This window comes from Niabella aurantiaca DSM 17617, assembly GCF_000374125.1.
Lineage (GTDB): Bacteria > Bacteroidota > Bacteroidia > Chitinophagales > Chitinophagaceae > Niabella > Niabella aurantiaca.
This window is the reverse complement of record NZ_KB893626.1, coordinates 1-57671: the sequence shown is the minus strand read 5'-3', so window position 1 is coordinate 57671 and position 57671 is coordinate 1. Positions and strand designations below refer to the sequence as shown.

Annotated in this window: 56 protein-coding genes and 2 riboswitches (1 of these 58 running past the window's edge); of the genes, 25 read left to right on the top strand and 31 right to left on the bottom strand. The window is 48.3% G+C overall.

The features are described 5' to 3' along the window. Positions 1 to 427: the 5' portion of a dihydrofolate reductase family protein gene (locus B160_RS0105280; protein WP_026309541.1), read on the bottom strand. The gene continues 167 nt to the left of window position 1, outside the view; only the first 427 of its 594 coding nucleotides appear in the window; it begins with the start codon at positions 425 to 427; the stop codon falls past the left edge of the window. A gap of 533 nt (positions 428 to 960) precedes the next feature. Here B160_RS0105280 and B160_RS0105275 point away from each other — a divergent pair. From B160_RS0105275 to B160_RS0105265, 3 genes are all read left to right on the top strand, one after another. After that, a complete protein-coding gene (locus B160_RS0105275) occupies positions 961 to 1998 on the top strand; it encodes a nucleoid-associated protein (protein WP_026309540.1) in 1038 nt (345 codons plus the stop codon). A 104-nt stretch (positions 1999 to 2102) separates the two neighbouring features. Beyond that, positions 2103 to 3122 (top strand): aldo/keto reductase, encoded by a 1020-nt coding sequence (locus B160_RS0105270; RefSeq protein WP_026309539.1) that lies wholly within the window; start codon positions 2103 to 2105, stop codon positions 3120 to 3122. 95 nt (positions 3123 to 3217) lie between these two features. Further along, positions 3218 to 4231, top strand: coding sequence for a zinc-binding alcohol dehydrogenase family protein (locus B160_RS0105265; RefSeq protein WP_018626836.1), 1014 nt, complete (start codon positions 3218 to 3220; stop codon positions 4229 to 4231). Between the two features lie 167 nt (positions 4232 to 4398). Here B160_RS0105265 and B160_RS0105260 read toward each other — a convergent pair whose 3' ends face one another. The 5 genes from B160_RS0105260 to B160_RS0105245 form a co-directional block, all read right to left on the bottom strand. Continuing rightward, the gene (locus B160_RS0105260; protein WP_018626835.1) at positions 4399 to 5643 is read right to left on the bottom strand and encodes a peroxiredoxin family protein; all 1245 of its coding nucleotides are present in this window, start codon (positions 5641 to 5643) and stop codon (positions 4399 to 4401) included. A gap of 325 nt (positions 5644 to 5968) precedes the next feature. Continuing rightward, positions 5969 to 7411 (bottom strand): SusD/RagB family nutrient-binding outer membrane lipoprotein, encoded by a 1443-nt coding sequence (locus tag B160_RS0105255; RefSeq protein ID WP_018626834.1) that lies wholly within the window; start codon positions 7409 to 7411, stop codon positions 5969 to 5971. A gap of 11 nt (positions 7412 to 7422) precedes the next feature. Next, positions 7423 to 10596 carry a SusC/RagA family TonB-linked outer membrane protein gene (locus tag B160_RS0105250; RefSeq protein ID WP_026309538.1) on the bottom strand — a complete coding sequence of 1058 codons (3174 nt, stop codon included), beginning with the start codon at positions 10594 to 10596 and terminating at the stop codon, positions 7423 to 7425. 108 nt (positions 10597 to 10704) lie between these two features. Continuing rightward, positions 10705 to 10830 (bottom strand): hypothetical protein, encoded by a 126-nt coding sequence (locus B160_RS32360; RefSeq protein ID WP_281163361.1) that lies wholly within the window; start codon positions 10828 to 10830, stop codon positions 10705 to 10707. A gap of 77 nt (positions 10831 to 10907) precedes the next feature. Further along, positions 10908 to 11006: riboswitch (SAM riboswitch) on the bottom strand. A gap of 230 nt (positions 11007 to 11236) precedes the next feature. Then, entirely contained in the window at positions 11237 to 12514 is a 1278-nt protein-coding gene (locus tag B160_RS0105245) for a DUF3472 domain-containing protein (RefSeq protein WP_018626832.1), read from the bottom strand. 246 nt (positions 12515 to 12760) lie between these two features. Between B160_RS0105245 and B160_RS0105240 the strand changes: the two genes are divergently transcribed. The 3 genes from B160_RS0105240 (at position 12761) to B160_RS0105225 (ending at position 17185) form a co-directional block, all read left to right on the top strand. Beyond that, the gene (locus B160_RS0105240) at positions 12761 to 14284 is read left to right on the top strand and encodes a carbon-nitrogen hydrolase family protein (RefSeq protein ID WP_026309537.1); all 1524 of its coding nucleotides are present in this window, start codon (positions 12761 to 12763) and stop codon (positions 14282 to 14284) included. Positions 14285 to 14408: 124 nt separating this feature from the next. Further along, entirely contained in the window at positions 14409 to 16547 is a 2139-nt protein-coding gene (locus tag B160_RS0105230; RefSeq protein WP_018626829.1) for a peptidylprolyl isomerase, read from the top strand. 131 nt (positions 16548 to 16678) lie between these two features. Beyond that, a complete protein-coding gene (locus B160_RS0105225; RefSeq protein WP_018626828.1) occupies positions 16679 to 17185 on the top strand; it encodes a DUF2480 family protein in 507 nt (168 codons plus the stop codon). Between the two features lie 293 nt (positions 17186 to 17478). On the opposite strand, the gene B160_RS0105220 is transcribed toward B160_RS0105225, so the two are convergent. From B160_RS0105220 to B160_RS0105195, 6 genes are all read right to left on the bottom strand, one after another. Then, the gene (locus tag B160_RS0105220; RefSeq protein WP_018626827.1) at positions 17479 to 17898 is read right to left on the bottom strand and encodes a hypothetical protein; all 420 of its coding nucleotides are present in this window, start codon (positions 17896 to 17898) and stop codon (positions 17479 to 17481) included. 54 nt (positions 17899 to 17952) lie between these two features. Further along, a complete protein-coding gene (gene corA, locus B160_RS0105215) occupies positions 17953 to 19065 on the bottom strand; it encodes a magnesium/cobalt transporter CorA (protein WP_018626826.1) in 1113 nt (370 codons plus the stop codon). A 97-nt stretch (positions 19066 to 19162) separates the two neighbouring features. After that, positions 19163 to 19594 carry a hypothetical protein gene (locus B160_RS0105210; RefSeq protein ID WP_018626825.1) on the bottom strand — a complete coding sequence of 144 codons (432 nt, stop codon included), beginning with the start codon at positions 19592 to 19594 and terminating at the stop codon, positions 19163 to 19165. Positions 19595 to 19605: 11 nt separating this feature from the next. Further along, positions 19606 to 20337 carry a 3-deoxy-manno-octulosonate cytidylyltransferase gene (gene kdsB / locus B160_RS0105205; RefSeq protein WP_018626824.1) on the bottom strand — a complete coding sequence of 244 codons (732 nt, stop codon included), beginning with the start codon at positions 20335 to 20337 and terminating at the stop codon, positions 19606 to 19608. Between the two features lie 60 nt (positions 20338 to 20397). Then, positions 20398 to 21225 carry a sterol desaturase family protein gene (locus B160_RS0105200; protein ID WP_018626823.1) on the bottom strand — a complete coding sequence of 276 codons (828 nt, stop codon included), beginning with the start codon at positions 21223 to 21225 and terminating at the stop codon, positions 20398 to 20400. Beyond that, positions 21225 to 21641, bottom strand: coding sequence for a putative signal transducing protein (locus tag B160_RS0105195; RefSeq protein WP_018626822.1), 417 nt, complete (start codon positions 21639 to 21641; stop codon positions 21225 to 21227). The genes B160_RS0105200 and B160_RS0105195 overlap by 1 nt, the downstream gene beginning before the upstream one ends. A 218-nt stretch (positions 21642 to 21859) precedes the next feature. Further along, positions 21860 to 22054: riboswitch (cobalamin riboswitch) on the top strand. Between the two features lie 184 nt (positions 22055 to 22238). Here B160_RS0105195 and metE point away from each other — a divergent pair. Both metE and B160_RS0105175 read left to right on the top strand, forming a co-directional pair. Continuing rightward, on the top strand, positions 22239 to 24572 hold the full coding sequence (metE, locus tag B160_RS0105180; protein ID WP_018626819.1) for a 5-methyltetrahydropteroyltriglutamate--homocysteine S-methyltransferase: 2334 nt from the start codon (positions 22239 to 22241) through the stop codon (positions 24570 to 24572). Positions 24573 to 24574: 2 nt separating this feature from the next. Beyond that, the gene (locus tag B160_RS0105175; protein ID WP_018626818.1) at positions 24575 to 24829 is read left to right on the top strand and encodes a cysteine-rich CWC family protein; all 255 of its coding nucleotides are present in this window, start codon (positions 24575 to 24577) and stop codon (positions 24827 to 24829) included. 42 nt (positions 24830 to 24871) lie between these two features. Here B160_RS0105175 and B160_RS0105170 read toward each other — a convergent pair whose 3' ends face one another. The 3 genes from B160_RS0105170 to dnaN all read right to left on the bottom strand — a co-directional run bounded on the left by B160_RS0105170 (position 24872) and on the right by dnaN (position 27954). Then, positions 24872 to 25444 carry a TPM domain-containing protein gene (locus B160_RS0105170; protein ID WP_157557922.1) on the bottom strand — a complete coding sequence of 191 codons (573 nt, stop codon included), beginning with the start codon at positions 25442 to 25444 and terminating at the stop codon, positions 24872 to 24874. A gap of 45 nt (positions 25445 to 25489) precedes the next feature. Next, a complete protein-coding gene (locus B160_RS0105165; protein WP_026309536.1) occupies positions 25490 to 26737 on the bottom strand; it encodes an NAD(P)/FAD-dependent oxidoreductase in 1248 nt (415 codons plus the stop codon). Positions 26738 to 26838: 101 nt separating this feature from the next. Then, positions 26839 to 27954 carry a DNA polymerase III subunit beta gene (dnaN, locus tag B160_RS0105160; RefSeq protein ID WP_018626815.1) on the bottom strand — a complete coding sequence of 372 codons (1116 nt, stop codon included), beginning with the start codon at positions 27952 to 27954 and terminating at the stop codon, positions 26839 to 26841. Positions 27955 to 28156: 202 nt separating this feature from the next. Here dnaN and B160_RS0105155 point away from each other — a divergent pair, with 202 nt between their 5' ends. The 9 genes from B160_RS0105155 to B160_RS0105100 all read left to right on the top strand — a co-directional run bounded on the left by B160_RS0105155 (position 28157) and on the right by B160_RS0105100 (position 36918). Next, the gene (locus B160_RS0105155; protein WP_018626814.1) at positions 28157 to 29488 is read left to right on the top strand and encodes a type III secretion system chaperone family protein; all 1332 of its coding nucleotides are present in this window, start codon (positions 28157 to 28159) and stop codon (positions 29486 to 29488) included. A gap of 24 nt (positions 29489 to 29512) precedes the next feature. Beyond that, positions 29513 to 30613, top strand: a complete 1101-nt coding sequence (locus B160_RS0105150; RefSeq protein WP_018626813.1) for a trypsin-like peptidase domain-containing protein — start codon at positions 29513 to 29515, stop codon at positions 30611 to 30613. Between the two features lie 2 nt (positions 30614 to 30615). Then, complete coding sequence (locus tag B160_RS0105145; protein WP_018626812.1) at positions 30616 to 31098, top strand: regulatory protein RecX; 483 nt, start codon at positions 30616 to 30618, stop codon at positions 31096 to 31098. Between the two features lie 353 nt (positions 31099 to 31451). Further along, positions 31452 to 32255, top strand: a complete 804-nt coding sequence (locus B160_RS0105135; protein WP_018626810.1) for an amidohydrolase — start codon at positions 31452 to 31454, stop codon at positions 32253 to 32255. 65 nt (positions 32256 to 32320) lie between these two features. Beyond that, positions 32321 to 32653 (top strand): PadR family transcriptional regulator, encoded by a 333-nt coding sequence (locus B160_RS0105130; RefSeq protein WP_040679548.1) that lies wholly within the window; start codon positions 32321 to 32323, stop codon positions 32651 to 32653. A 1-nt stretch (position 32654) separates the two neighbouring features. Beyond that, positions 32655 to 33338, top strand: a complete 684-nt coding sequence (locus B160_RS0105125) for a hypothetical protein (RefSeq protein WP_018626808.1) — start codon at positions 32655 to 32657, stop codon at positions 33336 to 33338. A 3-nt stretch (positions 33339 to 33341) separates the two neighbouring features. Beyond that, positions 33342 to 34028: a hypothetical protein gene (locus B160_RS30445; protein WP_018626807.1), complete on the top strand. Its 687-nt coding sequence runs from the start codon at positions 33342 to 33344 to the stop codon at positions 34026 to 34028. A 278-nt stretch (positions 34029 to 34306) separates the two neighbouring features. Next, positions 34307 to 35680 (top strand): alpha-L-fucosidase, encoded by a 1374-nt coding sequence (locus B160_RS0105110; RefSeq protein WP_040679518.1) that lies wholly within the window; start codon positions 34307 to 34309, stop codon positions 35678 to 35680. Positions 35681 to 35844: 164 nt separating this feature from the next. Next, the gene (locus tag B160_RS0105100) at positions 35845 to 36918 is read left to right on the top strand and encodes a peroxiredoxin family protein (protein ID WP_018626803.1); all 1074 of its coding nucleotides are present in this window, start codon (positions 35845 to 35847) and stop codon (positions 36916 to 36918) included. Here B160_RS0105100 and B160_RS0105095 read toward each other — a convergent pair. Continuing rightward, the gene (locus B160_RS0105095) at positions 36905 to 38398 is read right to left on the bottom strand and encodes a S41 family peptidase (protein WP_018626802.1); all 1494 of its coding nucleotides are present in this window, start codon (positions 38396 to 38398) and stop codon (positions 36905 to 36907) included. The two genes, B160_RS0105100 and B160_RS0105095, sit on opposite strands and share 14 nt — an antisense overlap. A 331-nt stretch (positions 38399 to 38729) precedes the next feature. Between B160_RS0105095 and B160_RS31305 the strand changes: the two genes are divergently transcribed. Next, on the top strand, positions 38730 to 39671 hold the full coding sequence (locus B160_RS31305; protein ID WP_157557921.1) for a hypothetical protein: 942 nt from the start codon (positions 38730 to 38732) through the stop codon (positions 39669 to 39671). Between the two features lie 48 nt (positions 39672 to 39719). Here the strand turns inward: B160_RS31305 and thiL are convergent, their stop codons facing one another. From thiL to B160_RS0105065, 4 genes are all read right to left on the bottom strand, one after another. Continuing rightward, positions 39720 to 40751, bottom strand: a complete 1032-nt coding sequence (gene thiL / locus B160_RS0105085) for a thiamine-phosphate kinase (protein ID WP_018626801.1) — start codon at positions 40749 to 40751, stop codon at positions 39720 to 39722. Positions 40752 to 40831: 80 nt separating this feature from the next. Beyond that, the gene (locus tag B160_RS0105080; RefSeq protein WP_018626800.1) at positions 40832 to 41239 is read right to left on the bottom strand and encodes a type II toxin-antitoxin system VapC family toxin; all 408 of its coding nucleotides are present in this window, start codon (positions 41237 to 41239) and stop codon (positions 40832 to 40834) included. After that, on the bottom strand, positions 41239 to 41544 hold the full coding sequence (locus B160_RS28470; RefSeq protein ID WP_018626799.1) for a DUF6364 family protein: 306 nt from the start codon (positions 41542 to 41544) through the stop codon (positions 41239 to 41241). The genes B160_RS0105080 and B160_RS28470 overlap by 1 nt, the downstream gene beginning before the upstream one ends. A 22-nt stretch (positions 41545 to 41566) precedes the next feature. Continuing rightward, on the bottom strand, positions 41567 to 42343 hold the full coding sequence (locus tag B160_RS0105065; protein WP_018626798.1) for an inositol monophosphatase family protein: 777 nt from the start codon (positions 42341 to 42343) through the stop codon (positions 41567 to 41569). Between the two features lie 172 nt (positions 42344 to 42515). On the opposite strand from B160_RS0105065, the gene B160_RS28465 reads away from it, so the two are divergent. The 4 genes from B160_RS28465 (at position 42516) to mtgA (ending at position 47083) form a co-directional block, all read left to right on the top strand. Then, on the top strand, positions 42516 to 43655 hold the full coding sequence (locus B160_RS28465; RefSeq protein ID WP_018626797.1) for a glycosyltransferase family 2 protein: 1140 nt from the start codon (positions 42516 to 42518) through the stop codon (positions 43653 to 43655). A gap of 403 nt (positions 43656 to 44058) precedes the next feature. Then, positions 44059 to 45588: a GH3 family acyl-acid amido synthetase gene (locus B160_RS0105045; RefSeq protein WP_018626794.1), complete on the top strand. Its 1530-nt coding sequence runs from the start codon at positions 44059 to 44061 to the stop codon at positions 45586 to 45588. Between the two features lie 39 nt (positions 45589 to 45627). After that, positions 45628 to 46248: a LysE family translocator gene (locus B160_RS0105040; protein ID WP_018626793.1), complete on the top strand. Its 621-nt coding sequence runs from the start codon at positions 45628 to 45630 to the stop codon at positions 46246 to 46248. Positions 46249 to 46390: 142 nt separating this feature from the next. Beyond that, a complete protein-coding gene (gene mtgA / locus B160_RS0105035; RefSeq protein ID WP_018626792.1) occupies positions 46391 to 47083 on the top strand; it encodes a monofunctional biosynthetic peptidoglycan transglycosylase in 693 nt (230 codons plus the stop codon). A gap of 46 nt (positions 47084 to 47129) precedes the next feature. Here the strand turns inward: mtgA and B160_RS0105030 are convergent, their stop codons facing one another. The 6 genes from B160_RS0105030 to B160_RS0105005 form a co-directional block, all read right to left on the bottom strand. Then, entirely contained in the window at positions 47130 to 47507 is a 378-nt protein-coding gene (locus B160_RS0105030; protein WP_157557920.1) for a hypothetical protein, read from the bottom strand. A 122-nt stretch (positions 47508 to 47629) separates the two neighbouring features. Next, a complete protein-coding gene (locus tag B160_RS0105025) occupies positions 47630 to 48343 on the bottom strand; it encodes a LytR/AlgR family response regulator transcription factor (RefSeq protein WP_040679516.1) in 714 nt (237 codons plus the stop codon). A 154-nt stretch (positions 48344 to 48497) separates the two neighbouring features. Beyond that, entirely contained in the window at positions 48498 to 50075 is a 1578-nt protein-coding gene (atpA, locus tag B160_RS0105020) for a F0F1 ATP synthase subunit alpha (RefSeq protein ID WP_018626789.1), read from the bottom strand. A 229-nt stretch (positions 50076 to 50304) separates the two neighbouring features. After that, positions 50305 to 50775, bottom strand: a complete 471-nt coding sequence (locus B160_RS0105015) for a DUF4920 domain-containing protein (protein WP_026309532.1) — start codon at positions 50773 to 50775, stop codon at positions 50305 to 50307. A gap of 19 nt (positions 50776 to 50794) precedes the next feature. Beyond that, positions 50795 to 51025, bottom strand: a complete 231-nt coding sequence (locus B160_RS0105010; protein WP_018626787.1) for a 4a-hydroxytetrahydrobiopterin dehydratase — start codon at positions 51023 to 51025, stop codon at positions 50795 to 50797. 10 nt (positions 51026 to 51035) lie between these two features. Next, positions 51036 to 51479 carry an IPExxxVDY family protein gene (locus tag B160_RS0105005; protein ID WP_018626786.1) on the bottom strand — a complete coding sequence of 148 codons (444 nt, stop codon included), beginning with the start codon at positions 51477 to 51479 and terminating at the stop codon, positions 51036 to 51038. Between the two features lie 642 nt (positions 51480 to 52121). On the opposite strand from B160_RS0105005, the gene B160_RS0105000 reads away from it, so the two are divergent. Further along, on the top strand, positions 52122 to 52550 hold the full coding sequence (locus tag B160_RS0105000) for a phage tail protein (protein WP_018626785.1): 429 nt from the start codon (positions 52122 to 52124) through the stop codon (positions 52548 to 52550). 11 nt (positions 52551 to 52561) lie between these two features. Here the strand turns inward: B160_RS0105000 and B160_RS0104995 are convergent, their stop codons facing one another. The 5 genes from B160_RS0104995 to B160_RS0104970 form a co-directional block, all read right to left on the bottom strand. Beyond that, on the bottom strand, positions 52562 to 53197 hold the full coding sequence (locus B160_RS0104995; RefSeq protein WP_018626784.1) for a Pr6Pr family membrane protein: 636 nt from the start codon (positions 53195 to 53197) through the stop codon (positions 52562 to 52564). A gap of 40 nt (positions 53198 to 53237) precedes the next feature. After that, positions 53238 to 53975: a bestrophin-like domain gene (locus B160_RS0104990; RefSeq protein WP_157557919.1), complete on the bottom strand. Its 738-nt coding sequence runs from the start codon at positions 53973 to 53975 to the stop codon at positions 53238 to 53240. A 300-nt stretch (positions 53976 to 54275) separates the two neighbouring features. Continuing rightward, entirely contained in the window at positions 54276 to 55013 is a 738-nt protein-coding gene (locus B160_RS0104980) for a GNAT family N-acetyltransferase (RefSeq protein WP_018626781.1), read from the bottom strand. Positions 55014 to 55074: 61 nt separating this feature from the next. Further along, on the bottom strand, positions 55075 to 55527 hold the full coding sequence (locus tag B160_RS0104975; protein ID WP_026309531.1) for a DoxX family protein: 453 nt from the start codon (positions 55525 to 55527) through the stop codon (positions 55075 to 55077). A 52-nt stretch (positions 55528 to 55579) separates the two neighbouring features. After that, the gene (locus B160_RS0104970) at positions 55580 to 56146 is read right to left on the bottom strand and encodes a Crp/Fnr family transcriptional regulator (protein ID WP_018626779.1); all 567 of its coding nucleotides are present in this window, start codon (positions 56144 to 56146) and stop codon (positions 55580 to 55582) included. A gap of 179 nt (positions 56147 to 56325) precedes the next feature. Here B160_RS0104970 and B160_RS0104965 point away from each other — a divergent pair, with 179 nt between their 5' ends. Next, positions 56326 to 56910: a Crp/Fnr family transcriptional regulator gene (locus B160_RS0104965; RefSeq protein WP_018626778.1), complete on the top strand. Its 585-nt coding sequence runs from the start codon at positions 56326 to 56328 to the stop codon at positions 56908 to 56910. 90 nt (positions 56911 to 57000) lie between these two features. Then, positions 57001 to 57423: a DoxX family protein gene (locus tag B160_RS0104960; RefSeq protein ID WP_018626777.1), complete on the top strand. Its 423-nt coding sequence runs from the start codon at positions 57001 to 57003 to the stop codon at positions 57421 to 57423. Positions 57424 to 57671 lie beyond the last annotated feature (248 nt).

The window sequence follows — 57671 nt, the reverse complement described above, 5'->3', positions numbered from 1 at the left end:
AGAGTTCATCCACCAGATCCTGGTGCAGTAACAGTTGTACGAGTTTGCCACTTCCCCAGACCTGTATGTCCGGGCCGCTTGTATCCTTAAGTTTCCTGATCCCATCCAGGCTTTCGAGAAAAACGGAGTTTCTCCAATCCGAACTTTTCCGGGTGGCAGACAGCACATATTTGGTACCCGCATTGACAGCCGGCCAGAAATCGTTATGTTGTGGCCAATAGTCTTCCCATATCTCAAATGTTTTCCTACCCAAAAGATAATCGGCAGGTTGCATCTGTTTTTGGAAGACCCTGCCGGATTCCTCATCCCCGTAAGCCGCTGTCCAGCCGCCATATTTAAACCCGCCGGACACATCTTCTTCCGGGCCTCCGGGGCCTTGCATCACTCCATCCAATGTGATCATTTCTGATACGATTATGTTCCGCATGATATGTATCTCCTTTTTTAAAGTTGCCCAAAAATGATTTTTTACAATACGAAGCTCGCCCATAAAATCCGTGTTTTTGCAGTGTAAATACGACAATTTTGGGGGAGGAAAGCGAGGGGATTAACCGGCCTGGTGATTTTCCGCAATAATGCCCAATCGCATTCACGGTATTATTGCAATAACTGTAAGGCGAAAAACATTTCGCCCGAAAATGAGACGGATATTGATTCGCCCCAACGGGTTTCCCCGTTTCGTTCCCCATCACAAATAGTCGGACCCATCGTCCGCGGGTCTAAAATAGGCATTACCAAGTGGTTTCGCTGGTATGAGAATGATTTCGCGTCCAGGGCCAAAATATCGCAACGCAATTATTTCGACCACATTATCCGTAATAACACGGAATACCAGCACATTGCACAATATATGATTTTCAACCCCGCAAATTGGTATAACAGGCGTTGAAAATGTTCAACCCTTACCGCGACGGTTTCCCGGGTTTTGCATTACTTTGCAGCCGTTTTAAAAACAGCAGCATGCAGTATTTTGAAGGATCGGCAATCACCCATATCGCCGTACATAAAGTGGGCAATCAATCGGAAGACGAGTACCTGACGCTTTCTAAAAAAGAGCTGGCGGTAGACCCGGAAGTGAAGGAACTGATGACCCGCTATTTTCTGAATCCTTTTAAGTCGGAAGAATATTTCCAGTTTTACGCCGAAGGCCATATCAGCTCCAATGAGGCCTGGAACTATGTTTCCGCCATTTTTGAAAAGCCGGAGCAAACCCTGGCCCAATCCAAAAACCTGGCCCAGCACCTCTACAACCAGGGCACCCATCCCAGCATTAAAGGCGGGGAATTTTACGTGGTGTATTTTAAAGAAGGGCTGCTGAATGGTGAAACCGTGGACGCCATCGGGCTGTTCAAATCGGAAAACAAGGAGCCATTTTTAAAAGTGTTCCCTGTAGAAGATGCGTTTGAAGTGGAAAGCGAAGAGGGCATCAACATCAACAAGCTGGACAAAGGCTGTATGATCTTTAATACGGATAAGGAAAACGGCTATATCATTTCCGTTGTGGATACCAAAAATAAATCGCCGGAGGCCCGTTACTGGACCGATAGCTTTCTGCGGATCCAGCAGCGGCAGGACCAGTATTTTAATACAGAAAGTACCATGGCCTTGTACAAATCATATGTAGTGGATCATTTGCCGGAGCAATATAACGTGACGAAGGCCGATCAGGCAGACCTGCTGAACCGGAGCCTCAGCTTCTTTAAAGAGAAACAGCATTTTGACCAGGAAACCTTCAACAACGAAGTACTGCACCATAAAGAATACGTGGAAAGCTTTGATCGTTATAAGCAACACTATTCCGCCGAGCGGGATATTGAGATCGCGGATAACTTCTCCATTTCACCTGCAGCGGTAAAACGGCAGAACCGGGCTTATAAAAGCGTGATCAAACTGGATAAGAATTTTCATATCTACATCCACGGCGACCGGAACATGATCGAGCATGGAGAGGACGATAAAGGGCGGTTTTATAAGTTGTATTTTCATAATGAAGAATAAGCGAAGCACACCCACCCTTCCAAACTGTTAAAACCGGTTAATAAAATATAGAAATCCGCCAATATAGAATGATGAATGTTCTTCATTTCAGATAATTTTGACCCATGCAAATAAAGTTACCTGTTGTGTGTTCCGGAACCAGTCTGCTGGGCAACCTGTACCGGGCATTGCCTTATGAAGAGAAACTTGCCATTGTAAAAGAATACATTGCCGCTACGCCGGCCGGGGATATTCCCCTGTTTGATTCTGCCGGTAAATATGGTGCAGGGCTGGCCCTGGAAGAACTGGGAAAATGTCTGAAGGATCTGGGCATTGCCAGGAACGAAGTCTTGATCAGCAATAAACTGGCCTGGGTACAAAAACCGCTTATCACATCCGAACCTACTTTTGAAAAAGGTATCTGGCATAACCTGAAGAATGATGCGGAGCAGAAGATCAGCTACGAGGGTATTTTAGAGTGTTTCCGGCAGGGAAACGAGCTATTGGGCGGTTATATACCACAATTGGTTTCTGTGCATGACCCGGATGAATACCTGGCAGCGGCCGCGGACGATGCCGATTACCGGAAACGGTACGAGGATATCCTGGGTGCATACCGGGCGCTTACCGAACTAAAAGAAAAGGGCGAAGTGGCCGGCATCGGCATCGGGGCTAAAGACTGGAGGGCAATTGAAAAAATTGCCAGGGATGTAAAACTGGACTGGGTCATGATCGCCAACAGTTTTACCATATACCAGCACCCCCGGGACCTGATCGCATTTATGGATAGCCTGTATCAACAGGGTATTGCTATTATTAACTCCGCGGTGTTCCATGGCGGATTCCTGATGGGCAGCGATTATTTTAATTACATCCTGCTGGATCGCAACAACCCGGAGCATGCGCGTTATTACCAGTGGCGCGACCGCTATTATGAGATCTGCCGCGCGTTTGAGATCGACCCTGCCGCGGCAGCCATTTATTTTGGACTTCATGTGCCGGGCGTAAAAAGCATTGCCTTAAACAGCAGCAACCCGGCCCGTGTGCGTAAAAATGTAGAAATGGGGCATATGGAGATCCCCGTCGATTTCTGGAAACTTTTGAAAGAAGACGGACTGATCGCCGCGGATTATCCTTACCTGTAAGCGATTAGCTTTTAGCTGTCAGTTATTAGCTGATCGCTCAAAGCTAAAATTGCTCAACTCAACAGTTAATTGTTATTTTGACAATTATTTAAATAATGAAAAGTTTAGTTTGCACGGCCCCCGGCCATTTTGAGTTCCGGGAAGATGCTTTTCCTGAAGCCACACATGACATGGCCCGCATCCGCCTGAAGCGGGTAGGTATCTGCGGTACAGATCTGCATGCCTTTGAAGGCTCCCAGCCGTTCTTCAGCTATCCCCGCATCCTGGGGCATGAGCTATCCGGAGTATTGACCGATACCGGCGGAGCCGAAGGTTTTGAACCGGGCGAAACCGTTACCATCATGCCCTATTTCAGCTGCGGTACCTGCATCGCCTGCCGGACCGGTAAGCCGAATTGCTGCGCTGCGATCAAGGTATTTGGCGTGCACATCGACGGTGGCATGCGGGAAGAGATCCTGGTGCCGGTCGGCAGCCTGCTGCAGGGTCAGGGCCTTAATGCGGATGAGCTGGCACTCGTAGAGCCCCTGGCGATCGGGGCACATGGCGTACGCCGGGCCGGGGTGCAACCGGGTGAGTATGTGCTGGTGATCGGTGCAGGCCCCATCGGGCTGGGCACTATGGAACTGGCCCGTATAGCCGGGGCTCAAGTAATTGCCCTGGATATCAATGCAGACCGGCTGCGTTTCTGCAAAGAGCATCTGGGCGTACATGCTGTTGTGAATGGGTCAGGCGCGGATGCCATCGGGCAGGTGAAAGCCATCACCAATGGTGATTTTCCTACCGTGGTCGTCGATGCTACCGGTAACCTGAAGGCGATCAACAACGGTATTCAATACCTGGCGCACGGAGGCCGTTATGTACTGATCGGTCTGCAAAAAGAAGCTTTTTCCTTCAGCCACCCGGAATTTCACAAACGGGAAAGCACTTTAATGAGCAGTCGCAACGCGGTAAGGGAAGACTTTGAGCACGTTATCCTAAATATGAAGACAGGCAGCATCCGGCCGCAAACCTACATCACCCATACCGTTGCTTTTGATGAAGTGCCCGAACAGTTCGAGAGCTGGCTTAACCCTGCCACAGGCGTGATCAAAGCGATGGTGCAATTTTAAGAACTGCTGTTTAAATTTCAATTATTAGAATATAAATATTAAGAAGCCCAAAACCTGTCCAAATGATCGTTCTGGCAGGTATTAAGAAATTCAGATCCATTAAGAATTGTAACCGCCTAATGATGCTCAATGCCTTAATGGTTAATGGCTCTGTTTTTAAACAGTTTCTAAGAGGGTTCCTTCAGCAACCCGTCTATAAAAGACTCAAACTCTTTTTTAAATTCCTCGTAATGCTTCCCCGTGCCGGGGCCATTAAAACCGGAGTGTATCTTCCGGACATTGCCTTTTTTATCAATTATAATGGATGTTGGAAAGGCCCTGATGCTTTCCAGCTGGGGCAGTGTTTTCTCCGTCCGTTGCTCGTCCGAAACAGAAACCCCCGTTACCAGGAAAGGATATTTTACATTGTACCGTTTTTGAAAAGGGATCAGCGCTTTGCGGGAAGCCTCAAAATCCCCGGTACGCTCATAGGCCAGCCCGATGATCTCCACACCCCGTGCTTTGTTGCGGGTGTAATATTCGCTCAGGAAGGCGGTTTCATCCATACAATTGGGACACCAGGAGCCCAGGATCTGTACGATGATCACTTTATTTTTATACCGGGCATCATTAATGGAGATCCACTCCCCTGAGGTAGACCGGAACCGGAAGTTCAGCCGGCTCTCGCCCTCCCTTAATTTGGTATAAGTATTTTCATCCGGAAGCGCCGCCGTATCATTCCTCCGGGCAGTCCAGCTTTGCGGCGCCCTTAACCCCGAATATACTGCTGCATCGCGAATGCTGTCCTTATCATTCAGCAGCGCTGTAAATACAAAGGCATGTCCCCCGTCAAAACCGGAAAGGTGCAGCGAATCTCCGCTCACCGATCCTTCCAGGTAGCGGTAATCACCCGAAGGCGTCAGAAAGGTACCTGTGATCCGGCCGCCGGCTTCCTGCGCAAACTCACCAATGGCCTGCAGCGTCTTACCATTGCCGGAGCTAAAGGACACGGCCCACCGACCGCTGATATCCACCGCCGCCGGTTTGGTGAGCGGGTACCGCTCGGCCACACCCTGCAGTGCATAGAACGGAATTTCCTCCTTACGTGTACCATAATTTTTTATATATACCCCTTTGAGGTTTCCATTTTTTTCAACCCGCAATGCAAATCCGGAGGCAAAAAAGGGCATCTGTATCCAGACGGAATCTCCTTTCTGCCGGATGGCATCTACCAGCAAACGCTCGCCCGCGTTGATGACGTACAACACCGGCCGGCCCTTCAGCGTGGCCGATTCGAAATTAAAAATGATGTGCTGCCCGTCCGGCCGCTGTAACACGCCCTGCCAGATACCGGGCTTTATGCCCTGTGCACGGCCGGCCACCGGGGCCAGCACCAGGAACGAAAAAAGAAGGTATAAATATGTTTTCCGCATGTTCTTTTAGATCTGTTGAAGTTAAAACAATGTTTCCAGTTATTTGGTTGAACTGCAAAGTCCGTCATGAAGTTTAAATATGAGTCCGGAGTTTTAATGATCGTCATGCCGGCGCAGCCGGGTCACCCTTCAATTCGGAAAATCTTTCAATTACACCGCCAATAACAGATTGTATGATGCATTGGCCGGTAACCGCAACATTCTTCGGCCCCTTACCGAAGGCTTCCGGATGATGCGCAGAATGATGGAAGGCGATGACTCCATAGCCGTGTAGATTTTACACCGCTAATAGAAAATTCCAGGTGACGAAACGGATATTAAATGATCAATTTACATCAAACCATAGCTTTGTCAACAGGTTATCCGTACCCTGGGCGGCCACGGCTGCCTTATAATTGACCCCATTGAGTGATTGCTCCGTACCCGGATAGATAAACCGCACCGGTATCTTTCCATCCAGCACCCCGGATGCCCCCGGCATCAGTTGGGGATAATCCAGCCGGCGCCATTCGGCAAACGCCTCCAGTCCCTGACCATACAATGCGATCCATTTTTGCTCGCCAATGGACTTCTTATAGTTTGCAGGGTTGTAGGTTACCGCCGGCTGATTGAGATACGTATTGATCACCGTGTTATCTGCGATCTGGTATTGCTGCAGGGAGGCCGTTATAGCCTGTTTGTACAGATCTGCTGCATTGCCATTGTACAGCCCCCGCGCCGCAGCTTCAGCCAGGTTAAACAATACCTCCGGATAACTCAGGATCACGGCAGGATTGGCATCCGAACGGAAAAACACAAGACCGGGTTTTGACGTTTTTGAAAACCCCAGGTTGTTGGCGTCACTATTGGTGAGCCCGCTGGGTACCCCTACATAACTGGTAACAGAAGGGTCCGTGGGCTTATCAGCAAATGCCGCCAGACGGGGATCATTCAGCGCATATAATTTATCGATGATGGTTTTGCCCACCCGGTAGTCATCCCTTGTAGAAAACCAGGCGGCCATCGGGTTTTGTAAGGGCGGCTTATCGTAGATCAACCGGGCGGCCTCCCCGTTGCCGGCGATTAGCAGGGAAGGGTTGGCCGTTACCTCGCTGATCACTTCCCGGGCCTTTTCCGGTTCGCGGTCGGTAATACGAAGGGCGATGCGCAGCCGGAGCGCTCCTGCAAACTTTCTCCAGCTATCCAGACTACCGCCATACAAGACATCCCCGGAAATACTGCCGGCAGCCGGGTTCAGTGTGGCCGTGGCCGATTTCAGCTCATCGAGCAAACCAAAGTACACATCCTTCTGCGTATCATATACGGGTGTAAGGGTCTGCTTGATCTTTCCGGACTCGCTATAGGGTATTGCCCCGTAAGCGTCTGTAAGCAACTGAAATATCCAGGATCGCAAAATGGTTGCTACGGCTTTGTAATTAGCGTTGGCCTTCCCGTCCGGGAACTGGATGATCGTATTCAGGTTGGTGATCACCTGCGCATAGCCGGTGTTCCAGAGCGAGGTAAAGCTGCTGTTGCTGAAGATATAGCGATCGGGTTCTGTATATTGGATCTTTGCCCAGTGCTGGATGATCAGCAAACTGGAATTGAAGTTATTGTCTGCGCCCCAGTAACTATCCGCAGCTGTTTTTTCTGCCGCCGTCAACAAATAATCCGGCTGTGGGTCCTCCACGGCATTGGGGTTCCGGTTGATCTCCGCCAGGTTCTTTTTGCAGGCAGTAAACGAAAGAATAAATGCTATAACAACGAGTGAAAATATATTTTTATACATGACTGCCGTTTTTAAAATTTTAAGTTCAGGTTAAATCCGATGTTCCGTACGGTAGGAAGCGTCAAATCCTCCAGCCCCTGTGCATTGCCGGTATTAAAGGCCACTTCGGGATCGATATTCGGTACATTTTTATGAATGATCCAGAGGTTACGGCCGACTACAGAAAAGGATGCTCCCTGAAAACCGATCTTCCGGATCCACTGTGCGGGCAGATTATACCCCAGCTTTACTTCCCTCAGCTTTACATAGGAAGCATCGTACACATACTCTTCCTCAATGCTCCGGGCTGCTTTGTAATACTGGGAGGCCGGTATAATGGCAGTGTTTTGCTGACCATCGGCGGTCACGCCCTTAAAGATCATACCATCGTCATACACGGTTTCCCCGTTGGGCCCGCTGGTACCGGCCCTGGTACCATTGATCTTTTTATCATCAGGATAATAATAGCTAAGCCCCCCAAGTTCCGCATCCCGGCCCGGTAGCGTAAGCGCCAGCACACCGGTGTAGCTGCCGGTGGAGTTGGTGCCGGCGAACAGGGATCCGCCAATGCTGGCATCCACCAGGAAGGAAACACTGAAATTTTTATATGTAAGGCTGTTGCTGATACCGCCTACCCAGTCCGGAGTAAACTTACCCAGCACCTTCTTATTGGGGTCTGATAAGGGGATGCCGCTGCTGTTTACCACGATATTGCCCTGTGCATCCCGCAGGTATGCATTCCCAAACAGAGTACCGTAGGGTTTTCCTACAGAAGCAAGCACCTGTACGCTACGGTAGGAGCCCAGTACATAATTCTGCAGCCGCTGTTCGTAATCCAGTATCAGTACCCGGCTCCGGTTGGCCGCATAATTCAGATCTACGTTCCATTGAAGGTCGTTGTTCTTTACAGGGATCAGCCCCAGCTGTACTTCAATGCCTTTATTGTTGATCTTACCCGCATTCATCAGTTTTTGATTATAGCCGGTTGCGGCAGTTACATCTACCTTTAAGATCTGGTCAATGCTATTGGTATTGTACACACTCAGGTCCAGCCGTACCCGGTTGTTAAAGAGCGCCGCTTCCAGCCCGGCCTCTGCAGAGTTGGTCGTTTCCGATCTGAGCTCGGGATTCAGATCAACTGTTGAAGTGATCAGCTGCGGGTTGCCGAGGAAAGGCGCGTTAAAATTAAAGATATTGATCAGCTGGTAAGGATCCGCGGAGCTCCCCACTTTTGACCACCCGCCTCTCAGTTTCAGAAAATTCAGCGTATTGCTTCTTATGTTCAACGCATCCGACAGGATCAGGCTGGCATTTACCGACGGATAAAAATAGGAAAGGTTCTGCTCCGGCAACGAAGATGACCAGTCGTTACGGGCCGTTAAGTTCACAAAGGCAATGTTCTTATATCCCACCTGCGCGGATGCAAAGGCACTATAGATCTTCGATTTGGAATAAAAACTGGAAGACACCAGAGGATCTCTTGAATTGGCCAGGGTATATACATCCGGCACTGCCAGGCGGGGCGCCTGTTGGATATTTTCCTCATAAATTTTTGTGCGCGCGTTCCATCCACCCAGGGCATCCAGGCTAAAGTTGCCATTGATATTTTTATTATACCGGAGTGTGGCTTCTGTATTATTTTCATTTACACCATATGCATCTTCTTCGTAAGAGCCAAAAGGCGTGCCATTGGTACCATACGCCACCCGGAGCTTACGACGGTCGTTATAATAGTCAGTACCGGTACGGAAGTTGGCACTGAGCCCGTCGAGAATGGTATAGTTGATATTCACATTCCCGATGATCCGGTTCCGCCGCTGGCTTACCGTATTTTCATAGGCGATCCAGTACGGGTTGCTGTAATAACTATTGTTCCAGTTAATGCCGTTGCCATCGGCGTCCTTATAATTCTTCAGCTGGCCGATATCTACCTGCCGGCCAAACCAGGTAAACTGGAGCATGGTACTGGTAGCCCGTTTACCGCCGGCACCCGGAAGATTGGGCGCATTATTCAGAATATAATTTGCGCTTACGCCCACTTTTAATTTGGACGTTACATTATAGTTGGCATTAAAAGACAGGTTGTCTTTCTTCGCTTCACTATTGGGTACCACACCCAGCTGCTTTTCATTGTTGTAAGAAATACGGTAATCATAATTATCGCCGGCATTGGCCAATGCGATGCCATTGCTGTAAGTAATGCCGGTCCGGAAATAATCCCGCACATTGTTGGGATGCGGTACAAAAGGCACCGGCTCCCCGTTGGAATAGAACTGCGGGATCAGCCGGCCATCCATTTTTGGGCCCCAGCTCTCATCCACGCCATCGTTATCACCGCTGCCCTTGCCATCCACATAGCTGAACTTTCCTTCGGAGCCCTGTCCGAAAACATTCTGATACTCCGGAAGGATCAGCAGGCTGGCAATGTTCACATTGGAATTTAAGGTGATTCCCAGCCCTTTTTTGCCCCGGCCGGTTTTTGTTTTGATCAATACCACGCCCTGTGCTGCACGCGAACCATAAAGCGCCGCGGCATTCGGTCCTTTCAGCACACTGATGGTCTCAATGTCTTCCGGGTTCAGATCCGCGATCGCATTGCGGTAATCCCGCGAGCCTCCGGCGCCCAGCTGTGAATTATCTACCGGGATACCATCCACTACAAAAAGCGGCTGATTGTTCCCGGCAATGGAAGTTTCACCGCGGATCACGATGCGGGATGACCCCATATCTCCCTGGGTATTGGTGATACGTACCCCGGCGATCTTTCCTGCCAGCGCATTTACGATATTGGTTTCCTTCGCTTCGGAAATATCCTTTGCCTTTAACTCCTGCGTGGCATACCCCAGGGATTTTTTGGCCTTGGTTACACCCAATGCCGTTACCACTACTTCGTCGAGCGCGGTATTGGAACTTTGCAGCTGTACCCTCAGGTTTCCCCGTATGGTATCGGTATTCACCTGATGATTGGCATATCCCACATAAGAAAAAAGCAGGATGGCATGCGGTCCGGCCGCTATCGAAAAGTTTCCCTGCCCGTTAGTAAGCGTACGCCGGTTGGTTCCGGATACTTCTATGGTTACACCGGCCAGGGGAGTGCCGGACTGAAGTTCCTCTACAGTGCCCGTGATCGTTGCAGATTGTGCAGCACCCCATACAGGTAAAAGAAAGACCGCTGCAAAAATCATTTGTCTTAGAAATTGATTCATCGTTATGTATATGTTTTAAAGTATTCGGATGGTTGCGGCTGAAACATACGGGTCCCGTTCGGCTTCAGGCCGTCAATTAAATAAAAACGAATTAAAAAACAGGTAAGATCAGCAGCAGCAACAGCACTCCATCATCATGGTGGTGGGTTGCAGTAGTTGTACGTTACGACAGCTCGCCTGTCGGCCATTGGAAGACGCGTAGCCATATCCCAATGATTGCATCTTTGTGTTCATGTTCAAAAATTGCCGTTTAAAAAATCGGTTATGGAAAGAAAATCGCGGATAGAAGACAATGCGGGTACATTGACGACCACTTATCTTTCCTTTTTTGGATGGATGTAGCACCGCTCCTATGATGGTGGTTGCTAAGACTTCCCCGGGCCATTTCCCTCAGTCTTTCTTGATAAGTTGTCTGTGAAGACAAAGCAAAGGTAATTGCTAAAATATTATCAACAAAATAAATTTCTACAAGGTAGGTAGACTATTGCAGACACCGGGTCCTCTGCGGGAAACGTGGCGAGGAATAGATACGCCCTTGGTCACGATGTTTCCTGCAAGGGACACCGGGAGCAAGGGATACTATTATCAAAAAAGCCATCCCTTAAAAAAAAGAGATGGCGTTAAAAATATGATGATCCTGCTATGGCAGCGCATCGAGATCCACCTGTGGCGTTTTGCCGGTGGGCTGGCGCTCTACCATGGTATCATAAGGAACAAAATCATTAAAGAACCCGCAATTCCTCAGGTAGAACTGTTGCCCCTTTACACCGCCTGCATAATCTTTCCGGTATCCCACGCGCGCCGTATTATCAGCAGTAAAGCGCGCTTTGGTAAGCTCATGCCAGTTGCCTCTGGTGTCCCGTACCCATTGGTTTCCGAAAAACACTTTGCGCTCAATATCCCCCTGGTTGGGACTGAAGTTCTCGAGGAAGGAATGTGGCCGTTTCAAATACGTAGACAATTTCGGACGCCGGAAACTGGCCACCAGCAGCCAGGTATTTTTTGCTCCATCATAAAAATAGGCTGTATAAACGGTATGGCTATCTCCATCCGGAACCACATGCAGCAGGAATTTATTGGTAGTGCCCGCCTTCCAGGGATACCGCAGGATGCTTTGGCCACCCGATCCTTCATTTCCAAACTCACCGGTATAAACGTCTTCACCCTTTTTCAGCATTTTGATCTTATGATCTTCGGGGATCTGTTTCGGATCATCGGTTTGATAAGGGCTCCAGACGGAAAACAGGATACGGCGCTCGGTTGCAGAGTTCACCTGCATACCGAAATAACCTTCGCCAAAACCATTGGCCATAAAATAAGAGCCGACCACATCATTGCCCGCCGGCACGGTTACCTCATTATAAAACCATTCCGCATCCACATCTTTTGGCAACTGGTACCCCATATGTACAGAAGGTCCTCTTCTTCCCCAATGAAAGAAATTGCCTTCATTGTTCTTTGTATAGCTGGCTTTATCGGTAAGCGCAGTGCCTTCCAGCTTTAACGCTACTACATCCGGAAAGCAACAACCCTCTTTTTTGATTCCCTTCACCACCACCGGCACATAGCCGCTGTCCTTTATGCTCCATTCTCCAATATAAAAAGAAGGCCCCGCTCCTTTTAATACCGCATTTTTTGTTTGTTTGAATATAGAAACAGCAATTTCCGGGTTACCGGTAACAGTACCGGTTTCCAGCCATACTTTAAGGGTTCCCGGCTGTGTTACCCGAATATAAGCGGTAAAGCCCTCATTGATCTTTGTCCAGTTGGTAATTCCATTGTTGCGGACCCGTATGCCCTCCCCGGTTCTTTCCAACGCCCATGCATTGCCACCCGTGGGCACTGTTATGGACTGGGCATTGATAACAGATGAAAAAAGCAGCAACACAGCAAGCAATCCTTTTGCGGAACAGTTCATAAAGCGTAATTTTTTTGTGTGTATGCGAATATATTGTGAAACCCGGTGATTCGGCTGCACAACCGATTGCATTCGCTGCAGGAAGGGCACAATGTCCGGGTTCACGCAGCGAAGCAAAGAGGCAATGACGCAACGGCCAGCGATACGCAGACCGGGAAGAGCGCGTTCTCCGGTGCATCTGCAGCAATCTATATACCCGGGACCTCATCCGGCCACAGGCGGATTATTTATATTAAATTTGTTCGTATGACAGACCCCATCAATATTGAAATAAAAACACTCGAAAAGGACCAGTACGACGCGCTTAAAGAAACCATGATCGCCTGCTATCCCAGCATGCCGGAAAGTTACTGGCAGCGGGAGCAGATCAACCGGCTGGTCAATCTTTTTCCGGAGGGGCAGGTGGTCATCTATATAAACGGTGTCATGGCTGCATGCGCACTTTCGATCATTGTAGATGAAAAAAAAGTGAACAACCGGCACAACTATAAAAGTATTACCGGCAATTATTCGTTTAACTCGCACGATCCGGAAGGCGAGATCCTTTACGGGATCGACGTTTTTATAAAACCCAAATACCGCGGTATGCGCCTGGGGCGCCGGCTGTACGATTACAGGAAGGAACTGGCAGAACGCCTGAACCTGAAAGGCATCGTGTTTGGCGGCCGGATACCGGGATACCATAACTACGCCCGGGAAATGACCCCCAGCCAGTACATCCAGAAGGTAAAGCAAAAGGAGTTGCATGATCCGGTGCTGGACTTTCAGCTTGCCAACGACTTTCACCCTGTACGCATCATAAAAAACTACTTACATGGAGATGTGCAGTCGAACGAATACGGGGTGTTGCTGAAATGGGACAATATTTATTATGAGGACCGGAGCGAGCAGGCCTTTCCCCTCAAGCGTGTGGTGCGGCTGGGGCTGGTACAGTGGCAGATGCGGCTTTATAAGAACCTGGAAGAAATGATGACCCAGGTGGAGTATTTTGTGGACACCGTTTCCGGCTACCGATGCGACTTTGCCGTATTCCCGGAGTTTTTTAACGCCCCGCTGATGGCGGAGTACAACCATCTTTCCGCCGCCGATGCGGTAAAGGAAGTCTCTAAATATACCGCGGTGATACGGGACCGGTTCGTCGCCCTGGCCGTCAGTTACAATATCAATATCATTACCGGCAGTATGCCGGAGGTAGCGGATGGGCGGCTTTACAACGTAGGATACCTGTGCCGCCGCGACGGATCGGTGGACAAATACGAAAAAATCCATATAACACCGGATGAAGAGCGCGTTTGGGGCATGGTGGGCGGCAGCCAGGTAAAGGCCTTTGATACGGATTGCGGCAAAGTGGGCATCCTCGTTTGCTATGATTCAGAATTCCCGGAGCTGAGCCGGCTGCTGGCAGATGAGGGAATGGATATTTTATTTGTCCCTTTCCTTACCGATACGCAGAACGCCTACTTCCGGGTACGGCACTGCGCCCAGGCAAGAGCCATTGAAAATGAATGTTATGTAGCGATCGCCGGCAATGTGGGCAACCTCCCTCAGGTACAAAATATGGACATTCAGTATGCCCAGTCCATGATCCTGACCCCCTGCGATTTTTCCTTCCCTTCCAACGGCATCGAAGCGGAAGCCACACCCAATACAGAAATGGTCGTGATCGGCGATGTAGACATCGACCTGCTGCGGCATCTCCACAAATTCGGAAGCGTTAAAAACCTGTCAGATCGCAGGAATGATGTATATGAAGTGATCCGGAAAAGCTAAAAAACAACATCTTCCGTTTCCGGATCTTCTGTTTTCAAGCCGTTTCCAGCGTTTTTTCCACAGTTTGTTGATATCTTTAAAAACGCTATTTTTGCCAACCTTTTAATTAACTATCTTATTTAACATGTCAGTAATACAGAAGATCCAGGACAAGTATGGCAAAGTGATGGCTGTAATCATTGGGCTTGCGTTGGTCATATTTGTTATCATGCTAGCTTTTGAGAACGGAGGCAGCCTCTTTACCGGGGATGTCCGGACCATAGGAAAAATTAACGGAGAAAAAGTTGAGTTCCAGGAATTCAGCGCTCTGGTGGAGCAACAAACACAAATGATGCAGGCTCGCGGAATGAGCAACGGCGAAGGTTCCGCACAGCAAGCCAACGAAATGGCCTGGGGTCAGGAAGTGTCGCGCATCTTACTTTCGCAGGAATCAAAGAAACTGGGGCTTGAAGTAGGCCGGAAGGAACTGAACGACCTGCTTTTTGGAGCCAATCCCCCCCAGGAGCTGGCACAGGGATTTACCGATCCGCAAACCGGGAAATTTGATGCCGTCGCCGCACAAACCCAGATCAACCAGATCAAATCAAAAGGTACTCCGGAACAAAAGGCACAGATCAACATGTTCCTGGATCAGCTGATCCTTCAGCGCAAGGCCGAGAAATACGATGCGCTGCTGACCACCAGCATCAATTTTCCAAAGTGGATGCTGGAGAAGCAAAACGCAGACGAAGCCCTGATGTCCAGGATCTCTTTTGTAAGAGAACCCTATACCAGCATTCCGGACTCAACAGTAAAGGTCACGGACAGTGATATACAGGATTTTATCAACAAGCACAAAAGCGATTTCAAACAACACGAAAACCGCGGCATTTCCTATGTGGCTTTTAATGCGCAGCCCAGCGGAGCAGACAGTGTAGCGGCCCGGCAGCGCCTGCTGGACCTGAAACCGGCCTTCGACAGTGCCCATAACATAAAAGACTTCCTGGTAAGCGAAGGCATCAATAACTACTACGACGGCTTTATCAGCAGCAATCGCATCCAGGTGCCCATGAAGGATTCCATCCTTAAAGTAGGCACCGGAAATATATATGGACCCTATGTGGATGCGAATAGTTATGCGCTGGCTAAAATCGTTGCAAGCACCAGCATGCCGGATACTGTAAAAGTGCGGCATATCCTTATCGGGCTGACCACACAGGACCCCCAAAGCGGGCAGCAAATTCCTTTAAGAGATTCTGCCACAGCGCGTAAACTGGCCGACAGCTTATTCATAGCCTTACAGAACGGCGCTAACTTTGATACCCTCGTTACAAAGTTTTCTACCGATGCGGGCAGCGTACAAACCGGCGGCGTTTATGAAAGTGTGCCTTCCGGGCAGATGACGCCCGCCTTCAACGATTATATTTTTACGCACCCGGCAGGCAGCAAGGGCGTTGTAAAAACGGACTACGGCTATCACATTATTGAAGTGCTGGGCACCAAAGGCAGCACTACCGGTTATAAGATCGCTTATGTGACCAAACCGATCGAGGCCAGCCAGGAAACCGATAATATGGCCAGCAATGCCGCCACCCGGTTTGCCGCTAAGGCCACCAGTCAGAAAACCTTTAATGCCGCGGCCGAAAAACTGCAGGCAGAAAAAGGCATTTTAAAGTCTATCGCCACCGATATTCCGCCCACAGGTGCTATGATCCAAGGCCTGGGAGCATCCCGGAATTTTGTAAAAAGCATTTACAAATCCGACCTGGGAGAAGTGATCCAACCGGAAAGAGTAGGCGATTACTATGTAGTGGGATTGGTTACCGAGATCAATAAAGAAGGCACCATGACCCCGGCTAAAGCCCGCATGATGGTAGAACCCCTGCTGGTAAACCAGAAAAAAGCAAAGATCATCAGCGACAAGATCGGTAAGATCACAACCCTCGAAGCGGTAGCCACCAAACTGAAAAAGCAGGTAGAGACCGCCGACAGCCTCCGCTTTAACGGCCAGACACCTTCTGCTGTTGGCTTTGAGCCCAAAGTGATCGGAGCTTCCTTTAACAAGGCCAACCTGCAAAAAGTAGTGCCGGAAGCGATCGCCGGGTCACAGAGCGTTTATGTGATACGCGTAGACAATCTAATGAGCACTCCGGCTCCCGCTCAAAACCTGGATGAAATACGCAAAATGCGTTATATGCAGGCTAAACAACAGGCCCGGTTCCAGTCGCTGCAGGCACTGCAGGAAGCAGCCACCATTAAAGACTACAGGAGTAAGTTCTATTAACCGACCGTTCCATATCTTTTTTACAGCCCGCTTGTCAGAAGCGGGCTTTTTGTTCCTGCTACTTCCGGACAGACAATTGACCTTTCCGTTACGGAAGTGAACCGAAGTCCGCTTAACTTTGTTTCATTATCATGGAGCCTGTTATCAGAAATAAAGTAGCGGAAAGCGGGATCATTACGCTTAACCTGGAATCGTATTATCCCGTAGATCCGGTTAAACTGTTCGATATCAAAGATTATCTTTTTATGGGCATGATCCTTAGAGAAAAGGACTTTCGCAGTGCCCTGAAGGAGCAGGACTGGTTGGCCTATGAAAACCAGCTGGTGGGTATTGTATGCTCCGCAGATGCCATCATTCCGCTTTGGGCCTATATGCTTATTGTAAGCTATCTGCAACCGGTAGCAAAGTTCGTAGCCCTCGGTGACGAAGCCGCCGTTAAAAACAAATGGCTGCTCAAAAATATTGAGGCCATAGACGCCCTGACATTTGCCGATGCGCGTGTGGTGATCAAAGGTTGCGGCGATATTCCGGTATCAGAAGAAGCTTATGCACAGATCTCCTTAAAATTATTGCCGGTGGTAAAAAGCCTGATGTATGGAGAACCCTGCAGTACGGTACCGGTGTATAAACGGAAATAGCCTCTCCTGTCAAATAGATCCCCAATACAGATCCCTTCCTGAGCGGTTTGTAATCAGATTTTAAAACGAGTTTCCGATCTCCCGGTAAAATATAAAACTTTGCTATAGCAGCGCTTTGCTTTTATAATGAGCCGGTACCAGCCATCTTTTTATAAACTTAATGCCAGTCAGCGGGGACACTGACCCTGGCGCCTTAAATGGTTTGTATATCTACAAACCATTTAAGGCGATACACATTTTAAAAAAATGAATACCGGTCCATTATTAACAGCTAACACCCCGCTCCTGATATGCTAATGATTGGTCTTTCTTAAATCAAATACAACCATTACCCGGTGGTACGACTTTACTGTCCTGCCATTTCGGGTAGCAGGTGACCATCTATAGGGAAAAGCGGTTATCCTTTTTTGAACAAGATCACCCAGCTCAAACGGGTTTTCCAACGCTTTTACCAGCACTATTTTTCCTCCAGTATCCACCGCAAATTGCATGCGTATTTTATAGATCCCTTCAGGGATCTCCTTCCTTTTCGAACTATCTAAAAGCAAGCCCCAGTCCAAATAACTGCTCCAGAGAGCAGTGTCAATACAAGCCGGGGTTTCAAATCCTTCGTGATAAGACCGCGGAGGGGCTACCGAATGTATCGGAACATGATTCCAGCTAACCTGGGCAAACAGGGGATAACTGCAACAGAGCGCAAATACGAACAGCAATTGTTTTTTTATTATTCTCTTAAGACACAGGTCGGAAAAATTCCATAGTGTCCTCTAAAACCACCCCTTCCTCTTAAAGATCAGCAGCATCCAAAGCGGGATCAGGACCATTGCACCTACTGCGATCCAGAAGCCCCAGTGGTGGTTAGACAGGGGGATCACGTTAAAGTTCATGCCAAAGATGCCCCCGATAACAGTGGCCGGGGCCAGCACACAGGTTACAATAGCCATCACTTTCATCACCTCGTTCATCTTCAGGTTTACATTGCTCAGGTAAAGATCCTGCATGCCCGTGAGCATATCCCGGTAGTTGTCCACCAGGTCAATGGCCTGCACAATATGATCGTACACGTCTTTATAATAGCGCTCATTCTGCTCCGTAAGCAGTTCGTTTTCGCTTTTTATCAGGCCGCTGATCACTTCCCGCACCGGGTAAATGGTCCTTTTTAAAACGATCAATTCCTTCCTTAGGGAATTGATATAGGCCAGGGTGCGCTTGCTGGCACTTTTGATGATCTCCTCTTCCAGGTCTTCGATCTCATCGCCCAGCTTGTCCATTACAATAAAATAATGGTCTACGATGGTGTCCAGCAGCGTATAATATAAGTAATCAACCTCTTTGGTGCGTGTTTTACTGGTTGGCAGCTTCAACCGCTCCCGGAGTGCCGTAAAAACATCCCGGTCCAGGTCTTCCTGGAAGGTAATGACAAAATTCTTTCCCAGTACCAGGCTGATCTGTTCCTGGTCAACGGATTTTTTTTGCTCGTTGTAATAGAGCATATTCATCAGGCTGAAAAGGATATCGTCCGCTTCATCCATTTTCGCCCGCTGGTTGACGCTTAAGATATCTTCCTGTAAAAGCGGGTGAATACCAAAGCAGTTTCCGATGGCCTCCACATCCGATTTACGAAGCCCGTCTATATTGATCCAGACTATTTTTCCCGAGTCTCTGAGCGCCAGCGCCTCGTTCAGTAAAAGATCCTTCCGCTCCTCTATCGTTTCTTTATTGTAGCAATACGCTGTGATGACCACCTGCTGTGCTTCCTCCCGCCGCGGAACAATGGTGGGGTTCACAGAAAGGATCTCTTTGGTGCGCTGGGTACCAAACAGCTCAAAAAGGTTGGGCAGGAAAAGATAGCGTAAATATTTTTCCGGGCGCATCTTCATTGAGGAAAGATACTCTTTTTAGCGCATAACGGCAATGACCCGCGCCGGTGTATCTCAAACCGGAACCTGCCCGCCGGTTTCTGCAGACCGGCCCCTGCTAAGCTACCGGCATACGCCATACAATAGCAGCAATGATGGATAAAATACCGATCACAATGGCCGCAATACCCAGCCGGCCTTGTTGCGGGCGCAGCTTTTCCAGCAGCCGCTGTCCTTTTTCCGAAGCTTCTTTATTCTTCGAAAGCGCATACTGCTGGATCAGCCCATAGCCCAGAATAAAGCCCAGTGCGGCCGTTACCCCCGCCGTTGCCAGCCACAACAGCCAGGTAACCGGAACAATGGAAAGCCACCCGATATGCAACAGCGCGCTAATGATGCCCCAAAGGCCCCAGATACAAAAAACAATTCCGATCCAGCCCTGGTAGGGCGTTATCTTGTCTAAAAGCGCTTTTGCCTCCGGCTTCCTCGAAAGCACCAGGGAAGGAACCGCCAGGATCCCCAATAGTATCAGCAAAATCCCGTACAACATAATGATCGTTTTTATTGATTTAAAATAGTGATGGCTCTTTCAAGATCTTCCGGTGTGTCAATCGCCACGGTTTCATAACTGGTTTCCGCCAAATAGATATCCACTCCGTTGTCAAGAAAACGCAGCTGCTCCAGCTTCTCCGTTTGTTCCAGTAAAGAAGGCGGCCATCCGGTAAAATCCAGCAGGGCATTTTTACGGAAGGCATAAACACCAATGTGCAGATAATACGGCACGGGGATGTCTGTATCCCTCCGGTAAGGGATCACGCTGCGGCTGAAATAAAGGGCCCTGCCCGCTTTATTGGTCACAACTTTTACCGCGTTGGGGTTTTGCGCTTCATTTTCCGAGGCAAATTTCCGCATCAGGGATCCTACCTGTACCTGTTCTGTGTCAAAGAGGCTTACAATTTTCTGCAATGGCTCCTGTTGCATAAAGGGCTCATCTCCCTGGACATTTACAATAATATCCACGTCCATATCTCTCACCGCTTCAGCAATACGGTCGGTTCCGCTTTCATGTTCTGCAGTGCTCATAATGGCTTTGCCGCCGCGTGTTGCGATCTCATTAAAAATGATATCGCTGTCGGTTACCACAAATACATCGCTAAACAAGCCGCTTGCAGCCACTGCCTCGTAGGTATGCGCGATCACCGGCTTATCGCCCAGCGGTTTCATCAACTTAGCCGGAAACCGGGTTGCAGCATAGCGTGCGGGAATCACTGCTATAATTTTTTGCTTCCTCATTTTTCAAAAGTAGGAAACTCTTCCAGGTTTCCGTTACTCCTCTTTCAGTATTGCTTTCTTTTATTTTGAAGATTTCTTTTTTACAAAAGGGTCCTTCAGCAGCAGCAGAAAGTTCTCGTCCTTTTCATTATCATAATACCCGTCCAATCCATACCGGATCTTTGAAGGATCCAGTTCTTTATAGGTTCCCAGGACACGGTCCCATATGGAAAACACCGCTCCGTAATTGCTGTCGGTAAACGGCTGCTTCCAGTGATGATGTACCTTATGCATATTGGGGGAGATCAGTACATAGCTGATCCACTTATCCAGCTTTGGATGGAGACGGATATTGGCATGGGTAAACGCAGTAGTGATCACCACCAGGGTCTGGTAGATCATCACACTGTACATCGGAGCGCCGCTTACAAAGATCAGCAGCAGGAAGAAAATGCCGCGCAACAGGCTATCCCCAGGGTGGTGCCGCAGCCCCGTGGTCACATCCACCTTATTATCGCTGTGGTGGATGAGGTGATACCGCCACAGCCAGGCTTGCCGGTGCATGATCCAATGCACCAGCCAGCTGCTGAAATCCAGCGCAAGCACACCGATGGCGATCGCTCCCCACACCTTTGCATGCAGCCAGTACACCAATCCAAAATCTGCAGCACGGCACCAATCCGATAGCAGCACGATCAATACTGCCAGCGCGGTATGAATGATCAGGTGCATGACCGTAAACCCGAAGTTCACCAGGGCATGCGAAAATTTCGACTTCCGGTACTGCAACCGGAACAAAGGGATGGCCCCTTCAATGATCCAAAACAACAAAAGCCCGCCCACCAGCAATGCCATACGCTCCAGCGGACGCTGTTCCAGGGTTGAAAAATATGCAACGATCGATTCCATTACGTTTTTGTATTGCTCCCGGCGTCTTCAAACTCAAAACCACAGTCAAAGCAATGATATACTTTTTCAACAGCCATCTGTGCTCCTCCATGCCGTACCACATTCACAAAAGTTACCAGCCAGTTGGACGCTTTTTTTGGAGTACTGATGTATTCCACGTTTATAGATCCGCAGTTGGGACAGGGGTTCTGCTCCTGGTACCGCCGCTTTGTGTTCCGCAATATTTCCAGTGCCCGTTCTGCCTGCGGCTCGGCCACCATCAGTTTAATACCACCAATGGCATTGATCAACCCAGGATGAATGGCAATCGTGTTCTCATCTTTCAGCCAACAGTTTATGTTCTCGCTCAGCAGGTTCCCCATCGCCAGGTGCGCGTCAATATAGCTGTCATACGTAGCCGCAATAACAAAGTTCATACCTTAAAGTTATTGCAGGATCACGGATAAAAAAAGCCCCGGTCCTTTTAGAGCCTGTTTAAATTTCATCGGTGGAATTTATTATGAACCTATTTTGGAGCGAAACAAGGCAAATTTTGCAGGCATAGCAGGTCACTATGGCGAAAAAATGTCCGGCACCCATTCCCCGGAAATTGTATTCTTTCCGCTAAATTTGCAGGACTGATAAGTTCTTTCATTTTTCATCAACCGGAAGAGGTCCTTAATGAAAATTAAGGATAATAGGGAATCGTGTGTAAGTCACGAGCTGTCGCGCAACTGTAAACAGTATTGAAAGTTTTACCCCTGTATGTCCACTGTGGTGCCCCGGCGCCATGGGAAGGATGGTAAAAGCTGCTGTAAGCCAGGAGACCTGCCTTTTCTGTATGAAACAATGCTTTCGCGGTTTGAAGCAATGGTTTGCACGATGTCTTTATTCTTCTCCTTCACTATCCGGAAAGGCTTCCTCACATCCGGCCGGATCTCACACATCTGTCTGCCTTTTTATTTTTACCGCAGTAGCATTGCGAAACCTGCAAGGGCTTTTAGCTTATTCTTTCATTAAAAAAGTTAAAAGAAATGCAAACACACAATCTCGGCTACCCGCGCATTGGTAGCAACAGGGAGCTGAAGAAGGCCTGCGAACAGTACTGGGCCGGCAAAACAGCTGCAGCAGCACTGGAACAAACAGCCCGCAGCATCCGGAATCAAAACTGGCAGTTGCAAAAAAAGAGCGGTATTGACCTGATCCCCGTTAATGATTTTTCGTTTTACGACCAGGTCCTGGACACCTGCATCATGACGGGTGCCATACCGGAACGTTTTCATCCGCTTGTTGAAAAAGCGCAATTGTCCGCGCTGGACCTGCTTTTTTCGATGGCCCGGGGATACCAGAAAAACGGGTACGACCTTACTGCGATGGAAATGACCAAATGGTTTGATACCAATTATCATTATATCGTTCCGGAATTTAAAAGGGACCAGCAGTTCTCCTTCTTTAACGATACGGTGCTCCACCAGTTCCTTGAAGCCAAAAAGGAAGGCTACCTATGTAAGCCTGTGCTGATCGGCCCGGTAAGCTTTTTGCTGCTGGGCAAGGAAAAGGAACCCGGGTTTCACCGGATCGATCTTTTGAAAAACCTGTTGCCGGTTTATTTTGAGATACTGGCCAGGCTGGATCAGCATGGCGCCTATTATATACAGATGGACGAGCCCTGCCTGGCGCTGGACCTCACGGAAAAGGAGCGGCAGGCCCTCAGAACAACTTATACGGCCATCCGGCAGCGGTTTCCCAACCTCAGGATCATCCTGGCAAATTATTTCGAATGCCCGGGCGCAAATCTGAAAACAGCCCTGGAGCTTCCGGTGCACATATTGCACCTGGACCTGGTCCGCTGTCCCTCACAGCTGGATGATATACTGGCCGTTCCAGAATTTGTAAATGGAAGGACCGGGCTGTCCTTAGGCGTTGTAGACGGAAGGAATATCTGGAAAAATGATTTTCAAAGATCGCTGCCCCTGATCCAAAAAGCCATACAAAAAACCGGGCCGGAGCGCATCTGGATCGCCCCCTCCTGTTCGCTGCTGCACGTGCCCTGCGACCTGGAGCTGGAAGCCGGTGAAAAAAGCTTCCTCCCCGAAATAAAACAGTGGATGGCCTTTGCCCGCCAGAAGCTGGCGGAGGTTGCCGCGCTGAAACAGATCGCCGGCGATCCCGGAGATGCTCTATCAAAAGCACTCCTGGAAGAGAATGCAAAAGCCATCCGGGCCCGGGATACTTCCCTGCTGATCCATCAGCCGCAGGTGAAAGCGCGGGCTGCAGTCATAGCCGCAGCAGACGCAAAAAGAACCAGTCCGTTTTCCGTAAGAAAGGAAAAACAACAGCATACACTCCGGCTTCCCCTTTTCCCAACCACAACCATCGGCTCTTTTCCGCAAACAAAAGAAGTACGTGCCTGGCGGGCTCAATGGAAAAAGCAGCTGCTTTCTGATGAAGCATACGAGCTTCTCATCAGGGAAGAAACCTCCCGGGCGGTGCAATGGCAGGAAGCAATAGGGTTGGATGTGCTGGTGCACGGCGAATTTGAGCGCAACGATATGGTGGAGTATTTTGGCGAACGGCTGAATGGGTTCGCCTTTACCCAAAACGGATGGGTGCAGAGCTATGGCAGCCGCTGTGTGAAGCCGCCGGTGATCTACGGCGATGTATTCCGTACAGAACCGATGACCGTAGCCTGGACTACCTATGCCCAATCGTTAACCACCAGGCATGTAAAAGGAATGCTTACGGGCCCTGTAACCATTTTGCAATGGAGCTTTGTGCGGAATGATCAGCCGCGCAGCACTACCTGCAACCAGATAGCGCTCGCGATCCGGGATGAAGTAACGGATCTGGAAAAAGCGGGTATAAAGATCATACAGATCGACGAGCCGGCCATCCGGGAAGGATTACCTTTAAGAAAGGAAGCCCAGCCGCAGTACCTCGACTGGGCGGTAAATGCTTTTCGCATTGCAGCCAGCGGTGTCCGGGACGAAACACAGATCCACACGCATATGTGCTATTCGGAATTCAATGATATCATTCCTTCCATTGCCGCCATGGATGCAGATGTGATTACGATAGAAACCTCCCGCTCTCAAATGGAGCTGCTGGATGCCTTTACTTCGTTTGCATACCCGAACGATATCGGGCCGGGTGTGTACGACATTCATTCGCCCCGCGTTCCTTCAAAAGAAGAGATGGTGGCGCTGATGGAAAAAGCACTGGACCATATCCCGGCGGAGCGGCTTTGGGTGAACCCCGACTGCGGCTTAAAGACCCGTAACTGGGAGGAAACCACCGAGGCGCTGAGCGCAATGATCCAGGCGGCAAAAAAATTACGCAAAAAAGTAAATGCTCCGGTGCCGGAATAGATATGTGCAAACATGAAGATAAATACTGTCCACGCTGTAAACAGCCCTTTGAATGCAAAGTGGGCAGTATTCTTCTTTGCCAATGCAGTACCGTAATCCTGAATGATGCAGAACGGGATTTTGTCAGTAAACAATATGAAGATTGTCTTTGTGCTACCTGTTTAAAGGAGCTGAAGGCCCAATATCATCAACAAAAATTCCAGGGCAAGCTCAAAGGGATTCTGGGGGTGCTCTATAAACCCCCTCCCGGCTCCTGAGACCTGTTAGATTTTAGAACCCTAGCAGGTCTCTCTTTCGGTTTACTGAATATTTCTGCGTATGGTGTCCATAAGATCATTCAGCCCCTTCCAGGCGCCATCAAAAATGTTCCCGCTTTGGAGCGCAGGCAAAAAGTCATTGCTGATGATCTGATCGGCTTCCGCACGGGATAGTAACTTACCTACAAACGGGCCATAATCGATCGCTACCTTATTCAACCCCTTACTGATGGAGATAACCATAGCCTTATCGGTATTGCCGTGCACACCTGCCCACTCTTTCAGGAGATTTTTATTATTGTTTTCAAACGAGCCGGCCGTAACCTTATCTGCCGGAAGTGTTATTACTTTAACAGCGATGAGGTTGCTTTTTTCAAACACCCGTACCAGGCTGTCGATCTGTTTGTTTTGCGCAGCAGTAAACAGCTGTTCAAAATCATAGGACATATTGATATTCTGTGGCGTTACAGTTTGCTGCTGCGGATATTTGATGTTCGTCTCCCTTCCGTCTGCATCCCTTTTATGTACCTGTGTATTCAGGTTCCTGCCGGAATTGCAGGCAAACAGCAATACCGTTGTTAAAAGCAACATACCCGGGAACATTCTTTGTAGCATAGGATCTTTTTAATTTACAGTAGTACTGCAAAATTAGCGCCGTTTTTATTTATTGAGCAACAACCCGATATAAAACGAAGGCTTTGTTAGTTTTTTCCGCAGGTCCACTTCATAAAACATGCAGGATAAGAGCTCCTGTACTTTTTTATTCCGTGCGCTGATATTGATCAGCAGGTTAAACAGGCGGGGATACCGGACCAGTTTCTGAAGCCGGGTGCTCAGCCGCAACTCTGCTCCAAAGACCCGCTCAATCTCCGCATCATATAAAGCCAGTCCTGCTGCCGAATAATCGTTGGCGGCAATGGCCCGGGCTGCCTGTTGAGCGGCCAGTCTGCCGGAGTTCATGGCATTCCCGATCCCCTCACCGGTAAACGGGTCTATGAGAAAAGCGGCATCCCCGGTAAGCAGGTAACGCTCTCCGCTCAATTTTCTTTTTTTACTTCCCAATGGCAGCCCGTATCCTTCAATGGGGCCCTCCAGGCGGGCATTTTTAAACCGCTCTTTAAACACAGGATCATGGGTTACTATATGGAGCAGCTCCTTTTTCAGGTTCACCTTTTTCCGGTGCACCGCCTCACTGAGCATACCCACTCCTACATTTGCCTCGCCGTTGGGCAAGGGAAAGATCCAGAAATAGCCGGGCAGCAGGTCTTTTAAAAAATGCAGCTCAATAAAGTTTTGGGCATGTGTTCCCTCCACATTTTTATAATACGCACGCAATCCGGCAATATAGTGCCGGGGTTCCATATGAATACCCGCCACTTTTTTTGTGAAGGCGGAATGCGCGCCGTTGGCTATAATGAGCACTGCTGCCCTTACGGTAAAATCCTTCCCATCGCTGACCCGGTACCCGTCATCTTCCAATATATATTGATCGATCGCCAAGCCCTCATACACCTGTACGTGGGGGCACTGCTTTACTTCCTCAACCAGGAAATGGTCAAAATCCAGGCGCTTGCATACATACCCGATCGGTACTTCTTTGTGCCGCTCATCTTGCGCGTTAAAATCAGGACGGTAGCCCACCTCCAGTTCCCTGCGGTTGGGCGCAATAAAACTGACCCCCCAGCTGTTCAGTTTAAACCCCGCCTGCTTCAGGCGTCCGGCCACAGCAGGATCGATTTTTTTCAGGCAGGTCAGCACTTTTCCGCTCAGGCCGTCGCCACATACTTTGTCCCTCGGAAAAACGGCCTTATCCACCAGCACGCAGTCGATCCCTTCCTTATTCAATTGTAAGGCCGCGGTAGTCCCGGCAGGTCCGGCGCCGATGATACAAACTTGGGTAGTAATCATTATAGAAGGCTCTAATAAAGTAAGCCTGACCACTCCCGCCGCCGGCAAAAATTAGTCAGGCTCAACCGCCCAAAGGCAGATTTAAAAAATATCATGTTTCCTTATTGGTTCAGCATCAGCGGCATTACCAGCATCAGCTGCTCTTCGTTCTCTTCCTGGTCCACCGGCTTGATCAACCCCGCTTTTGTGGGGGTGCTCAGCTCCATATATACTTCATCACTATCCGTAGCATTCAGCATTTCAATCAGGAATTTGGCATTAAAGGCAATCACGAGGTCCTCGCCATTGTACTGGCATTTCATGCGCTCATTTCCTTCAAAGCTAAAGTCCACATCCTGTGCTGCCAGCTGCAGCTCGCTGCCGCTGATGTTCAGCGCTACCTGATAGGTACTTTTATTACTGAATACGCTTACCCGGCGCAATGCCCCCAGGAATTCGGTACGGTTAACCGTCAGCCTGTAGGGGTTTTCCGAGGGGATCACCACTTTATAATCCGGGAAACGGGCATCGATCAGCCGGCAGCTCATCTGCGTGGTTCCATGTATTACAAAAAAATGGTTGGTATTGTAGTTGATGGTGATTTCATCCTCATTGTCCGGCAGGGCAGACTTTAACAGGTTGAGCGGTTTGCGCGGAACAATAAATGTATCCGTATTGGGCGAGCTCACATCGGTTCTTTTATACCGCACCAGCCGGTGTGCATCTGTAGCCACAAACTGGATCCCCTTTTTATCCAGTTCAAAGTAAACACCGGTCATTGCCGGACGCAGGTCATCGGTACTGGTGGCAAAAAGGGTCTTATTAATAGCCGTTACCAGGGCGGAAGAGGTCATCGTAAAACCGGAGGCATCATCAGCCGTGGGGTCCTTGGGAAAATTGTCCGGGTTTTCGCCCATTACCTTATACTTCCCATTATCGCTGGTAATTTCAACGCTGTAATTTTTATCAATATTAAACGTGAGGGGTTGCTCGGGAATGTTCTTTAAGGAATCGATCAGGATCTTTGCGGGAATACAAACGCGGCCGTTGTCCTTTGCTTCTACCTGCATCTCTGTTTTCATAACGGTTTCCAGGTCGGTAGCCACGATGGTCAGACGATTTTTATCAATGTCAAACAAGAAATCCTCTAAAATGGGCAATACATTATTCGCATTAATGACTCCTGAAATATTTTGAAGCTGTTTCAGCAAAGCCGATGACGATGCAATAAATTTCATCTGTTATATATTAATTTTTACGTTTCTGTTCCCTGTTAAGCAAAATGATGGTAGCGAAACTACTATTTTATTGGATAATGTTTCGAAAAATCTATGCCCATTTTCGGTAAATATAGGGGGAAAAGCGATGATTTACCCCGAAGCAAATTTTTTTAGGTAGTTTGATAAGGTTTAGTAACTTCCCCGACTTAAAAAAAGGCCTATGTTGAATAAATTTTTAAATTGGGTCAGAGGTAAAGAAGAGCCTGCCGCCCGGGGGAACCCGTCCCTGGAATTTGGCCGGTATTCCGATAACAACAAAGTTCCCGGAAAGGTTCGCCGTTGGAAAGAAGCCGATAACCTGTTTAAAGAAAAGAATTACGTTGCATCCGTAGATGCCTTTTTTGACTACCTCCGGGACGATGCCATACAGAATGTGCGTTACAGCCGGGATGGAGATACTGCTACCTTCGAGCTGTACCAGGGCTCCAAGATCATCCGGGGTGAGATCCGGGAGAACCGGCTCTCTGCAGACGTAAAGCTGGCGCTGATGCCCGAGCCCTCCATACCGGTCATGCGCCGTTTGCTGGAAATGAACTTTGGCCTTTATTACAGCCGTTTTGCGCTGAACAACAATGAGCTCTGTATGCGGTTTGATACAGACCTGAATACGGCCAACCCCAATAAGCTGTACTATGGCCTGAAGGAACTGGCCACAAAGTCCGATAAGCAGGACGATCTTTTAATTGAGGACTTCACCCATCTGGAAGCCGTGGACCAGGAGCATGTTACCCCGCTTTCCGACGCGGAAAAAAATGTAAAATATGAGTTCCTGCAAAGCTGGCTTACAGATACCCTCGGAAAAATAGCGGAGGTGGATGCAGACAAATTCTCTGGCGGCATTTCATACCTGCTGCTGAACCTTGTGTATCGCATTGATTTCCTGGTCACCCCTGAAGGGCTGCTGCTGAACCAGCTGGAGAAGATCGGGGCCATCTATTTTAAAAAGGACGAACGCTCCATTGTAGATAAGAACCGGGAAATGATCGAAGCATTACGCGAACTGCAGGCCAGGCCAAAGGAAGAGGTCGTTAAAAACCTGTTCCGGTCCAAATACACTTTTTCTATTGTTACACCACAGGTGCATAAAGTAACCGCAGACGCTATCCATGAGGCCAACGAGAACATGCTCTGGTACCGGGATAACGGGCACGAGTACTTTGCCAATAAGCTGATGGAATACGGTTTATCCTACTGCCAGTATTCTTACAGCCTTCCCAAACCCATTACCCTGCTGGTGCGGCTGTTCATGCAGGTCAACTACCCGGCGTTCTTCAGGGCGCTTGGATACCAGGATGACTATTATGATCCGGCCTCAGGACGCTTCAGGGAAGAAGCGATCATAAAGTACATCCGTATGGTGGAAGGGCAGTGGAAGGAACGTTACCCGTATATGAGCTTCAGGACGGAAGGGCTGAACTTTTCCGGTCTGCTGGCTTTTAATTACAGTTTTACCACACAAATAGAAAAACTGAATATGGACATACCCGCATAGGGCCCACAGATTAACGGAACATTTATGAACACGCAGGAAATCATCAATAAATACCAGCAGGCCATTATCCAGATCGCCACACAAACCGGTACGGGCACCGGGTTTTACCTGAAAGCATACGACCTGATCGTGACCAACAACCACGTGGTCAACAATACTCCCGAGGTGACCATACAGGGTAAACTGTTCGAAAAACAGCTTTCGAGGGTCTTCTATACCGATACCAAACACGACCTGGCATTTTTGCAGCCCCCTTCGGGTGTTGATCTGCCTGAGGTGAACATCGGTCATTACGATGCCATGAAGGACGGGGACAATGTCATTGCCATCGGCCACCCGTATAACCTGAGCTACTCCGCCACCCAGGGTGTTATTTCCAAGGTAGATCGCATCCGCGAAGGGTTGAAATATATCCAGGTGGATGCCGCCATCAATCCCGGAAACAGCGGCGGACCGCTGGTAGACTATGTTGGCGATGTCATTGGCGTAAACTCCTTTATTATTAAAGGGGGCGACAATCTCGGATTTGCGCTCCCGGCCAGCTACCTGCAGGAGGCCATCGACCTGTACCTGCCGCATAAAGGGCAGGAAGCCACCCGGTGCCCCAGCTGCGATTCACTGGTAACGGCTGCCAACATCGACAATAACAAATACTGCCCCAATTGCGGATCGGAGGTAACACTGCTGCTGATCCCCAAAAAAGAGGCAGAGCTTATGGGGGTTGCCAAGCTCATTGAGGATATCCTGAAGGATCTGGGTAAAGATGTGCGGCTGGCCCGCGACGGCGCCAATCAATGGAGCGTAAAGCAGGGATCAGCAAAGATCAATATCAGCTATAATTCCGATAACTTTTTCATAGCCGGTGATGCCTACCTCTGCCAGATGCCCCTGGAGGCCACCCGGATAAAACCCCTGTACCAGTACCTGCTGCAGGAGAATAACAAATCAACCGGACTGGTGCTTAGCTGCAATAAAAACAATATCGTATTGAGCCGCCTGCTGTACGACCTGGATATGACCCGGGAATCGGGCGTTGAAGAGTTTAAGAGTCTCTTTGAACGGGCCGACCATTATGACGACTACCTGAAAAACGAGTTTGGCTGTACGGCAAGGCTGGAAGAATAGCCATGAAACAGGAAACGTCAAACATCCGGCTTTCGCCGGAACAGGCTCTCAAAAAATTGCAGCATTACTGCGCTTACAGTGAACGCTGCCACAGTGATGTGGTCAATAAATTGTTTGAGCTGGGGGTGTGGAAGAAAGAGCACGCTGCCATAATCGCTGCCCTGATCGAAGAAAACTATTTAAACGAGGAGCGCTTTGCAAAAGCCTTTGCCGGCGGCCATTTCCGCCAGAAAAAGTGGGGCCGCAATAAAATAAAAATGGTATTGCAGCAAAAGCAGGTCAGCCCCTATTGCATCAAAGCAGGGATGAAAGAGATCGATGAAGAAGCATACGAACAAACCCTGACCGGACTGCTGCAGCAAAAATGGCAAAGCCTGAAGGGAACGGGCAACCGGTTTGTAAAAATGAAAAAAACGGCCGCCTTCCTCATCCAGAGAGGCTACGAGCCGGACCTGTTCCAGCCCCTGCTTCAGGCCATCAAATAACACGATCATGCACCGCTACGGATACGAGGAGCAAATACTGCTGCTGTTTTCCACTCCGTTTTACATGATAGTAATCGGGCTGGAGGTACTGCTGTCTAACCTTCATTTTCACAAAAAAGCCTATTCGGTTCGGGACACCCTTACCAATATTTACCTGACACTGGCAACCGGGCTTATTGATATGGCATTTAAGTGGTCCTATCTGTGGGGCTTTCGTGGAAACAACGGCGGGGTTACCTTTTTGGTCCTCCGGGCTATAGCCACAATGGCAGCCGCAAAACCAGCAGGCAGCTGGAAAAAGACGAAGCGGAAATGCTTCTTTCTTCAAAATAACCGACCTTTAGGTTTTTTGTATGTCTCTGATCATTACCCTGGTACAAACCCGGCTGCACTGGGAAGACAAAGCAGCCAACCGGTCCATGCTGCAGCAAAAGATCCAAAGCATTTCCGGAAAAACGCATGTTGTCGTGGTTCCTGAAATGTTCTCCACCGGGTTCTCCATGCAGCCGGAACCCCTGGCAGAAACCATGGAGGGGCCAACGGTGCAGTGGATGAAGGATATGGCCGCCCGGCACAAGATCATCCTGACCGGCAGCCTGATCATTCAGGAAGACGGTCATTTTTTTAACCGGCTTGTCTGGATGTTGCCCAACGGGCAATATGGCGTGTACGACAAGCGGCACCGGTTTGCCTTTGCTGGAGAGGACCAGCATTATGCCGCGGGCAGCAAACGGCTGATCGCATCTGTAAATGGCTGGAAGGTGAACCTGCAGGTTTGCTACGATCTCCGCTTTCCGGTTTGGGCCCGGCAAAACCCCGGCGCCGTACCGGAAACGCCCCCCGAATATGACCTGCTCATCAATGTGGCCAACTGGCCACAGCGGCGCAGCCTGGCCTGGAAGACGCTGTTGCAGGCGCGGGCCATTGAAAATCAATGCTACGTGGTAGGTGTTAACCGGGTAGGTGATGACGGCAATGGCATTTATCATGGCGGAGACAGCATGGTTATTGATCCGTTGGGCGAAATACTTTATCATAAAGCAGACGAGGAAGATGTTTGCACGATCACCCTGCATAAAGCAAAACTAGAGGAGGTCCGCACAAAATTCCCCTTCTGGAGGGATGCGGATGGGTTTACGATCCATCAGCATTACTAAAAAAATATACCTAAATTACTTATGTATTGATTTCTTATGTATCTTTATACAAGAAAAAGATCGCTGTGAATAAATCCAATTTATACAAAGGTTGCCTGGAGCCCATCCTGCTGAAGCTGTTGAGAGAAAACGGCCGTATGTATGGATACGAGATCACGCAGAAGGTAAAGGAACTGACTGCCGGGGAACTAAAGATCACCGAAGGGGCATTATATCCCTTGCTGCACCGGCTGGAAGCTGAAGGCATACTGGAAGTGGAGATGGAAAATATGGGCAACCGGGTACGCAAATATTATACACTCACCACATCAGGGAAAAAAGAACAGGCGAGATCGATGATAGAGCTGGAGGCCTTTAAAAATACCCTGCAACTGATCTTTAACCCAAAGCTGGCATAAGATGTTGACAGAAGAACAGATACAGGCACTTGATCAGTTCTGTGAACAGAACGGGGTTCGCTATTACGATCTGCGCCTGGAGATCGTAGACCATTTGGCCGCGGGCATTGAAGAAAAAATGGCCGCAAAGCCGGACCTGCCTTTCAATGAAGCATTAAAAGCCGTATATAAAGACTTTGGCATGCCCGGTTTCTCAAAAATTATAGCCGAGCGGCGGGAGGTCATTACCCGTAATCATAAAAAAGCATACTGGGAACTGGTTCGCAGCTATATGCAGCTGCCCAATATGCTACTGAGCGCATGCATAATGATCATCGTAGCCACACCGGCATTGATGATACAGGAAACCGACAGGGTTACTTATACCTTATGCATTATGCTGTTTTCCGTCCTCGTTCACTTTGCACAGCGGCGGTATCTGCGCCACCGGTTTAAACCCGGCAGGCCCCTGATCTTCCTGTACGGACTGAACTGGGAACCTTATTTTACCCTGTTTTTTCTATTCAACGCATACCGGATCATCCTTTTTGTTTTGAATAAAAAAATAGAAGCGGTGGCTTTAACAGCGCCGCTCTTCTTAACGATCGGTGGTGTTTACCTGGTCTTTGAGCTATGCGATTTCAGTGTAAACAAAAAATTATATCAAACAGCAGCAAAAAATTATCCTTTGGCTTTTAAAAAATAAACGATGCTGGACCAGCACCAAATACAGGTATTAGATCAGTTCTGCCAAAAGAAAGGGATCCGCTATTACGACCTGCGCCAGGAGATCGTAGACCATCTGGCCGCGGGCATTGAAGAAAAAATGGCTGCCGACCCCGGCATGGATTTTCATACAGCGCACCGGCAAACCTACACTGCTTTCGGGATCTCCGGTTTTTCAAAGATCGTGCAGCAACGCGAAGAAGCAGCCCGGCGCAGTTCCAGGAAAAAAGAATTTCAGTATTTCAAAGCGTATTTTACCTTTCCAAAAGTTGCGCTGTCCCTGCTGCTCTTCCTGCTGCTGAGCGCCCCTGTTCCGATCTTCAACATACAGGATGCATCGGCCGTTTATAAAACCTATTGCATCTTTTTATTCATCTTCAGCATTCTCGCCATCCTTTTTGTGAGCATCCGGTTTAAACGTCCGGCCCAAAAACTGCTGTCTTTAAAACACACCGGCAGCTTTACCGTTTTTGCAGGCCTCTTCCAGGTGCCCAATCTCTATTTTAACCTGGCAGTCAACGGTTTTGAGGTCGACATCAATCATGCTCCCTGGTTCAACCAGGTCATGGCAGCGTTTTGTACCCTGGCGATCCTGTTTACGCTGGCCCGGTTCCATGCTTACAGAGCCATTTATACAGATGCCCGTGAGCAATACCCCCTGGCATTCTAGCATATTTGTTCCAGGTTTAAGGTTCATAGCTCCAGACCGGATCCGGTCTGATGCCGACATGCCTTTTACCGTTCCACGTTTAAGGTTCAACATTTAGTGCTGGATACCGTTGCAAACGCTCGAAAGACCATTGTCCATTAACTATTGACATTCCCTTTTTACAAAATAGAAAAGGACCCGGCCGGAGCGAAAAATACCGAACTGTAACGGATTTCCCTTTTCAAATTTCCACATCTCCACATTTTCAAATTCTCACAGAGGTTTCCTAACTTGCCTTTATGAAAAGAACGACGGTCCTGTCCAGACTATTCTTGCTTCCGGCAATGCTGATGGTCCTTACAGTTAGCAGCCAGCAATACCAGCCCACCTGGGAATCGCTGGAATCGAGACCTATCCCCCAATGGTACCCCAATGCCAAGTTCGGGATCTTCATCCACTGGGGGCTGTACAGCGTTCCCGCCTGGGCCACCAACTCCAATGCCGACGGCTTTGGCAGCAATTACGCCGAGTGGTACTGGCAGCGGCTGATCAACGACAAGCTGAAGATCCATAAAGAGTTTGTCGACTTCCAGAACCGGGTTTACGGTCCCAATTTTAAATACCCCGACTTTGCGCCGATGTTTAAGGCCGAACTGTTCGATCCTTCAAAATGGGCGCAGATCTTTAAAGATGCCGGGGCAAAATATGTAGTGCTTACCAGCAAGCATCATGATGGCTTTGCCCTTTGGCCCAGCCGGGAATCCTGGAACTGGAATGCGATGGATGCAGGCCCGCACCGCGACCTTGCCGGCGACCTTTCGAAAGCAGTGAAAGCCGCCGGTTTGCACATGGGCTTCTATTATTCGCTGTATGAGTGGTACAACCCGCTGTACAAAACAGACGTAAAAAAATATGTAGCCCAGCACATGCTGCCGCAGCTAAAGGACCTGGTAACCCGCTACCAGCCGGATATTGTATGGCCCGATGGAGAATGGGACCACTCAGACACTATCTGGCGGAGCCGGGAGTTCATTGCCTGGCTGTATAACGACTCCCCGGTAAAAAATACGGTGGTGGTGAATGACCGCTGGGGAAGCGGCGGAAGAAAATACGGCAGCTTCAACACCACAGAATATGGTCATGGAACCGCAAGCCTGGAAAAGCCCTGGGAAGAGTGCCGCGGTATCGGGGAATCCTTTGGTTATAACCGCAACGAAAACCTGGAACAATACCAATCCAGCAAAAGCCTGGTACATATGCTTATTGACATCGTTTCCCGCGGAGGCAACCTGCTGCTGAACATTGGACCAGCAGCAGACGGCACCATTCCCGTGATCATGCAGCAGCGGTTAAAGGATATGGGCGACTGGCAGAAGGTGAACGGGGATGCTATTTATGGTACTACGGCCTGGAGGGAGGCTCCGAAGCAACCCGATTCCACCATCCGTTTTACAAAGAAAGGTGCTACCCTTTATGCCATCGCCACTCAATGGCGGGAAGTGCTGACCATTAAGGGCATCCGGCAACCGGCAAAGGTGCAACTGCTGGGCGTGCCGGACAGGATCAGCTACCAGTCAACCAAAGGCGGCATCCGGATCCGGGCACCGCATATTACCCCGGCCAATAATCCCAGCCCTTATGCCTGGGTCTATAAAATTGAAGGGGCTTTTTAAATGTTTGTTAAACCAGGCCGGGGGCATAAGCATCGTTTAACGGACCGCATTATTTTTAGGAAATGAGAATTTGCTGCTTTTTCCTTTTATTGCTCCTGCTTGTATGCGCTGAAAATGCCGTTGCACAAAACCGCTCAAAGAACGGAGTTGCTGTTCTAAAAACAATGCTGTCAAAATTTGCAACCGCAAAAAACCTGCAATTCGAAGAAACAAAAGAAGCAAAAAGCCTGTTCAATACGGATACCACATCGCTTTATGGCCGGTACACTTTTTTCTTTAATGAACAAGGGACCATAAAAAATGCAGATGTAACCACCCGTACCGCTCTTTATAAAAACAGGATAGTCGTAACGGATTCCGCCATGTACTTTTATGATCTTGAAGACCGTACCTATACCCGCAAGCCCGGATCCGGCGGATATTCGGGAACCATTTCCGGTATCAGCGCCTTGCTGTCAACCGCAAAAAGGCTCCTTGCAGATAAACCCGGTTGTATATCGCTACGAAAAGATACCGTCATTCGTCAAAAGGCGTACTATGTGGTTCTTGTGAACAGCTTCGACTCGGTCATTGACGGCCGGCGAAACTTCACCGATCAAACCCTCATCATTGATAAAAAAACGTATTTACCCCTGATGCAGCTGTATGTGGCCAGCGGCTGGGGGCAAAAGCCGGGTATTACAGAACCCACATTTATCGACGTTTATGAGAAAGCCGTCTATACCAATATCCGGATCAATAAACTTTCCACCAATCATCTTTCGGGGCTCGCCGTGCTGAAGGGATTTAAACCCTATGTATCGAAAGCGCTTTTAAGTGAGCATACACCGGCGCCCGCCTGGAGCGGAATAACGGTGGAAGGAGCTTCCGTTTCATCAGAAAGCAGTTTGGGCAAAATAGTATTACTGTATTTATCCGGCATCGGCTGTCCGGCAGCACAAGCCTCTATCCGGACGGTGAACAATATTACCGGGAAATACAAAACCCGGCCTTTTACTGTTTTTGGCATTTACGCCGACGGCAGAAAGAGCCTGGAAACATATATTCAACGGAATGCAATCAGCTACCCTGTAATTTTTGATGGCCAGGAGATCAAAAAGAAATTTCATGCACCGGGCACACCCTATTTTTACATCCTGGATAAAGCAGGCAAAGTAGCCTATGCGCAAACCGGCTGGAACCCGGAAACAGAAAAAACATTGACGGAGAAGATCCGCGGCCTGCTCAATACTCCGTAATGCCCCCATCCCGGGCTTTTATCAGTTCCTTTGCCTTTTCCATTTTATAGTCCCGCCCCCGGCGGATATCTTCAACCGTGGGTTGCACAGGAACCTCGGGCTGTACGCCCTGTCCGTCTTTAGGAATATCCTTATCCGTTACCAGCCGGAACAAGGGAAGCCGGAACCGTATTTTTGTAGCCGGCAGCGTTACGTCCGGGATCAATAAGGCACTGTTCCCATAAGCACCGCCACCCGTAGGCTCTCCCAGTATAACAATATTTTCCCGGGCCTTCAGTCCCCCGATCACCAGTGACGTGGCCGAAAAGGAATTGCCGCCGCTCAGCAGGTAAGTCCTGCCCTGATAATGATCTCTTTTCTTTGGCTGGAAATAATGCTTTTCATACCAGGTAAAATGAAACCGGCCGTCCGCCTTTTTATGCGTTACAAAACGCATAAACCATTTCTGTACCCAGTCATCGCTGATATAGCGGCTGTATGCAGACCTGCGGGTAACAGCATACAGCGAGTCGGCCAGCTTAAATGGTTGTCCGCTCAGGTATTTCATAAAAAGATGCGCATTATTCACCCGCCCGCCCCCGTTGCTTCTCAGGTCCACGATCAGGTTCCGGATCTTTTGCCGGCGCAGTTTCCGGAAGGATCTCCTGAAAAACGAGCGTAACTTCAGATGCTCAGAAAAGCTGTTCAGTTCCATCGTGGCAAAAAGGCCGCTGCTGTCTATTTGCAGCGACCGCTCCTCCAGCAGCCGTTCGCGGCGCGGCACCCGTGGTTTCCTTTTTGAACGGGGACCTGCTTTCCGGGTGGTATCCACCGGTGGCCGGTAAGGCCGGATCACGCGCTTGTGCGCAATACCGGTACTGTCACGAAAATGAACGCTCAGGCTTTTCGGCCAGCCATAGATCCAGGTATATAAGACGCCCAGGTAGGTGCCGGTGCTCAGCCGCTGGTCCTGCGCAATGCGGTTTCCCCCGTCTGCCGGTATATAGCTGCGCAAGCTGTCCAGCACCTCTTTTACCGGCTTATTTCCGATGGAATCGATCTGTGCACCCCGTATCAGACTGCTGTCATTCTTAAAAATATTATAGGCCACTACCACCGTATCATTCCAGGTCTTTATATACACCGGGAACAGAGCCTTTGTCTTCAGCGTGTCCAGGTATTTTGTATATTTTTTTGATACGCGTACAGACGTATGGCCACACCGGATCTGTGCCGCCACTTTTGTCAATACCCTGCGGAACTCCTGCTCCGTAAGACTGTCGCCTAACTGCTTAAACCCTTCATCAAAAGCCTGGTCCATATGTGCTTTCGTATTGTACCAATACAGTCCCGGATGCCGTTCTTCGAGGATGTTCCGGAAAAGATGGTAATCGGAGCGCAGCTGTTGCGGACTGAACTTTTTATTGGGGTTAAAGGTCATCTTCCCTGTTTTACAGGAGTACAGAACAATGCCTATAAATAAACCGATCCACCATTTCATGCAGAAAGCCGCTTTTATGATAACCCATCAAATAATTGCAAACTACAATTTATACCTTATATATCATAAAGCTGTATCTCAAATGGAACGATGATCGCCGGAAGCTTCTTTAAAAAGCGCTGTTCGTCTTTATTGCGAATTACCCTGTGACTATTTTATCCCTTAGGTCTGTAGCCGGGCAGCCGGCGTGTGCAGCATTATTACTCACTGTAGGATCAAATGACGTAACCACACCCGCCGGGGATGCCTGCGTAAGAAAAGGCTAGGCATATTCCCCGATACAGTTACCCAGCTCTGCATTGTGCATCAGATCCGCAATTCCTGCAAATATGTGGTATGGAAAGACCAAAAACTCTTCCATGCCGATCTAAAGGACTGTAAAACTGTAGTAAATCCTTCTTTAAATATACGCTATACTATTTCATCAAAATGGGAGATAAGTGGTGATGTGCGGCACAATAATGATTTTGGCAGCCAAACCCAATTATATACCGGATATATTTTAACCGGGTATAACAACCTGGATCATTCTATAGCACGCCGTGTTTCAGAGGGCTATGCGCAATCCGCAAACCTTTATTTGAAATTTAAGAACCCTTTGAAATCAAGGTTTGCAAATATTTCTGGCTCCTATTCCCAAAGTCATAATAATTATTTATACCGAATTGGTTATGATTCCTTGGGTCTGGCGTATAGCGAAATGCTGGAACTTAATAATAGGAGAAGGTCTATGAACTTTAATGCGTCATTATCTCAATATTTCCGTACAATTAAAACTGTTCTAAAACTATCAGGATTTCTGGTTTCCGGCAAATCGGATCGTTTAATTAATGATGCGTTTGTGAAATTTTATTCTACACCCTATGGTGCATCCGGCGAAGTTATCAACTCATCTTCCAACTGGATTAGTGCTGAATACAGATATAATCTAAGTATTGCAGGATCGCATTACACTGGGAAACCGATCAACACCTCAACCATTCAGAACCATGCTTTGGACATAACTATTTTCCCGTTGCCTCGCCACACGTTATCAGTGTACACAAGATACTACATATCCAGGCTTTATACCCAAACTGATCAGTTGTTTATGAACCTGAAATACACTTTTACAATGCCGAAAACCAAGACTGATTTATCAGTAACCTGTAATAATATTTTCAATGCCCAACATTTTATTAGACAGTATAATTCCGCTTACATGCTTTCTTATAGCGAACTATACCTGCGGCCAAGACAACTGGTAGCCAGTGTGCGATTTAATTTTAAATAAATTCAATGCTTTTTATTTCAGCTCAACCAGGTACGCAATATTATTTGGCTACCGGATCGGGTTCCAGCCCTGGGCTGTGATCTCATGCCGGCTGCCGCCTTTGGTAATGATGTGCGCGCCCTCACCGGCATCGGCCATGTAGCCGATAATGCTGATAGCCGGGTTGCTATTGATCTTTTCATAATCCGACTGGGGCACGGTGAACAATAGTTCATAGTCTTCCCCTCCGCTTAAAGCACAGGCGGTCGGATCGATCTCAAATTTAAAAGCGGCATTGCGGGTTTCGTCTGCTACGGGGATCTTGTCCTCATACAATACACATCCCAGCTGGCTGTCTTTGCAAATATGAAGGATCTCGGAGCTCAGCCCGTCACTAATGTCCATCATGGCCGTTGGCATGACGGAGCTTTCTGCAAAAAATTCAATGATATCCTTCCGGGCCTCGGGTTTTAACAGCCGGCCGATCACGTAGGTCTCCCCTTCAAGATCGGGTTGAACCTTTGGGCTCTCCAGGAATATTTTTTTTTCCCTTTCTAAAAATAACAATCCTACATAAGCAGCGCCCAGATCGCCGCTCACACAAAGCAGGTCGCCTTTTTTTGCAGTGCTTCTCTTTACAAATTTATCGGGGGCCACCTCACCGATCGCAGTAATGGAGATCACCAATCCTTTTTGTGAGGTGGTGGTGTCGCCTCCAACCAGGTCGACCCCGTAATGACCACAGGCGGTATAGACCCCTTCATAAAATTCGTCGAGCGCTTCCAGGCTAAAACGGTTGCTGATGCCAATGCTCAGTGTGATCTGGGTGGGCGTGGCATTCATCGCATACACATCACTCAGGTTTACCACAACGGATTTGTAGCCGAGGTGTTTCAGGGGAGTGTACATCAGGTCAAAATGCACGCCCTCCAAAAGCAGGTCCGTTGTTATCACCGTCTGTTTACCAAAATGGTCGATCACGGCCGCATCATCTCCCACGCCCAGCAGGGAGGAAACATTCTGCAGTTCTATGTTCTTGGTCAAATGGTCAATCAGACCAAATTCACCCAGTTCAGATAATTCTGTACGTTCTGTACTCATATTTTAAGACGCGGCATCGGAGCCCTTTTGTTGTTATAAATATGCTTTCCTGATTTATCACCAGCGTTTCATTGTTTTTGTTAACGGCGTAAATATTCTTTTGCAGTAAGCAAAGGGATCGAGCTCCCTTTAAAATCCTTTTTACTCCGGGTTATTATGACATCCATGTGGTGTTCCAATGCTGTAAAATACTGAACAGCGTCTTCAAAACCTGTAAAATCCGAAGCAAGTGCCAGCTCAATTATTTTATCATCGACCGGCAAAACACTGACCAATACTTTAAATGTTGCAAGTACTTTTTTAGCTTCCCCTGGCTTATAATGCTTCAATAAAATATAGTGCGCATTTGCTATAGTTAAAGCCGAAAGATACAACCGGATACCCCCATTATCGCCGAGCGTAAATAATTCCTGTGCTTCCATATAAAAACCATCCCGTTTTTGAAGCAGGTCTATTACAATATTGGTATCTATAAATACCCTTTTCATTATGAATATTTCTTTGCTAAATATTCTTTTTTATGATCGGCGGTTACGGGCTCGTTCGGAATAATACCTGTTAAGCTTTCCACCAATGGGCTTACTTTGGCCTTCTTACTTTCCTTCTTTGTTAAGGACCCCAGGTAATTTTCAATGAGCTTTGAAAGGCTTGTATGATGATCTTTTGCATACCCCTTTGCATGATCGATAACCACTTTGCTCAAATTCAATGTCAGCTTCGCATTCATATCCCGCTCTTTATACGTGTAAAAATAATGTTTTTCCACGTATAAAGGCGGCTTACTGCTACTCATTATCAGAAAGCATCATATATCTTTACGGATTATTGTCGTTAATAATATTCAACATTTCTTCGTGTATCAACCCGTTTGTTGCAAGGATCCGATGCTGGTAGGGTGAATAGTTGTCTCCATTAAAATCAGTCACTTTTCCCCCGGCCTCTTCCACAATCAGGAAACCGGCGGCGCTATCCCAGGCCTCCAGCTTGTGCTCATAAAACCCGTCGAACCGGCCGGCAGCTACCCAGCACAGATCAATGGCCGCGGCTCCAAGACGGCGCACGGGCACCCCTTCTTTGATCAGGCGGTCAAATACCTGCAGCGGACCGTTTTCCATATGAATATAAACATACGGGAAACCGGTTACCAGGCAGGACTTCATCGCCTCTGTTTCCATGCTCACCTTTATAGGCTTTCCATTCAGGGTTGCGCCCTTTCCTTTTTCCGCAAAAAACAGCTCATTCATATGCGGGTTGTAGACCATCCCTAAAATGATCTCCTTTTTATATTCTACTCCAACAGACACACAGTTGAGAGGCAATCCATGTGCAAAATTGATGGTGCCGTCCAGCGGGTCGATGATCCATTTATATTCCGGGTCTCCCGCCAGCTCCCCGCTTTCTTCCGTTAAAATAAAATGATCCGGGTAATGGCGCCGGATCACCTCAATGATGGCTTTTTCAGATGCATGATCTGCATCCGTAACCAGGTTGTTGCGACCTTCCTTATGTTGTATGGAAAACGACTGTTGAAAATAACGGGTCAGCTCTGCTGCGCCCGCCCTTACTGCTTCTTCTAAAACTGTTGCTAACATAGGGCCAAAGATAGCAATTTAGCCATCAGCCGGACCTTTATTGCTAAAGGCCGACGGGTGAAAACTGATGGGTGGCTACAGCATTCCTATTTTCACATCTCCACACTCTCAAATTTTCAAATCATCCGGAACGGAATTCAGTTATTTTTGTGCACAGCTCCTGCTTTTTAAAATGACCCTTTCCATTATCATAGTCAGTTATAACGTTAAATATTTTTTAGAGCATTGCTTGCGGTCCGTGCTGCACGCTTCAGAAAAGATAAGCACAGAGATCATTGTTGTTGACAATTGTTCTTCAGATGGCAGCCTGGAGTATCTGCTGCCTCTCTTTCCGCAGGTATCCTTTATTGCCAATAAGGAAAATGCCGGTTTCGGCAAGGCCTGTAACCAGGGTCTTGCCCGTGCAACAGGAGAATTTGTCCTGTTCCTGAACCCGGATACCCTTATTCCCGAAGATTGCCTCAAAAAAACCCTGGCCGTTTTTGAACAGGACCCCGCAGTGGGGGCCCTTGGCATACGCATGTTCAATGGTCAGGGCCTGTTTTTGAAAGAGTCCAAGCGCGGGTTCCCTTCCTTATCCGCATCCTTCTTCAAACTATCCGGTATTCACCGCCTTTTTCCCGGCTCGCGAATATTTGACCGGTACTATTTGGGGCACCTCGATGCGGAACAGGACCAGTATGCCGAGGTGCTGGCCGGAGCATTCATGCTCATTCCCCGGCAAGTTCTTGAAAAAACAGGTAGTTTTGATGAAGCCTTCTTTATGTATGGTGAAGACATTGATCTCAGCTACCGTATTTACAAAGCCGGGTATAAAAACTACTACCTGTCCGCCCCGCCGATCCTTCACTTCAAGGGAGAAAGCACTGCAAAAAACAGCCTGAGTTATATAAAGAACTTTTATACAGCCATGGGCATTTTTGTAAGCAAGCACCACAAGGGGCCCGGACGCATCGGACTTCGCCTGCTGGCGCACCCGGGCATCTGGACGCATGCTTGCGTAAGATACCTTTCCGGAAAGCTCCGCCCCCGGAAAACGAAGGCTCCGGCAGAAACCCCCTCCCGGATCATTGTTGGCTCCGCAATATCCGCCGGCAGCCTGATGCAGCATTTGCCCGGAAACGACGCCCGCACCACCGTCCTGTCGCCGGATGAAAAGCAACTGATCGCCATCCTCAGGGCACAACCCCGTGCCCTGGTATATCTTTGTGAACAGGACCTGAGCTTCGCTGCCCTGATCGGGATCGTACGTAAGACCTGCCACCGGCAGCTGCACTTTTACAGTGGTAGCAGCATCATTACCGGCGGCTGAAGTAACAATGTGGAAATTTGAGAATTCGGAAATAAAGATCCGTTACCATTCCATCGCCTTCCCGCCGGTTGATATTCCGCACCAGGCACAAAACGGGAATTGATGTGGAACTTTAAACCTTAAACATGAAACACGCTGCAGGGCGGCGCTAACAACTGTATGGTTCCTATCGGTTTTATGGTTACCTTGCAGGCCTTGTACTCCGCTTTTGAGGGGAACATGTATGACTGGCAACAAGCTGTTCCATCCTTAAAAAAAGCGGCTCCCGCATGGTACAAAGCACTGGCTGATACTGCTTTGTTAAAATTGATAGGAACATATGTACAAACGGTACAGTTTATGTTTATATTAGTAGATCGGCGTTCAAAATTGTATCTTTGCTGGTTACAGTAGTTAGTAGAATATGGCATCAATAATAGATATTAAATTACCGCGATCGATTGCCAGTGCGCTGCGACTTCCTAAGCGTAATGCAAAAACACAGCAACAGAAAGTATTAAAAAAACTATTAAAAAAGGCAAGATTTACAGAATTTGGCCAGGAATACAGATTTGACGAGATCCTTCTTTCAAAAAACGTTGAAAAAAGCTTTCAGCAGCTGGTTCCGGTAAATGATTACAATAAGATCTATGAACGATGGTGGGTAAAAACACTGGAAGGGAAACCCGATATTACCTGGCCCGGAAAGATCAAGTACTATGCGCTCAGCTCCGGCACTTCTGAAGCCTCCAGCAAATACATCCCGGTTACGGAAGACCTGCTGAAAAGCAATACCATTAACTATATCAAACAATTGATCAGCGTTTTCGGCTATAAGCAGGCGAATAAAAAATCATTGACCAAAGATTTTCTGATCATCGGCGGTGCTACCAACCTTCAAAAAGGAGAAGCCGGCTGGTTTGCGGGCGATCTGAGTGGCATCCTTGCAAAAAAGCGCCCGTTCTGGTTCCAGACCTTTTATAAGCCCGGCGGCCGGATCGCTGCCATTGCCGACTGGAACCAGAAGCTGAATGAGATCGTAGACAATGCCCACAAATGGGATATCGGCTATATTGTAGGCGTGCCGGCCTGGTGCCAGATGTGTATGGAGATGGTTATTGAGCGATATAAACTGGCCAATATTCACGAGATATGGCCGAATTTTGGCGTTTTTGTACACGGAGGTGTGGCATTTGAGCCCTATAAAAAGTCCTTTGATAAACTGTTGGGTAAACCGATCGTTTATGTAGAGAACTACCTCTCGAGCGAAGGGTTTATTGGGTATAAAATGAAGGAAGACCGCGGCATCCAGCTGGTGACCGACAACAATATATTTTTTGAATTCGTACCCTTTGATAATTGCAATTTTGATGCAGAGGGCACAATGGTGGATCATCCGGAGGCCAAGCTCATCGATGAAGTGGAGATCGGCAAGGAATATGCCCTTTTGATGAGCACCAACGCCGGCAGCTGGCGTTACCTGATCGGAGATACCATAAAATTCCTGGATAAAGAAAAAACAGAGCTGATCATTACCGGCCGTACCAAGCATTTTTTAAGCCTGGTGGGCGAACACCTGAGCGTTGAGAATATGAACCGGGCGATCCAGGATGCCAATGACCACTTCAACATCAGCATACATGAATACACGGTTATCGGCTTTCCCTATGAAGGCTATTTTGCGCATCGCTGGTATGTAGCCACCAGCGATCCGGTAAACCATGAGGAACTGATCGCGTTTATAGATAACAAGCTCCGTGAGATCAACGACGACTATGCAACAGAACGGACCAGTGCTTTAAAGGAAGTCTTTATTGAAGTATTGCCCCCGGAAACATTTATGAAGTTTATGGAGCTAAAAGGCAAACTGGGCAGCCAGCATAAATTTCCCCGGGTGATGAAGGGCCGCATGCTCCTTGACTGGGAAAATTTTTTAAAAACAGGGAAAATTTGATCCCCTTTTTAAAAACTTCGGCTATATTGTTATCCAATTATGATTGAAGCCTTTATTAAAGGAATAACCATGGGTTTGCTGCTCTGCATTGCAGTAGGGCCCGTACTCTTCTCAGTCATCAAGCACAGCATTAACGTAGGACACAGGGGCGGGCTGGCCTTTGTGCTCGGTGTTTCCGCCAGCGATACTTCCCTGGCCTTTATCAGTAATTTCTTTTCGCAGTTCTTTACCAGCCTCAGTTCGCAAAAAGTGGCCATCAGTATCGTTGGCAGCACTTTCCTTATTGTGCTGGGTATTTATTATGCTTTCTTTAAAAAGATCCGGATCCGTGACCGCATCAAAAGAACACCACCGGTTTTCCGCAAACGCGATTACCTCCAGCTGTTCCTTTCCGGATTTTTTCTGAACACGCTCAATCCCGGCATTTTTATTTTCTGGCTTACGGCGTCCACCACCTTCATTACCCATACCATTAACGAACGCATTGTTATTTTTGTAACAGCGCTGCTCATTGTTTTGGGCACGGACATTGCAAAAGTAATGCTGGCCAATAAGATCCGCACAAGGCTTACCCCCCGCAATATTCACCTGCTCAACCGCATCAACGGTTTCGTGCTGATGTGTTTTGGTATCGCACTCATCATACGGCTGGTGATCTAAAATGCTGTCCCGCCTGGTATTTTTATACATTTAACATATATCCGGGGTCAAATAATCTTATTTTTGTTAAGAGGCTGTATTTGAATCATTAAGAAATTAGCCTCTTTTTGATTGGCATGAATAAAGGATCCGTTTGAATAAGATGAAGGTTCTGAAAGGCATATGGAAGTGGGGCAAAAGATTATTTGTTGTACTGTTTGTGGGCCAGTTGATCTATATCGTACTGCTGAAATGGGTGAACCCGCCCATTACTTTTACACAGATCGGCAGCCTGTTACATGGCCGCGGGTTTCACCAGCAGAACCGGCCGGCTGCAGCTGTTTCTGAAAACGCCCGCCTGGCGGTGATCGCATCGGAAGACCAGCTGTTTCCCGATCATAATGGTTTCGACTGGACACAGATACAGAAGGCCATTGAGTACAATCAAAAGAAGCCGGGCAGGATCCGGGGCGCCAGCACCATCAGCCAGCAGACCGCAAAAAATGTGTTCCTGTGGCAGGGCCGGGGCTGGATCCGGAAGAGCCTCGAAGCTTATTTTACTTTTATGATCGAAAATATCTGGGGTAAAAAACGGATCCTGGAAGTGTACCTGAACGTGGCAGAAATGGGCAGCGGTATCTTTGGAATTGAGCAGGCGGCGCAAACCTATTTTAATAAACCGGCCAGATCACTGACAGCCTTTGAGGCGGCAGCCATTGCAGCGGTGCTTCCCAACCCGGTAAAGCGTAAGGTAAAACCCATGTCGCCCGAAGTATCAAAGCGCGCCCGGGAGATCGTACAGCAAATGAATTTTCTGAAACCCGACCGCGACATCCAACGCCTTATCCGGCGATAGGCTGCTGTGGCCGCCGTTTTGGATCGATGTTCCGGCTTTTAATGCGTTAACGGGATGTTTCCTTAGACAAATCCTCCACTACTTGTTCCATGTCTCCGATCAGTTTTTTCCAGTACGCATGATCGCCCTCCAGCGTACCCTTTTTTTCCAGGAAGGCTTCGCCATTGTCTGCTACCTGTCGGTAAAGAAGGTGCCCCGCTCCTAATGGTGAAAACGTAGATTTTATACGGTGCAGCAGTCGTCTTGTTTCTGCCACGTCTCCTGTATCCACGGCTTGCTGCAACTCAAGATGATCCTTTTTCCATTGCGCTTTTATCTCTGCCACAATATCATTTACCGCATTCATATCGTGGTCCAGCAGATCCCTTAAATACTGAAGATTATTGTATGGGGCTTCGGCATTATTTGGTAGGGGCTCAGTCATGATCGCCAGCATTTTTGTCCATTTGTTATGACGGTTAAGAGTATCTTTTTCTGACAGGGCTACGTTCCACAGGCAAGGTAGGGCACTCCCCTGCTGCAGTATGCTAATTGTTTGTCTGTTTTTTATAAAAGATGCAGCTTTGCAAGCAAGGCATCCTTATAACTCTCGGAAACGGGTATCGGTTGATTTTTAATATAAACAAGCCGGTTCTCAATGTATTCCACCTTATCAATAGCGATCACATAACTACGGTGGACCCTTACAAACTTATCCGGCGAAAATTTATCCTCAATTGTTTTAAGGCTCCCATGAACCATATACATTTTGTCGGGCAGGTTAAACTGCACATAATCCCCTTTTGCCTCCATCCATAAAATATCATCCACGTTGATCTTACGGATCACCTTATTTTCTTTTATAAACAGGTGTTTGGGCGTTATGGCATCCGGTTGCTGCGACTGCTTAAACCGGATCAGCTCCTGTACCCTGTCAATAGCGGCCAATACCCGGGTCAGTGTAAACGGCTTTACCAGGTAATCCAGCACATTCAGCTCAAACGCTTCAACGGCGTATTGCTCCTTTGCCGTTGTTAAAATGGTATGCGGCCGGTTTGGTAACAGCTTCAGCAGATCCAGACCACTCATTTCCGGCATTTCAACATCCAAAAACAAAATATCTACATGATTGGCTTCTAAAAAACTTTTGGCTTCCAGCGCGCTTTCGCATTCGCCAACAACGTTTACATTATTTATATTTAGAAGAATCTTTTTTAAAATAACCCGCGCTACTTTATTATCGTCAACCAATAAGCATATAAGAGGGCCGTTCGCGTTCATTTATATAGTCTAAGGTTGCCTAAAAGTACGAAAAATTGATCATTTGCAGAAATTGACGGCCTTTTAAATTACAGAAACTTTTTATATAAGCGGAATTCCCAATAAAAAGGGCCGTCCAAAAGGACAGCCCTGGGAAAAATGATTTTTTACCGGTCTATTTAAACTGGGGAATGATGCTGTTCGACAGTTCCACCATTTGTTTCACTCCTTCTTCCGGCAGGTTTCCTTTTTTGAACTCCGCCAGCACTTCAGGGTATTTATTCTCCATTTCCAGCAGGAAATGCTCTTCAAATTCCTTTACTTTATTTACCGGTACATCTTTAATCAGACCATTGGTACCCAGGTAAATGATGGCTACCTGCTTTTCTACCGGGTAAGGAGAGTACTGGGGTTGTTTCAGGATCTCTACGTTCCGCGCTCCTTTATCAATTACATTTTTGGTAGCGGCATCCAGGTCGCCCCCGAATTTTGAGAACGCTTCGAGCTCCCGATACAGTGCCTGGTCCAGCTTCAGGGTACCGGCAACTTTTTTCATGGATTTGATCTGTGCGTTACCACCTACACGGCTTACAGAAATACCCACGTTGATCGCCGGACGGATACCGGAGAGGAAGAGTGAAGATTCCAGGAAGATCTGACCATCGGTAATGGAGATCACGTTGGTGGGGATATACGCAGATACGTCACCCGCCTGTGTTTCGATGATCGGCAGCGCCGTTAAGGATCCGCCACCTTTTACCAGGTGTTTGATCGAATCCGGCAGATCGTTCATTTCTTTAACGATCTCATCGTTGTTGATCACTTTTGCCGCTCTTTCCAGCAAACGGCTGTGCAGGTAGAATACGTCTCCGGGATATGCTTCACGGCCCGGGGGACGGCGCAGCAGCAGGGATACTTCACGGTAAGCCACGGCCTGCTTGGACAGATCATCATAAATGATCAGCGCCGGGCGGCCGGTATCGCGGAAGTACTCACCAATGGCAGCGCCCGCAAACGGAGCATAGAACTGCAACGGAGCCGGGTCAGAGGCGGAAGCCGCAACAATGGTGGTATATTCCATTGCGCCATTGTCTTCCAGGGTCTTCATCACACCGGCAATGGTGGATGCTTTCTGCCCGATGGCCACATAGATACAATATACAGGTTTCCCTGCTTTGAAAAACTCTTTCTGATTGATAATGGTGTCAATGGCGATCGCGGTCTTACCGGTCTGGCGGTCGCCAATGATCAGTTCCCGCTGGCCACGGCCAATGGGGATCATCGCATCGATCGCTTTAATACCGGTTTGCAGTGGCTCTTTTACCGGCTCCCGGAAAATAACCCCGGGGGCTTTGCGCTCCAGCGGCATTTCATACAGTTCACCGGAGATCGGTCCTTTACCATCGATCGGCTGTCCCAGCGTGTTTACCACACGGCCGGCCATTCCCTCACCTACTTTAATAGAAGCGATCTGGTTGGTACGGCGTACTTTAGATCCTTCTTTAATATCCTTGCCTTCACCCATCAATACCACCCCTACATTGTCTTCTTCCAGGTTCAGGGCAATGGCTCGTACACCGTCCTCAAACTCAACAAGTTCACCATACCTTACATTTCCAAGGCCATAAACGCGGGCAATTCCATCACCCACCTGTAATACGGTACCAATTTCCTCCAAATCTGCCTGGGCATTAAAATTGCTCAGCTGCTCCCGAAGGATGGCACTTATTTCGTCTGGTTTTATTTCCGGCATAAATAATGATATTTAATACATTGTTGTATAGAAATACGGCCTAACGCCCGTTTTCAGGCTGCAAAAGTAGTGTATTACGGGATTCCTAACAAAAAATAAGGAAGTGAAAATTTTTTGCACATAGTGGGGCCCGCTACCCGGAGAAGCGGGAAACCTTCCCGGATAAGCGGATGCACCATAGCAGGAGGGTTGCGCGGTGGTCCTGAGGGCAGGAACAGGTGATTCCGCGCTATATTACCAGCACCCCTTCAGCCACAAAACGTACCTGCTTTTCCGGTTGCGTAATGGCATCTATTTCCGCCTGTGGTTTTTTGGCGTCCTCTGCATAATGTTTGAGCTCGTTTACTGAAACCAGCTTCTGACGGGCCACCCCGTTCAGTACCACGGTTTTGCCGGCAATGGCTGTGGGCACAAAAAAGCCATAATCCTTGAATTTAACCAGCACCCTGGTCCTGTCCGGAAGCTCCATGGTCATCCAGCAGCCTTTCTTCGGGCAAACTGCCAGGATGGTCCCTTTTATTTTAGTGCTCAGGGTATCTTTTTTATCGAGCTTCAACGCCAGTTCGTTCAGCGAAAGCGCGCCGCGGGCAGTGATCTTTTCACCATAGCTATCTCCCTTTTTTGCTTCGCCTGCGGGAGGTTGCGCGTATAAGAGCATGCCTGCAAACAGACAGGCCATTAACAGGCATATATTTCTCATAATTCTAAAAGTTTTAATATTAAAGGCATTTATCTATTTTTTCTGCCAGTTTATGATCCTTTTCCGTAACCACATCCCCGGCATCGTGGGTCGAAAGCCAGATCTCTACCGTATTATAAGTATTGGTCCAGGTGGGGTGATGGTCCATTTTTTCGGCGGCCAGTGCCACCCGTGTCATAAAACCAAAAGCTTCATTAAAATCTTTAAAGGTGAGCTTCCGGTATAATTTGTTGTCGTTTTCTGTCCACATATAACTGTTTTTAAAAGATCAGGTAATCCTTATTCTTTATTTTTTCGTTCGTAAGCTCGGTGATCAGCTGTACCCCGGGGATCTCCCGAAGCCAGGCTTTTACCTGCTCCAGGTACTCATCCGTTACCGTGTCATTTTTCATCAGCCACAAAAAATCGAGATGTTTGAATTCCGGCAGTAAAAATTCCCCATCGTACAGGTTATTATATAAATAATGACAAAGGGAGCTGTTGGGATCGCGGTATTCATACACCGAGAAAAAGTAAAGCCGTTTTTTCCGTTTTAATTTGATCTCGATATCGTGATTGATCCGGAAATCCAGTTCCAGTAAATTGTTCAGGTTCCAGCAAAACTTGTAATCCTTTACCGTTGTTACGATCCCCAGGAGCTTGGTGTCTTCAAAAAACTCCTCCGTGATCTGATCGGTATTTAAAGATAGTTTTACGGTGGCCATGAATGAACGGTTTTTCCGGTAATAGCGCAATAGAGCGGCCTCTTGCGGAAATGATGCTGTAAAGGTAGCAAATAATGCGCCGGTACGAAGTCTGGCACCGGCTTTTTAATTTTCCCGAGCCGGAAGATGATTCCCGGGTGTGTTGCCCGCAGGGGCAAGCCGTTCGGCCCATTTCAACGCTTTTGTTCCAAGGACCGGGCGACCTTTTGCGGAAAGTCATTCTTGTAACAAATGGGTTACCCCGCTTAGACTTCACCCAGCACTTACCTATCGTGGATCTTTTGCCATTCACCTGTGGCTGCATTACCACTGAAACGCTGAAGACTTTATGCCTCTGACAGATATAAACCCTAAAAAAAATTTATTATCTCCTCCAGCAGAATTACCCGTGAAGCAAAAATTCTGGGGTCCTGCGATTCCGTAGCAGCTTGCGGGTGACAGGGAGACCGGGGGAACCCTTAGCTCTGGTGTGAGTCGCACCGGTCACAGTGTCCCACCAAATCAGCAGAAATCTACGCCATTTGCAAGGCGTTGCGTTCCTATCAATAAAATTAGCGATCGGAGCAGCCCTGCATTTGTTGTACATTGAGCCTGTATCCTCACCGGGATCTCATTGATCAATGATCTAAAAACCAGCACATCATGTCACAACCCATTTCCCGATACCATTTTATGGCCGACTGGGGCGGATCCCGCGCCGGCTTTGCCGAAATATCCGGTCTGAATATTGAAATAGAACCCGTTCTTTTCAGAGAGGGCGCCAGCCCGGAAGACCAGATGCGGAAGATACCCGGCCTGCGCAGCTACTCCAACATCGTCCTGAAAAGAAATATCCTCAAAGGAGATAACGATTTTTTTGACTGGATCAATACCAAACAAATGAACAATATCCAACGGAGGGATATCACCATCTCGCTGCTGAATGAAAATCATGAGCCCATCGTTATCTGGCGGGCCAAAAACGCCTTCCCGGTAAAATATACCGGCCCCATTCTATATGCAGGAACCGGGCAACTGGCCATGGAAAGTCTGGAGCTGACCCACGAGGGGCTGACGGTTGTAAAAGTGTAACCCATTTTTCATCATAGGTGGTTCCGGGATAGCAACCGTCCCAGCGCTACAAATAAGGCAGACACCAGCAGGAACCCTCCCGCCAGTACAACACTGTTCAGCAGGGTCCGCTGAAGGCCCAGCGATGCTACATCCACAAAAGGATAGGGATAAAAACCGGATCCTGCTCCCCGGAAAAAGATACAAACAGCATATACCGCAGGATAGATCAGCCATGCACCAATGCCCTTGTAACGCAGCCCGGATTTGGGCACAGCTATCAGCCAATACAGGATAAACAACAACGGTACCCCTACATGAAGCAATTCATCCACCAGCCATTGCCAACCATGGGGGTTCCATAAATGGCGCAGTACCAGGTTATAAACAAGACCCACAACGGTTATATAAACGGCAACAGCCGTAGCGGTAGCCGGTCGTAAGAAGAACATTCCCGGCCGGCCTGATGGGCTTAGGAGCAGCAGGGTACTATAAACCGCAACCAGTATATTGGTAAGGATCGTGTAATAACTAAAAAAGCGCAGCAATGTTTCCCCCGGCGGATTCTTTGTGTTCTGAAACATCAGGTAAAGCTGAAGGATGACCGCAAACCAGGCAATGACCGCTACCATGATCACCAGCCCGCGTTTTTTTATCGTATGATTCATAACAATTGATGTTCCGGGTTTTTAACTATCCGGATAGGGTTTAGTTGTTCCGGATATATTCCAGCGTTAGTTGCAGATGATAATAGCTCGGCTTTATCAGTCCCAGCCGGGGATTGTTCAGATCACTGATGACCAGCATCGTCAGCGAAACCGTTATAAAATAAATAAGCGGCACCATATAGTGGACCTTTTCCCTTACTCCATTCATAAACCCGACCAAAAACCCGATCAGTATGGATACTACGATGAGCAGGAAGATAACAAATGCAGGCGTCCGCTCATAGTTGGAGTAGGCAAAAAGCGACACGGTATCCTGCAACTGGTCAAAATACGTTGCTATTTTATCGATCGCAGGCTGATCGTTTTGTTTTTTCAGGGCCACCAGGTCCGCCCAGTATGCATCACTTTGTTCCTTGGCATTGTAAAAAAAACGGATGTCGCCGGATCGCTCATAAGCCAGCTGATTCCTCAAAAACTCCTGCAGCATATTTTTCGTGTAAAGCCGGAATGAGTCGGGCATTTCCCTGCTATGGCGGTAAAGGGCATCTATATTATTTGCTTCTTTATGTAAATATGCATACCGTTCCCGGTGGGCGTTGCCCGCCTGGAGGAACGTGAACGAAATGATCAGGCCGAATATGCCTACAATGGAATTTTCGATACCGGAACTCTCCCAACGGGATCTTTTCCGGTAACGCCCCGCATACCAGATACCTCCGGCAATGCTGCAGCATAATAAAACAATGTAAAGACCGATCACCCAAAGAGAGTCCAGCATACCTGACGCCTGTTTGATGGTTACCATAAAAAAACCGGAAGGCCTGGTTCCGGTGTCATTTTCTGTTCCGCACCATTTTCGAATTTACAAAAAATCCACGGTATTCACGCTTAACCTGATTATGCCCGTTTGCTCCAGAGTACTGTAATGCTTCTATAAACATGCTTTCGGGCCGCTCCACGTCCCTTTTATAATCGTTCGCTTGCCCGTCGTCCTGCCGGATCCCGGAGGATCTCATAAACAATTTTTTCTGCTTCCAGCCTGCCTGCAACGCCTCGTTCGAACGAAGCAGAATGCCCTTTATGGTTTGAGGGTTCCTTTAAGACGATAGCCGCAGATCTTAAAGCCTGCTTTTAACAGTGTTGCCCTGGAAGCCCGGTTATCAATATTGCACCGCGCAGCCGGCATCCGGTTGAGGCTGTACGCTTCATTTTTCAGTTCCTGAACGATCAGCGCTCCCAGACCCTGGCGGCGAAAAGGTTCCCTTACCTGCGTGTAGATATCTGCATACGGCATATTGTAATTCAGCATCAATCCGCCGCTGGCAACAATTACCCCCTCTTGTTCCAGCACATGCGTACTATCATCATCGCCCATGTCATCTGTTGCCGCCCGCGTGCGGAACGAAACACCAGGCACCATCAGCAGGGTACGATGGCCGTCTTCAAAAAGCACTGCTTCAGCCCGGATGTCGTGGGTGCTTTCATAAAACATGGAAGTCAGTAACCAGTCATTGGTCTGGCATTCCACCAGCGTGGCATTGCTGACGCGCCGGAAGGCGTTGAAGACATCACCGGCAATTTCCCGGTAAGGCGGGATCAGGTAAAATTCAAAAATAGTGTCACGATCCGTTCTTTTTTCCGACCCCCACACAGCACCATACCCTACTGCAGCTCCCTTTGCTGTAAAAAGATAAAGATCGGCCCACCCATAAGTATGGCATTTGTTGCAGATGAACTGGAAACCGCCCTCATTCAGAAAAAGTACCCGTAACGGCTCAATCACATCAGCGGTTGTCCTTGTTATATGGAGCGCCATAAGCGGAGGTTAAAAATTTATCCGTTCCTGATCCCTGTTCCTTATTACAAAAATAAACTGTTTATGCCTTTACTGCCGACAAATAGACCCAAGCAATAAAAAACAGTTGCAGCGGTACCCGGAACCATAAGTATGAGGGCCCGCTTCCCCTAAAGGTAGCGTTCTGATAATCCACATGCATAAGGGCCGCATGGATATTTGCCGGAAGCAGCAGCGCAAAAAAGATCACCAGGCACCAGGCTGCGGGCACCCTCACACCGGGAATAAGCAGGCCCACTGCTGCCGCAATCTCCAGGCCGCCGGTAATATATACGAGCGCGGTTCTGCCCGGAACAAAGGCAGGAAGCATCAGCGACATCCCCTTTGTAAAAACAAAATGCCCAACGGCGGTAAACAGCAACATGGCGGTCATGGCGATCCTTCCGGACCATGCGGGGGAATACTGCCCCTGAAATACTTTCCCTGCCACAAGAGCGGCCACAAATACAAGGATCAGGATCATTAATGGTTTCATTGTTTTTTTTACAAAGTTCTGCTGGCGGTAAATGGAAAACAATGAACCCGGGTTAATAAATCCGCTTCCGGATGCGGCTCAATGCCTGGGGCGTGATGCCAATATAGGATGCGATGTATTTTAAAGGGATTTTCTGAAAGAGCTCAGGCTGTTCGGTAAAAAGATTCAGATAACGCTGTTCTGCTGTTTCGTTCAGCAGCGAAAGTTCCCGCCGGGATTTTTTCAGGAACAGCTCCTCCCCCGCATATCGCCCGATGGCGTTACCAATGGCCGTTTGCCGGTACACTTCCTGCAGATCATCATAGGTTAGCTGCCAGAGCACCGTTTCTGTGAGAGTTTCTATATAGTAGCGGGAAGGCGACCGGGTAAGGAAGGAGTCATAGCCACTTACAAACCCGTTGACAAACGCAAATGAAAAGGTAAGCTCCCGTTCTTCCCGGTCCATATAAAAACGCACCACTCCTTTTTCGATAAACGACAAATAATGCTCTGTCTGGCCAGCCTTTAAAAGCAGTGTTTTTTTATTCTCGGACCGCCTTGCCAGTTTTGAAGCAAAGAACTCCCAGTCAGCATTGCTCAGCTGCACGTTCTTTTCAAAAAGCCTCCGGATCTCTTCCATTTGTATACGGGCCAGATTTGTTCAACACCATTTTGCACAACAGCGGTGGCCCTTCTCCGGGCTAAAAATACAGCTTATCCTCTTTTTATGATCCCTTTATTCCATATGCAAAATAATAGAGGGTTTCAATAGCCGGCTTCCTGCAATTCCTTTATCTTTAAACCGGCAATCGCGTGTACATGCATCCACTGTTAATTCAACACATCCATGCGCTGGTTCCGCTAACCAGGGAGGAAGAGGAGCAGATCACTGTGGCTTTTCACCAGAAAAAATTGAAGCGGCGGCAATTTCTGGTACAGGAGGGCGATGCGTCCCGCTTTTTGAGTTTTGTGACCAGCGGCTGCCTGCGCTCTTATTTTACCAACGACAACGGACAGGAATACATCATCCAGTTTGCCATAGAAGGCTGGTGGCTCAATGATAACGAAAGCTTTTTATTCGATACGCCCTCAACATTCAATATTGAAGCGCTCGAAGACACCGTATTGCTGCAGATTGACAAACCTGCACTGGAGCTCCTGTTTAAAAACATTCCGCAACTGGAGCGTTTTTTCCGCATCCTGTATCAGCGCAGCTTTATCATGCTGCAAAAAAGAGTGATCGCGGCCATGAGCCAGACCGCGGAACAACGCTACCTGGACTTTTCTGCACGGTACCCCGAGATCGTTCACCGTGTGCCCCAATACCAGCTGGCCGCTTACCTGGGCATGACTGCAGAATTTCTCAGTAAGATCCGTCATGGTATTGCTGCCAAAAAATCTTAATCCAGTTCAAGCAATTTTTTTGTACTGCTTCATTTTTTTTAAATGCGCAGCGGAGCATTTTTGTTCCTGTAATCATTTAAAAAAACAAATATGGAATTTCCCGTTCAAACAGGCAGCATCGCTGCCGCAATCCTCCGGCTTACCCTGGGCCTGGTAATGCTCCCACATGGCTGGCAAAAGCTTTCCAACTTCCGAAACACCCTGTATCATTTACAGCAGGATTATAATGTTCCCTGGCTGTTTGCCATCCTGGTCATTCTGATAGAATTTATTGCCCCGCTTTTTTTACTGCTTGGCTTCGGATCCCGCTTTATGGCGCTCCTGCTGATCCTGCTTATGGCAGGGGCCATTGTTATGGGCCATCACTGGCAGCATGGATTTTTTATGAACTGGTTCGGAAACCAGAAAGGCGAAGGTTTTGAATACCACCTTCTCGCAATAGGCTTAGGTATCGGTATTGTCCTCCTCGGAAGTGGCGGATGGTCGGTTGACCAGCTGATCGGAAAACGCTGATGACGCCGGCAGCAGTACAAAAATGGTGTATAACATTTTTGGGGATTTTTATTGCTTTTGCTACTAAGAAACTGTTTAAAAATAATATTTGGTCCCCCTTATAAGCGCCATCCGGCGCGTCGTTGTCGTTAAAGCCGCGCTTTAGCACGGCCCTAACGAAGCCGTAATTTCATAAGTGCCATCGGCACGGATCATTATGCCCCGGGCCCATGGCTCTCTGTTGCTCTTTTGGACGTATAAACGGGTTG

Bases quoted from the DNA above. Each gene is read 5' to 3' on its own strand.
- B160_RS0105045 (WP_018626794.1), top strand. From the start codon at position 44,059: ATGGCATCAATAATAGATATTAAATTACCGCGATCGATTGCCAGTGCG.
- B160_RS0105225 (WP_018626828.1), top strand. From the start codon at position 16,679: ATGGAGCCTGTTATCAGAAATAAAGTAGCGGAAAGCGGGATCATTACG.
- B160_RS0105270 (WP_026309539.1), top strand. From the start codon at position 2,103: ATGCAAATAAAGTTACCTGTTGTGTGTTCCGGAACCAGTCTGCTGGGC.
- metE (WP_018626819.1), top strand. From the start codon at position 22,239: ATGCAAACACACAATCTCGGCTACCCGCGCATTGGTAGCAACAGGGAG.
- B160_RS0104995 (WP_018626784.1), bottom strand. From the start codon at position 53,197: ATGAATCATACGATAAAAAAACGCGGGCTGGTGATCATGGTAGCGGTC.
- B160_RS0104975 (WP_026309531.1), bottom strand. From the start codon at position 55,527: ATGAAACCATTAATGATCCTGATCCTTGTATTTGTGGCCGCTCTTGTG.
- kdsB (WP_018626824.1), bottom strand. From the start codon at position 20,337: ATGAGGAAGCAAAAAATTATAGCAGTGATTCCCGCACGCTATGCTGCA.
- B160_RS0105110 (WP_040679518.1), top strand. From the start codon at position 34,307: ATGAAAAGAACGACGGTCCTGTCCAGACTATTCTTGCTTCCGGCAATG.
- B160_RS0105230 (WP_018626829.1), top strand. From the start codon at position 14,409: ATGTCAGTAATACAGAAGATCCAGGACAAGTATGGCAAAGTGATGGCT.
- B160_RS0105065 (WP_018626798.1), bottom strand. From the start codon at position 42,343: ATGTTAGCAACAGTTTTAGAAGAAGCAGTAAGGGCGGGCGCAGCAGAG.
- B160_RS0105255 (WP_018626834.1), bottom strand. From the start codon at position 7,411: ATGTATAAAAATATATTTTCACTCGTTGTTATAGCATTTATTCTTTCG.
- B160_RS0105000 (WP_018626785.1), top strand. From the start codon at position 52,122: ATGTCACAACCCATTTCCCGATACCATTTTATGGCCGACTGGGGCGGA.
- B160_RS0105275 (WP_026309540.1), top strand. From the start codon at position 961: ATGCAGTATTTTGAAGGATCGGCAATCACCCATATCGCCGTACATAAA.
- B160_RS28465 (WP_018626797.1), top strand. From the start codon at position 42,516: ATGACCCTTTCCATTATCATAGTCAGTTATAACGTTAAATATTTTTTA.
- B160_RS0104970 (WP_018626779.1), bottom strand. From the start codon at position 56,146: ATGGAAGAGATCCGGAGGCTTTTTGAAAAGAACGTGCAGCTGAGCAAT.
- B160_RS0105150 (WP_018626813.1), top strand. From the start codon at position 29,513: ATGAACACGCAGGAAATCATCAATAAATACCAGCAGGCCATTATCCAG.
- B160_RS0105040 (WP_018626793.1), top strand. From the start codon at position 45,628: ATGATTGAAGCCTTTATTAAAGGAATAACCATGGGTTTGCTGCTCTGC.
- thiL (WP_018626801.1), bottom strand. From the start codon at position 40,751: ATGAGTACAGAACGTACAGAATTATCTGAACTGGGTGAATTTGGTCTG.
- B160_RS0105025 (WP_040679516.1), bottom strand. From the start codon at position 48,343: ATGAACGCGAACGGCCCTCTTATATGCTTATTGGTTGACGATAATAAA.
- B160_RS0104990 (WP_157557919.1), bottom strand. From the start codon at position 53,975: ATGCTGGACTCTCTTTGGGTGATCGGTCTTTACATTGTTTTATTATGC.
- B160_RS0105080 (WP_018626800.1), bottom strand. From the start codon at position 41,239: ATGAAAAGGGTATTTATAGATACCAATATTGTAATAGACCTGCTTCAA.
- B160_RS0105015 (WP_026309532.1), bottom strand. From the start codon at position 50,775: ATGAGAAATATATGCCTGTTAATGGCCTGTCTGTTTGCAGGCATGCTC.
- B160_RS0105170 (WP_157557922.1), bottom strand. From the start codon at position 25,444: ATGCTACAAAGAATGTTCCCGGGTATGTTGCTTTTAACAACGGTATTG.
- B160_RS0105240 (WP_026309537.1), top strand. From the start codon at position 12,761: ATGACAGACCCCATCAATATTGAAATAAAAACACTCGAAAAGGACCAG.
- atpA (WP_018626789.1), bottom strand. From the start codon at position 50,075: ATGCCGGAAATAAAACCAGACGAAATAAGTGCCATCCTTCGGGAGCAG.
- B160_RS0105195 (WP_018626822.1), bottom strand. From the start codon at position 21,641: ATGAACTTTGTTATTGCGGCTACGTATGACAGCTATATTGACGCGCAC.
- B160_RS0105135 (WP_018626810.1), top strand. From the start codon at position 31,452: ATGTCTCTGATCATTACCCTGGTACAAACCCGGCTGCACTGGGAAGAC.
- B160_RS0105145 (WP_018626812.1), top strand. From the start codon at position 30,616: ATGAAACAGGAAACGTCAAACATCCGGCTTTCGCCGGAACAGGCTCTC.
- B160_RS0105010 (WP_018626787.1), bottom strand. From the start codon at position 51,025: ATGTGGACAGAAAACGACAACAAATTATACCGGAAGCTCACCTTTAAA.
- B160_RS0104965 (WP_018626778.1), top strand. From the start codon at position 56,326: ATGCATCCACTGTTAATTCAACACATCCATGCGCTGGTTCCGCTAACC.
- B160_RS0105250 (WP_026309538.1), bottom strand. From the start codon at position 10,596: ATGAATCAATTTCTAAGACAAATGATTTTTGCAGCGGTCTTTCTTTTA.
- mtgA (WP_018626792.1), top strand. From the start codon at position 46,391: ATGAAGGTTCTGAAAGGCATATGGAAGTGGGGCAAAAGATTATTTGTT.
- B160_RS28470 (WP_018626799.1), bottom strand. From the start codon at position 41,544: ATGAGTAGCAGTAAGCCGCCTTTATACGTGGAAAAACATTATTTTTAC.
- B160_RS32360 (WP_281163361.1), bottom strand. From the start codon at position 10,830: ATGAACACAAAGATGCAATCATTGGGATATGGCTACGCGTCTTCCAAT.
- B160_RS0105165 (WP_026309536.1), bottom strand. From the start codon at position 26,737: ATGATTACTACCCAAGTTTGTATCATCGGCGCCGGACCTGCCGGGACT.
- dnaN (WP_018626815.1), bottom strand. From the start codon at position 27,954: ATGAAATTTATTGCATCGTCATCGGCTTTGCTGAAACAGCTTCAAAAT.
- B160_RS0105125 (WP_018626808.1), top strand. From the start codon at position 32,655: ATGTTGACAGAAGAACAGATACAGGCACTTGATCAGTTCTGTGAACAG.
- B160_RS0105095 (WP_018626802.1), bottom strand. From the start codon at position 38,398: ATGAAATGGTGGATCGGTTTATTTATAGGCATTGTTCTGTACTCCTGT.
- B160_RS0104980 (WP_018626781.1), bottom strand. From the start codon at position 55,013: ATGGCGCTCCATATAACAAGGACAACCGCTGATGTGATTGAGCCGTTA.
- B160_RS0105175 (WP_018626818.1), top strand. From the start codon at position 24,575: ATGTGCAAACATGAAGATAAATACTGTCCACGCTGTAAACAGCCCTTT.
- B160_RS0105030 (WP_157557920.1), bottom strand. From the start codon at position 47,507: ATGACTGAGCCCCTACCAAATAATGCCGAAGCCCCATACAATAATCTT.
- B160_RS0105155 (WP_018626814.1), top strand. From the start codon at position 28,157: ATGTTGAATAAATTTTTAAATTGGGTCAGAGGTAAAGAAGAGCCTGCC.
- B160_RS0105200 (WP_018626823.1), bottom strand. From the start codon at position 21,225: ATGGAATCGATCGTTGCATATTTTTCAACCCTGGAACAGCGTCCGCTG.
- corA (WP_018626826.1), bottom strand. From the start codon at position 19,065: ATGAAGATGCGCCCGGAAAAATATTTACGCTATCTTTTCCTGCCCAAC.
- B160_RS0105100 (WP_018626803.1), top strand. From the start codon at position 35,845: ATGCTGTCAAAATTTGCAACCGCAAAAAACCTGCAATTCGAAGAAACA.
- B160_RS0104960 (WP_018626777.1), top strand. From the start codon at position 57,001: ATGGAATTTCCCGTTCAAACAGGCAGCATCGCTGCCGCAATCCTCCGG.
- B160_RS0105210 (WP_018626825.1), bottom strand. From the start codon at position 19,594: ATGTTGTACGGGATTTTGCTGATACTATTGGGGATCCTGGCGGTTCCT.
- B160_RS0105005 (WP_018626786.1), bottom strand. From the start codon at position 51,479: ATGGCCACCGTAAAACTATCTTTAAATACCGATCAGATCACGGAGGAG.
- B160_RS0105245 (WP_018626832.1), bottom strand. From the start codon at position 12,514: ATGAACTGTTCCGCAAAAGGATTGCTTGCTGTGTTGCTGCTTTTTTCA.
- B160_RS30445 (WP_018626807.1), top strand. From the start codon at position 33,342: ATGCTGGACCAGCACCAAATACAGGTATTAGATCAGTTCTGCCAAAAG.
- B160_RS0105265 (WP_018626836.1), top strand. From the start codon at position 3,218: ATGAAAAGTTTAGTTTGCACGGCCCCCGGCCATTTTGAGTTCCGGGAA.
- B160_RS0105260 (WP_018626835.1), bottom strand. From the start codon at position 5,643: ATGCGGAAAACATATTTATACCTTCTTTTTTCGTTCCTGGTGCTGGCC.